At 60.4% G+C, this 51,017-nt stretch carries 49 protein-coding genes and 1 pseudogene; 21 read left to right on the forward strand and 29 right to left on the reverse strand.

Features of this window, described 5'->3' with window-relative positions; all coding sequences use genetic code 11:
- Positions 1-152: 152 nt before the first annotated feature.
- A complete protein-coding gene (gene trxB, locus A7D21_RS26620) occupies positions 153-1,115 on the reverse strand; it encodes a thioredoxin-disulfide reductase (RefSeq protein ID WP_025858049.1) in 963 nt (320 codons plus the stop codon).
- Between the two features lie 293 nt (positions 1,116-1,408).
- Here trxB and cysZ point away from each other — a divergent pair, with 293 nt between their 5' ends.
- On the forward strand, positions 1,409-2,173 hold the full coding sequence (cysZ, locus tag A7D21_RS26625) for a sulfate transporter CysZ (protein ID WP_069553087.1): 765 nt from the start codon (positions 1,409-1,411) through the stop codon (positions 2,171-2,173).
- 54 nt (positions 2,174-2,227) lie between these two features.
- Positions 2,228-3,406: a glycosyltransferase family 1 protein gene (locus A7D21_RS26630; protein ID WP_069553088.1), complete on the forward strand. Its 1,179-nt coding sequence runs from the start codon at positions 2,228-2,230 to the stop codon at positions 3,404-3,406.
- A 38-nt stretch (positions 3,407-3,444) separates the two neighbouring features.
- On the opposite strand, the gene A7D21_RS26635 is transcribed toward A7D21_RS26630, so the two are convergent.
- The 7 genes from A7D21_RS26635 to rplU all read right to left on the reverse strand — a co-directional run bounded on the left by A7D21_RS26635 (position 3,445) and on the right by rplU (position 9,055).
- Positions 3,445-4,548 (reverse strand): NADH:flavin oxidoreductase, encoded by a 1,104-nt coding sequence (locus tag A7D21_RS26635; protein ID WP_069553089.1) that lies wholly within the window; start codon positions 4,546-4,548, stop codon positions 3,445-3,447.
- Positions 4,549-4,712: 164 nt separating this feature from the next.
- Entirely contained in the window at positions 4,713-5,195 is a 483-nt protein-coding gene (locus A7D21_RS26640) for a glutathione peroxidase (protein ID WP_069553090.1), read from the reverse strand.
- Positions 5,196-5,296: 101 nt separating this feature from the next.
- On the reverse strand, positions 5,297-5,761 hold the full coding sequence (locus A7D21_RS26645) for a CreA family protein (protein ID WP_053257944.1): 465 nt from the start codon (positions 5,759-5,761) through the stop codon (positions 5,297-5,299).
- Between the two features lie 16 nt (positions 5,762-5,777).
- Positions 5,778-6,896, reverse strand: coding sequence for a glutamate 5-kinase (proB, locus tag A7D21_RS26650; RefSeq protein WP_053257945.1), 1,119 nt, complete (start codon positions 6,894-6,896; stop codon positions 5,778-5,780).
- Positions 6,897-7,032: 136 nt separating this feature from the next.
- Complete coding sequence (cgtA, locus tag A7D21_RS26655) at positions 7,033-8,256, reverse strand: Obg family GTPase CgtA (protein ID WP_069553091.1); 1,224 nt, start codon at positions 8,254-8,256, stop codon at positions 7,033-7,035.
- A 192-nt stretch (positions 8,257-8,448) separates the two neighbouring features.
- Positions 8,449-8,706, reverse strand: a complete 258-nt coding sequence (rpmA, locus tag A7D21_RS26660) for a 50S ribosomal protein L27 (protein WP_003176049.1) — start codon at positions 8,704-8,706, stop codon at positions 8,449-8,451.
- Between the two features lie 34 nt (positions 8,707-8,740).
- Complete coding sequence (gene rplU, locus A7D21_RS26665) at positions 8,741-9,055, reverse strand: 50S ribosomal protein L21 (protein WP_003176051.1); 315 nt, start codon at positions 9,053-9,055, stop codon at positions 8,741-8,743.
- Positions 9,056-9,454: 399 nt separating this feature from the next.
- Here rplU and A7D21_RS26670 point away from each other — a divergent pair, with 399 nt between their 5' ends.
- The 3 genes from A7D21_RS26670 to A7D21_RS26680 all read left to right on the forward strand — a co-directional run bounded on the left by A7D21_RS26670 (position 9,455) and on the right by A7D21_RS26680 (position 11,359).
- A complete protein-coding gene (locus tag A7D21_RS26670) occupies positions 9,455-10,423 on the forward strand; it encodes a polyprenyl synthetase family protein (RefSeq protein WP_069553092.1) in 969 nt (322 codons plus the stop codon).
- Positions 10,424-10,601: 178 nt separating this feature from the next.
- Positions 10,602-10,943 (forward strand): zinc ribbon domain-containing protein YjdM, encoded by a 342-nt coding sequence (locus tag A7D21_RS26675; RefSeq protein WP_053257948.1) that lies wholly within the window; start codon positions 10,602-10,604, stop codon positions 10,941-10,943.
- 158 nt (positions 10,944-11,101) lie between these two features.
- Entirely contained in the window at positions 11,102-11,359 is a 258-nt protein-coding gene (locus A7D21_RS26680; RefSeq protein ID WP_053257949.1) for a hypothetical protein, read from the forward strand.
- A gap of 147 nt (positions 11,360-11,506) precedes the next feature.
- On the opposite strand, the gene A7D21_RS26685 is transcribed toward A7D21_RS26680, so the two are convergent.
- Together A7D21_RS26685 and A7D21_RS26690 are read right to left on the reverse strand one after the other, a co-directional pair.
- Positions 11,507-12,124, reverse strand: coding sequence for an FKBP-type peptidyl-prolyl cis-trans isomerase (locus A7D21_RS26685; RefSeq protein ID WP_053257950.1), 618 nt, complete (start codon positions 12,122-12,124; stop codon positions 11,507-11,509).
- A 105-nt stretch (positions 12,125-12,229) separates the two neighbouring features.
- Positions 12,230-13,453: an OprD family porin gene (locus A7D21_RS26690; protein WP_053257951.1), complete on the reverse strand. Its 1,224-nt coding sequence runs from the start codon at positions 13,451-13,453 to the stop codon at positions 12,230-12,232.
- A gap of 184 nt (positions 13,454-13,637) precedes the next feature.
- Here A7D21_RS26690 and A7D21_RS26695 point away from each other — a divergent pair, with 184 nt between their 5' ends.
- The 5 genes and pseudogenes from A7D21_RS26695 (at position 13,638) to A7D21_RS36700 (ending at position 20,002) form a co-directional block, all read left to right on the forward strand.
- Positions 13,638-14,534 carry a LysR family transcriptional regulator gene (locus A7D21_RS26695; protein ID WP_053257952.1) on the forward strand — a complete coding sequence of 299 codons (897 nt, stop codon included), beginning with the start codon at positions 13,638-13,640 and terminating at the stop codon, positions 14,532-14,534.
- A 109-nt stretch (positions 14,535-14,643) separates the two neighbouring features.
- A complete protein-coding gene (locus A7D21_RS26700; protein ID WP_053257953.1) occupies positions 14,644-16,071 on the forward strand; it encodes a YfcC family protein in 1,428 nt (475 codons plus the stop codon).
- Between the two features lie 19 nt (positions 16,072-16,090).
- Positions 16,091-17,917: a CocE/NonD family hydrolase gene (locus A7D21_RS26705; protein ID WP_053257954.1), complete on the forward strand. Its 1,827-nt coding sequence runs from the start codon at positions 16,091-16,093 to the stop codon at positions 17,915-17,917.
- A gap of 300 nt (positions 17,918-18,217) precedes the next feature.
- Positions 18,218-19,099: pseudogene (locus A7D21_RS36695) on the forward strand (methyl-accepting chemotaxis protein); the annotation flags it as partial.
- A 198-nt stretch (positions 19,100-19,297) separates the two neighbouring features.
- A complete protein-coding gene (locus A7D21_RS36700; RefSeq protein ID WP_371859234.1) occupies positions 19,298-20,002 on the forward strand; it encodes a methyl-accepting chemotaxis protein in 705 nt (234 codons plus the stop codon).
- Positions 20,003-20,642: 640 nt separating this feature from the next.
- Here A7D21_RS36700 and A7D21_RS26715 read toward each other — a convergent pair.
- Genes A7D21_RS26715 through A7D21_RS26730 form a run of 4 tightly spaced genes read right to left on the reverse strand, consistent with a single transcriptional unit; the run spans position 20,643 to position 24,729 of the window.
- Positions 20,643-21,011: a glyoxalase superfamily protein gene (locus A7D21_RS26715; protein WP_069553093.1), complete on the reverse strand. Its 369-nt coding sequence runs from the start codon at positions 21,009-21,011 to the stop codon at positions 20,643-20,645.
- A 30-nt stretch (positions 21,012-21,041) separates the two neighbouring features.
- A complete protein-coding gene (locus A7D21_RS26720) occupies positions 21,042-22,505 on the reverse strand; it encodes an amidohydrolase family protein (protein WP_053257957.1) in 1,464 nt (487 codons plus the stop codon).
- 1 nt (position 22,506) lies between these two features.
- Complete coding sequence (locus tag A7D21_RS26725) at positions 22,507-23,367, reverse strand: MurR/RpiR family transcriptional regulator (RefSeq protein ID WP_069553094.1); 861 nt, start codon at positions 23,365-23,367, stop codon at positions 22,507-22,509.
- Positions 23,368-23,379: 12 nt separating this feature from the next.
- Positions 23,380-24,729: a gluconate:H+ symporter gene (locus A7D21_RS26730; protein ID WP_069553107.1), complete on the reverse strand. Its 1,350-nt coding sequence runs from the start codon at positions 24,727-24,729 to the stop codon at positions 23,380-23,382.
- Between the two features lie 248 nt (positions 24,730-24,977).
- Here A7D21_RS26730 and A7D21_RS26735 point away from each other — a divergent pair, with 248 nt between their 5' ends.
- The gene (locus tag A7D21_RS26735) at positions 24,978-25,370 is read left to right on the forward strand and encodes a lysozyme inhibitor LprI family protein (RefSeq protein ID WP_069553095.1); all 393 of its coding nucleotides are present in this window, start codon (positions 24,978-24,980) and stop codon (positions 25,368-25,370) included.
- 69 nt (positions 25,371-25,439) lie between these two features.
- Here A7D21_RS26735 and A7D21_RS26740 read toward each other — a convergent pair whose 3' ends face one another.
- The 5 genes from A7D21_RS26740 to A7D21_RS26760 all read right to left on the reverse strand — a co-directional run bounded on the left by A7D21_RS26740 (position 25,440) and on the right by A7D21_RS26760 (position 30,495).
- Entirely contained in the window at positions 25,440-26,885 is a 1,446-nt protein-coding gene (locus A7D21_RS26740) for a SulP family inorganic anion transporter (RefSeq protein WP_053257961.1), read from the reverse strand.
- Between the two features lie 206 nt (positions 26,886-27,091).
- Entirely contained in the window at positions 27,092-27,985 is an 894-nt protein-coding gene (locus A7D21_RS26745) for an NAD-dependent epimerase/dehydratase family protein (protein ID WP_053257962.1), read from the reverse strand.
- A 103-nt stretch (positions 27,986-28,088) separates the two neighbouring features.
- Entirely contained in the window at positions 28,089-28,985 is an 897-nt protein-coding gene (locus A7D21_RS26750; protein ID WP_053257963.1) for a LysR family transcriptional regulator, read from the reverse strand.
- A 30-nt stretch (positions 28,986-29,015) separates the two neighbouring features.
- Complete coding sequence (locus tag A7D21_RS26755) at positions 29,016-29,606, reverse strand: NAD(P)H-dependent oxidoreductase (RefSeq protein ID WP_053257964.1); 591 nt, start codon at positions 29,604-29,606, stop codon at positions 29,016-29,018.
- 124 nt (positions 29,607-29,730) lie between these two features.
- Positions 29,731-30,495 (reverse strand): sulfite exporter TauE/SafE family protein, encoded by a 765-nt coding sequence (locus A7D21_RS26760; protein ID WP_069553096.1) that lies wholly within the window; start codon positions 30,493-30,495, stop codon positions 29,731-29,733.
- Between the two features lie 188 nt (positions 30,496-30,683).
- Here A7D21_RS26760 and A7D21_RS26765 point away from each other — a divergent pair, with 188 nt between their 5' ends.
- On the forward strand, positions 30,684-31,580 hold the full coding sequence (locus A7D21_RS26765) for a LysR substrate-binding domain-containing protein (RefSeq protein WP_069553097.1): 897 nt from the start codon (positions 30,684-30,686) through the stop codon (positions 31,578-31,580).
- On the opposite strand, the gene A7D21_RS26770 is transcribed toward A7D21_RS26765, so the two are convergent.
- Positions 31,526-32,932, reverse strand: a complete 1,407-nt coding sequence (locus tag A7D21_RS26770) for an amino acid permease (RefSeq protein WP_053257967.1) — start codon at positions 32,930-32,932, stop codon at positions 31,526-31,528. The genes A7D21_RS26765 and A7D21_RS26770 overlap by 55 nt on opposite strands.
- 162 nt (positions 32,933-33,094) lie before the next feature.
- Positions 33,095-34,345: a kynureninase gene (gene kynU / locus A7D21_RS26775; protein ID WP_053257968.1), complete on the reverse strand. Its 1,251-nt coding sequence runs from the start codon at positions 34,343-34,345 to the stop codon at positions 33,095-33,097.
- Positions 34,346-34,489: 144 nt separating this feature from the next.
- Here kynU and A7D21_RS26780 point away from each other — a divergent pair, with 144 nt between their 5' ends.
- Positions 34,490-34,963: an Lrp/AsnC family transcriptional regulator gene (locus A7D21_RS26780; RefSeq protein ID WP_069553098.1), complete on the forward strand. Its 474-nt coding sequence runs from the start codon at positions 34,490-34,492 to the stop codon at positions 34,961-34,963.
- A gap of 127 nt (positions 34,964-35,090) precedes the next feature.
- Here the strand turns inward: A7D21_RS26780 and catA are convergent, their stop codons facing one another.
- From catA to A7D21_RS26795, 3 genes are read right to left on the reverse strand one after another with little or no spacing between them, the layout of a single operon-like run.
- A complete protein-coding gene (catA, locus tag A7D21_RS26785) occupies positions 35,091-36,020 on the reverse strand; it encodes a catechol 1,2-dioxygenase (RefSeq protein WP_053257969.1) in 930 nt (309 codons plus the stop codon).
- A gap of 41 nt (positions 36,021-36,061) precedes the next feature.
- Entirely contained in the window at positions 36,062-36,352 is a 291-nt protein-coding gene (catC, locus tag A7D21_RS26790) for a muconolactone Delta-isomerase (RefSeq protein ID WP_053257970.1), read from the reverse strand.
- Between the two features lie 12 nt (positions 36,353-36,364).
- Positions 36,365-37,492 carry a muconate cycloisomerase family protein gene (locus A7D21_RS26795; RefSeq protein WP_053257971.1) on the reverse strand — a complete coding sequence of 376 codons (1,128 nt, stop codon included), beginning with the start codon at positions 37,490-37,492 and terminating at the stop codon, positions 36,365-36,367.
- Positions 37,493-37,606: 114 nt separating this feature from the next.
- On the opposite strand from A7D21_RS26795, the gene A7D21_RS26800 reads away from it, so the two are divergent.
- A complete protein-coding gene (locus A7D21_RS26800) occupies positions 37,607-38,482 on the forward strand; it encodes a LysR family transcriptional regulator (RefSeq protein WP_053257972.1) in 876 nt (291 codons plus the stop codon).
- 133 nt (positions 38,483-38,615) lie between these two features.
- Here the strand turns inward: A7D21_RS26800 and A7D21_RS26805 are convergent, their stop codons facing one another.
- A complete protein-coding gene (locus A7D21_RS26805; RefSeq protein ID WP_069553099.1) occupies positions 38,616-39,608 on the reverse strand; it encodes a helix-turn-helix domain-containing protein in 993 nt (330 codons plus the stop codon).
- 313 nt (positions 39,609-39,921) lie between these two features.
- Here A7D21_RS26805 and antA point away from each other — a divergent pair, with 313 nt between their 5' ends.
- The 4 genes from antA to A7D21_RS26825 all read left to right on the forward strand — a co-directional run bounded on the left by antA (position 39,922) and on the right by A7D21_RS26825 (position 44,306).
- Positions 39,922-41,313 (forward strand): anthranilate 1,2-dioxygenase large subunit, encoded by a 1,392-nt coding sequence (gene antA, locus A7D21_RS26810; RefSeq protein WP_069553100.1) that lies wholly within the window; start codon positions 39,922-39,924, stop codon positions 41,311-41,313.
- Positions 41,313-41,804: an anthranilate 1,2-dioxygenase small subunit gene (antB, locus tag A7D21_RS26815; RefSeq protein WP_053257975.1), complete on the forward strand. Its 492-nt coding sequence runs from the start codon at positions 41,313-41,315 to the stop codon at positions 41,802-41,804. The genes antA and antB overlap by 1 nt, the downstream gene beginning before the upstream one ends.
- 18 nt (positions 41,805-41,822) lie before the next feature.
- The gene (gene antC / locus A7D21_RS26820; protein WP_069553101.1) at positions 41,823-42,830 is read left to right on the forward strand and encodes an anthranilate 1,2-dioxygenase electron transfer component AntC; all 1,008 of its coding nucleotides are present in this window, start codon (positions 41,823-41,825) and stop codon (positions 42,828-42,830) included.
- A 72-nt stretch (positions 42,831-42,902) separates the two neighbouring features.
- Positions 42,903-44,306 (forward strand): amino acid permease, encoded by a 1,404-nt coding sequence (locus A7D21_RS26825; protein ID WP_053257977.1) that lies wholly within the window; start codon positions 42,903-42,905, stop codon positions 44,304-44,306.
- Positions 44,307-44,452: 146 nt separating this feature from the next.
- On the opposite strand, the gene kynA is transcribed toward A7D21_RS26825, so the two are convergent.
- Both kynA and kynB read right to left on the reverse strand, forming a co-directional pair.
- Complete coding sequence (gene kynA, locus A7D21_RS26830) at positions 44,453-45,310, reverse strand: tryptophan 2,3-dioxygenase (RefSeq protein ID WP_053257978.1); 858 nt, start codon at positions 45,308-45,310, stop codon at positions 44,453-44,455.
- Positions 45,307-45,957: an arylformamidase gene (gene kynB, locus A7D21_RS26835; RefSeq protein WP_069553102.1), complete on the reverse strand. Its 651-nt coding sequence runs from the start codon at positions 45,955-45,957 to the stop codon at positions 45,307-45,309. Before kynB ends, kynA begins: the two co-directional genes overlap by 4 nt.
- A 387-nt stretch (positions 45,958-46,344) precedes the next feature.
- Between kynB and A7D21_RS26840 the strand changes: the two genes are divergently transcribed.
- Positions 46,345-46,689: a cupin domain-containing protein gene (locus A7D21_RS26840; RefSeq protein ID WP_003230905.1), complete on the forward strand. Its 345-nt coding sequence runs from the start codon at positions 46,345-46,347 to the stop codon at positions 46,687-46,689.
- 42 nt (positions 46,690-46,731) lie between these two features.
- Here the strand turns inward: A7D21_RS26840 and mmsB are convergent, their stop codons facing one another.
- Both mmsB and A7D21_RS26850 read right to left on the reverse strand, forming a co-directional pair.
- The gene (gene mmsB / locus A7D21_RS26845) at positions 46,732-47,619 is read right to left on the reverse strand and encodes a 3-hydroxyisobutyrate dehydrogenase (protein ID WP_069553103.1); all 888 of its coding nucleotides are present in this window, start codon (positions 47,617-47,619) and stop codon (positions 46,732-46,734) included.
- 15 nt (positions 47,620-47,634) lie between these two features.
- Positions 47,635-49,152 (reverse strand): CoA-acylating methylmalonate-semialdehyde dehydrogenase, encoded by a 1,518-nt coding sequence (locus A7D21_RS26850; RefSeq protein ID WP_069553104.1) that lies wholly within the window; start codon positions 49,150-49,152, stop codon positions 47,635-47,637.
- 129 nt (positions 49,153-49,281) lie between these two features.
- Here A7D21_RS26850 and A7D21_RS26855 point away from each other — a divergent pair, with 129 nt between their 5' ends.
- Positions 49,282-50,229, forward strand: coding sequence for a LysR family transcriptional regulator (locus A7D21_RS26855; protein WP_069553105.1), 948 nt, complete (start codon positions 49,282-49,284; stop codon positions 50,227-50,229).
- Positions 50,230-50,555: 326 nt separating this feature from the next.
- On the forward strand, positions 50,556-50,846 hold the full coding sequence (locus tag A7D21_RS26860; protein WP_069553106.1) for a DUF3077 domain-containing protein: 291 nt from the start codon (positions 50,556-50,558) through the stop codon (positions 50,844-50,846).
- Positions 50,847-51,017: the final 171 nt, after the last annotated feature.

Here is a 51,017-nt window from a genome sequence, read left to right on the forward strand (position 1 = left end):
CTTGCTCGCGAAGGCGGTGGATCAGTTGATACATGTGTTGCCTGACACACCGCTTTCGCGAGCAAGCCCGCTCCCACATTCGATCTGTGTAGGTCATCAAATCCTGTGCATAAAAAAACCGGCCTTTTGGCCGGTTTTTTATTTCAATGGGTTTAGAACGCAGCGTCCTTCAAACCGTCGAGGTAACGCTCGGCATCCAGAGCCGCCATGCAACCGGCGCCGGCCGAGGTGATAGCCTGACGGTAGACGTGGTCAGCCACGTCACCGGCAGCAAAGATACCTTCGATGTTGGTGGCGGTGGCGTTGCCTTCACGGCCGCCCTGCACAACCAGGTAACCGTCTTTGGCTTCCAGCACGCCTTCGAACAGCGACGTGTTCGGGGTGTGGCCAATGGCGATGAACACGCCGTCGACTTTCAACTCGTCGAAGCTGCCGTCGTTGTTTTTCAGGCGAGCACCGGTCACGCCCATGTTGTCGCCCAGGACTTCATCCAGGGTGGCGTTGAGCTTGAGGATGATCTTGCCTTCAGCAACACGGGCGTGCAGCTTGTCGATCAGGATCTTCTCGGCGCGGAAGGTTTCACGGCGGTGAACCAGGGTCACGGTGCTGGCGATGTTGGCCAGGTACAATGCCTCTTCCACAGCAGTGTTACCGCCACCGACCACGGCGACCGGCTTGTTGCGATAGAAGAAACCGTCGCAGGTCGCGCAGGCCGAAACGCCCTTGCCCATGAACGCTTCTTCGGAAGGCAGGCCCAGGTAGCGGGCGCTGGCGCCGGTGGCGATGATCAGCGCGTCACAGGTGTAGACGCCGCTGTCGCCGGTCAGGCTGTAAGGCTTCTTGGAGAAATCGACTTTATTGATGTGGTCAAAAACGATCTCGGTTTCAAAGCGCTCGGCGTGTTCTTTCATACGCTCCATGAGCACCGGGCCGGTCAGACCGTGGACGTCGCCCGGCCAGTTGTCAACTTCAGTGGTGGTGGTCAACTGACCGCCCGCCTGCATGCCGGTGATCAGCAGCGGCTTGAGGTTGGCCCGGGCAGCGTAGACGGCAGCGCTGTAACCGGCAGGGCCGGAACCGAGAATAATCACTCGCGAATGACGGGTATCAGACATGACTCACTCCTATCGACCACCCGGAAAACAAGGCGGCTGGAATAAAAAAGGACCGCGAAGCACTTGGGGAAGGCTTGAACTCGCAGGTCCTGAAAAATAATGGGTGCAGCGTATCGAGGGGGGCAAGATTAAGGAAATACGGAATAACAATCCAGCTCATAGGCGGTCTCTATGCAGTCGGCTCGGTTAATCGACACCTTTGTTACCTTTGATGTCCTCAAACCGACCGTGCTTTCGCGTTGATTGCAAAGCCGGTAAGGTCGGCCCGTTCGTCTTCCTGCTCGGAGTTCTCCATGCCTGCCCCTGCTCTTTCCGGCCCGCAATACCTGCGTGAAGGCCTCAAACTGGTGCTGAGCCCTGGCCTGCGTCTATTTGTACTGCTGCCATTGGCGATCAACCTGGTGCTGTTCGTCGGTTTGATCTATTTCGCCGGTCATCAGTTCAGCCTGTGGGTCGACACTTTGATGCCGACGCTGCCTGGCTGGCTGAGCTTCCTCAGCTACATCTTGTGGCCGCTGTTCGTCGTGCTGGTGGTGTTGATGGTGTTTTTCACCTTCACCATGCTCGCCAATATCATCGCGGCACCGTTCAACGGTTTTCTTGCCGAGAAGGTTGAGGTGGTAGTGCGCGGCACCGATGACTTCCCGCCCTTCAGTTGGGGTGAGCTGATTGCCATGGTCCCGCGCACCCTCGCGCGGGAAATGCGCAAGCTGGGTTACTTCCTGCCCAGGGCCATCGGCCTGTTTATCCTGTCGTTCATTCCGGTGGTCAACCTGATCGCCGCACCGCTGTGGCTGCTGTTTGGCGTGTGGATGATGGCTATCCAGTACATCGACTACCCGGCGGATAACCACAAGCTGGGCTGGAACGAGATGCTCGCCTGGCTGCGCCAGAAACGCTGGCAGAGCATGAGCTTCGGCGGCATCGTCTACCTGGTGCTGCTGGTGCCGGTGGTGAACCTGCTGATGATGCCGGCGGCAGTGGCCGGGGCCACGCTGTTCTGGGTGCGCGAGCAAGGTGCCGAGGCGATGGCACGGCAAAATGTGGCCACGTCATAAATCCATCATCCCAGTGACACAATGACGACATGGCCCACGGTGACACTGTGGGCCATGACGACAGCTTCGCTTCACATCACCCTGATTACCGAAACCTTCCCGCCGGAAATCAACGGGGTGGCCAATACCCTTGGCCGCCTGTGTGAGGGTTTGCGCGCGCGCGGCCATCAGGTGGAGTTGGTGCGCCCGCGCCAGGGTGCCGACCAGAGCCGCCCCAGCGACGACGAATTGCTGCTGTGCCGCGGCTGGCCACTGCCCGGCTACCCCGGCCTGCAATGGGGCCAGTCGTCGATGCACAAATTGCTGCGCCGCTGGACCCGCCAACGCCCGGACGTGCTGTACATCGCCACGGAAGGGCCACTGGGTTTATCCGCGTTGCGCGCAGCGCGGCGCCTGGGGATCAGCGTGGTCAGCGGGTTCCATACCAATTTCCAGCAGTATTCCAACCAATACGGTTTGAGCCTTTTGAGCCGTATGGTGACCCACTACCTGCGTTGGTTTCACAACCGCTCGAGCCTGACCCTGGTTCCCAGCGCCAGCCAGCGCCTGGAGTTGGCGCGTCGAAATTTCGAGCGTTTGGGGATGCTCGCGCGCGGCGTCGATAGCCAATTGTTCCACCCCGCCAAGCGCGATAACGCGCTGCGTGAAAGCTGGGCACTGAACAATGATCAAATCGCCGTGCTGCATGTGGGCCGACTGGCGCAGGAAAAGAACCTGGGGTTGCTCAAACGCTGCTTCGAAACCTTGCAAGACACTTACCCACTGCGTCAGATGAAACTGATCATCGTGGGTGATGGCCCGCAGCGGGCAATGATGGAAAAGGAAATGCCCGAGGCGATTTTTTGCGGCGCTCTGCGCGGCGAAGAACTGGCCCGGCATTACGCGTCCGGCGATGTGTTCCTGTTCCCCAGCCTGACCGAAACCTTCGGCAATGTGGTACTGGAAGCCATGGCCTCGGGCTTGGGGGTGGTGGCCTACGACCAGGCCGCCGCGACCCAGCATATTCGCCACGGCTATAACGGCGTGCTGGCGATGCCTGGGGATGAGGATGCGTTTTGCGATGCCGCCAACTGGCTGCTGGAGGATGCCGAGAGCTTGCGCCGCATGCGCTTGAATGCCCGCCAACACGCCAGCCGCCAGGGCTGGCCGGCAATTATCGAGCAATTCGAGCGCCACCTGCGCGAGGTGTGCGGCGAGCAACCGGTGATTGCCGCACAGTCGCGTTTGATCTGACAGGGTGTTGACTGTCAGATCACTCGCGCAGGCGCCAGTTACACCAACGTCGTCAACGCCTCACGGCTGAACGGCAGAATGTCGCCTTCACGGCCTTCACGTACCTTCACGGCCCAATCCGGGTCCACCAGCAAGGCACGGCCGACTGCCACCAGGTCGAATTCGTCGTTGTTCAGGCGTTCCAGCAGTTTCTCCAGGCTGGCGGGCTGCGCAACCTTGTCGGTGTTGACCATGAACTGCAGGAACTCACCATCCAGCCCGACACTGCCGACAGTGATGGTCGGTTTCCCGGTGAGCTGACGGGTCCAGCCCGCCAGGTTGAGGTCGGAACCTTCGAACTCCGGCTCCCAGAAACGGCGGGTGGAACAGTGGAAAATATCCACACCGGCGTCAGACAGCGGCTTGAGGAATTCCCCCAGGGCTTCAGGGGTTTGCACCAGGCGTGCGGTGTAATCCTGCTGCTTCCACTGAGAAAACCGCAGGATAATCGGGAAGTCCGGGCCCACAGCGGCACGGGTGGCCTGGATCAATTCGATGGCAAAGCGCGAGCGATTGGCCAGGCTACCGCCGTATTCATCGGTGCGCTGGTTACTGCCTTCCCAGAAGAACTGGTCCAGCAGGTAACCGTGGGCGCCGTGGATCTCCACGCCGTCCATGCCGATACGTTGCGCATCCTTGGCGGCTTGGGCAAAGGCGTTGATCACGTCCTTGATGTCCTGGGTGGTCATGCCGTGGACCACCACGTTGCCATCCTTGAGCTTTTCCATCGGACCGTAGGCCGGCACGCTCGCATCAGGCTCGGTGCCGATACGGCGCACGCTGCCCACGTGCCACAACTGCGGGACAATCTTGCCGCCTTCTGCGTGCACGGCATCGACCACTTTTTTCCAGCCAGCCAACGCGGCCTCACCGTAAAAATGCGGGACGTTCGGATAACCGTTGGAGGCTTGATGGCCGACCACCGTGCCTTCGGTGATGATCAGCCCTACGCCGGCGGCGGCGCGGCGGCGGTAGTATTCGATCACCTTCGAATTCGGCACGCCACCGGGCGAGAACGAACGGGTCATCGGTGCCATCACCACACGGCTGGACAGCTGCAATGCACCGAGCTGGAAGGGTTTGAACAAGGCTTGGACAGGCATGGGAGCACTCCACGGAAGAGGTGTTTATGATGTGGATAATATGGAGCGCGCACCGCGCTGGGTAGCACTATTGATCTGGGTGATTAAGGGGTAAAAGCGCGGGAAGTCAGGTGCTACTGGCCTGTGGTGAGGGAGGCCGCTCCCTCACCACAGGCAGGCACGAATCAGCTCAGGGCTTTTTCGATGGCCTGGACGATGGTGGTATCATCCGGCGCCGTGCGCGGCGAGAATCGCGCGAGCACACGCCCATCCTTGCCCAGCAGGAATTTTTCGAAGTTCCAGGTGATATCCCCTGGAAACTCGGCGCCCTCGCCCGCCAGCAAGCGATACAGCTGATGACGGTCGTGACCATTGACCTCAAGCTTGCTGCCCAACGGGAACGTCACGCCGTAATTCAAGCTGCAGAACGCCTGGATTTCGTCCTCGCTGCCCGGCTCCTGGCCTGCAAACTGGTTGCAAGGCAGGCCCAGCACGGTAAAACCCTGGTCTTTGTACTGCTGATAGAGGTTTTCGAGCGCCGCGTATTGCGGGGTCAAGCCACATTTGGAGGCGACGTTGACTACCAGCACAACCTGCCCTTTATAGGGCGCCAGCGGCAACTCTTGTCCGTCTAAAGCTTTGAGTTTCAGGTCGTGGAAAGCACTCATGACGAACTCCAGATATCCCATGTTCTTCGCATTGCAGCCGTTCGAGATTACAGACCGCTAGCCTGCAATCATAGACGCCGATTGAAAAACTCGCCCGCCGGTTATTGCGCCGTTGGCCAGGGCAAAATAGGAATGGCGGTGACCGCATTCTGCGGGCTGCCTTCGATCAGACGGTCGCTGTAGACCAGATACACCAGGGTATTGCGCTTCTTGTCGAGGAAGCGCACCACCTGCATGGTCTTGAACACCAGCGAGGTGCGCTCCTTGAACACCTCATCGCCGTCCTTGAGGTCACCCTTGAAGTGAATCGGGCCGACCTGACGACAGGCAATCGAGGCTTCGGCGCGGTCTTCGGCCAGGCCCAGCCCGCCTTTTACGCCGCCGGTCTTGGCGCGCGACAGGTAGCAGGTCACGCCGTCGACCTTGGGGTCATCGAACGCCTCGACCACGATCCGGTCGTTGGGGCCGACGAACTTGAATACCGTTGACACCTGACCGACTTCCTCAGCGCTGGCCAGCAGCGGCATGGCCAGCAGCAGGCCGAGCAAACCCTTCATCACTCGCATCGTGTAGTTCCTTTGTTTAGACCAGGATCAGGTTATCGCGGTGCACCAGTTCCGGCTCCGCCATGTACCCCAGTAGTCCGACAATCGCGTCAGACGATTGTCCAATAATTTTCTGCGCTTCCAGGGCACTGTAGTTGGCCAGGCCACGCGCAACCTCGCGACCATCGGGCGCCACACACACCACCATTTCCCCGCGGCGGAAGCTGCCCTGCACCAATTTGACGCCCACCGGTAACAGGCTCTTGTTGCCTTGGGACAACGCCGACACGGCGCCATCGTCCAGCACCAGCGTGCCACGGGTTTGCAGATGACCGGCCAGCCACTGTTTGCGCGCCGCCAGCATGCCGCGTTCCGGCGACAACAGCGTCCCGATGCGCTCGCCAGCCTTGAGGCGGTCCAGCACCCGCTCCAGACGCCCACCGACGATGATGGTATGCGCGCCGGAACGTGCAGCCAGGCGTGCTGCACGCAGTTTGGTCTGCATACCGCCACGGCCCAGGGCGCCGCCAACACTGCCAGCCACGGCGTCCAGCGCCGGGTCATCGGCGCGGGCTTCGTAGATCAACTGGGCGTCAGGGTTGTTGCGCGGGTCGGCGTCGAACATGCCGTCACGGTCGGTGAGGATCACCAGCAAGTCGGCTTCCACCAGGTTAGCCACCAAAGCGGCCAAGGTGTCGTTGTCGCCGAAACGGATTTCGTCGGTGACCACCGTGTCATTCTCGTTGATCACCGGGATCACCTTGAGCTCCACGAGCGCGCGCAAGGTACTGCGGGCATTGAGGTAGCGCTTGCGGTCGGACAGGTCGTCGTGGGTCAGCAGGATCTGCGCCGTGTGGCGGCCGTGCTCGGCGAAGCTGGATTCCCAGGCTTGCACCAGGCCCATCTGGCCGATGGCGGCGGCGGCTTGCAGTTCGTGCATCGCGCTGGGTCGCGCGGTCCAGCCGAGGCGGCTCATCCCGGCGGCAACAGCCCCGGACGACACCAGCACCAACTCGACACCGGCCTCATGCAAGGCCACCATCTGCTCGACCCAGACACTCATGGCTGCGCGATCCAGACCTTTGCCATCTGCCGTCAACAGCGCACTTCCGATCTTTACGACCCAGCGCTGCGCACCTGTCACTTTGCTCCGCATCATCTTCAACCTTAGAGTGAGGGCCGCGCGACCCAGCGCCGCCCATAACGTTATTCGTGACTACATTCCTGACTACGTAAAACCCAGATACCAAAACGCCGCTCAAGTGAGCGGCGCTTAAGTTTACTGCAACGAATCAGTCGCGCACGTAAATGATTTCCGGACCGTCTTCATCATCCACGTCTTCTTCGTCCCAATCATCGTCGCCGATGTCATGGACCGACTTCACGCCGCTGCGGCGCAGGGCACGCTGGTCGTCCAGGGCCTGCAACTGAGCGCGGGCTTCGTCTTCGATCTGCTGGTCGAGTTCGGCGAGCTCGGCCTTGAACACCGGGTCGGCCGCCAAGCGGTCGGCGCGGTCTTCCAGGTAACGCATGATGTCGCGGGTCAGGCGCTCGGTGCCTTCTTTGGCGATGGCCGAGATCACGTAGACAGGGCCGGTCCATTCCAGGCGATCAATGATTTCCTTGACGCGCTCCTCGTGTTCTTCTTCGAGGATCTGGTCGCATTTGTTCAGCACCAGCCAGCGATCACGCTCGGCGAGGGCCGGGCTGAACTTGGTCAGCTCGCTGACGATCACTTCGGCGGCGTCGGGTGCGCTGGTTTCGTCCAGCGGTGCCATGTCGACGAGGTGCAACAGTAAACGGGTACGCGACAAGTGCTTGAGGAAGCGAATCCCCAGGCCTGCGCCGTCGGAAGCACCTTCGATCAAACCGGGAATGTCGGCGATCACGAAGCTCTTCCAGCGGTCGACACTGACCACGCCCAGGTTTGGCACCAAGGTCGTGAACGGGTAGTCGGCGACTTTCGGCTTGGCAGCCGAAACCGAGCGAATGAAGGTACTTTTACCGGCGTTTGGCAGACCCAACAGGCCTACGTCAGCGAGTACTTTCATTTCCAGCTTCAGGTCACGTTGCTCACCCGGCTTGCCCGGCGTGGTCTGACGCGGAGCACGGTTGGTACTGGACTTGAATCGGGTGTTACCCAAACCGTGCCAGCCGCCCTGCACAACCATCAGCTTCTGGCCGGCCTTGGTCAGGTCGCCAATCACTTCCTGGGTAGCAGAGTCGATGATCGTGGTGCCGACAGGTACGCGCAGTACCAGGTCTTCGCCTTTTTTACCGGTGCAGTCGGTGCTGCCGCCGTTGGAGCCACGCTCGGCATCAAAGTGCCGGGTGTAACGGTAGTCGACCAGGGTGTTGAGGTTTTCGTCGGCCATCATGTAGATGGAACCGCCGTCACCGCCGTCACCGCCGTTGGGGCCACCGTTTTCGATGAACTTTTCGCGACGGAAACTCATGCAACCGTTACCGCCGTCGCCTGCTTTTACTCGGATGGAAACTTCATCAACGAACTTCATAACAAAACGCCTCTCGTCGCATGGACGAGCTTAAGAAACCAAGACATAAGACTCTTGCAAAAATGAGCGCAGCGACCTCAATAACGACCGCAAATCCAGCGCCTGAGCCCATTACAAACAGCTTTGCAAGAGACTCACTCCACAAACGAAAAAGCCCCGTCGCGAGACAGGGCTTTTCCAGCGATCGCGCAATTAAGCGGCGACAACGCTCACGTAACGGCGGTTGAAAGCGCCTTTTACTTCAAACTTGATCACGCCTTCGATTTTCGCGAAGAGGGTGTGATCTTTACCCATGCCAACACCGTAACCGGCGTGGAATTGGGTGCCGCGCTGACGCACGATGATGTTGCCCGGAATGATTTTCTGGCCGCCATACATCTTCACGCCAAGGCGTTTGGCTTCTGAGTCGCGACCGTTACGGGTACTACCACCAGCTTTTTTGTGTGCCATGAGTCAATTCTCCTAGTGAGGAATTAGGCTGAAATTAAGCCTGAATACCGGTGATTTTGATCTCGGTGTACCACTGGCGGTGGCCCATACGCTTCATGTGGTGCTTACGACGACGGAACTTGATGATGCGGACTTTATCGTGACGACCTTGGGAGATCACTTCAGCCACAACGGTAGCGCCAGCAACAACTGGGGCGCCGATGTTCACGTCATCGCCATTGGCGACCAACAGAACGCGATCAAAGGTAACGGATTCGCCGGTAGCGATTTCCAGTTTTTCGATCTTCAGGTATTCACCTGGGGCGACCTTGTATTGCTTGCCACCAGTAACAATTACTGCGTACGACATGGTATTTCTCCGATAATCCTGCTCACCCAGCGCTTTATAAGAAGAGGTATTGGCTGGCATGGCTGCATGGGATGGACGTCCCGAATGCAATTGCGTAAGGCAGGTGCTGCCCAGGAAGTTCAGGGTGCGCGATTGTACGCAAGGTAAATGGGTGATGCAAGTAGCCGCCAATCGCCATGAAAGCGTAGCGAGCGAAGGGAAGACAAGGAAAAAACCGGCGTGGAAGCGGAGTTTACTGGCTGTACATGAGCATTCCGAGCCTGTTTTTGACGCAGGATTACGCGCGTAGAGCCGAAGGCTCCCAGCCTGCAGTAGCTTTCACGGTGATTGGGCGCGCCTTGACACCCGGGGGTGAGGGTCCTAGCATGCCGCGCAACCCTTCTGGAGCGACTGTCGCTGATGCAACCCCAAGCTTTCTACCGCGCGGTCGCGGACGATTTTAGCGCCGTCGACGGCATCATCAAGCAGCAGCTGACGTCTAAAGTGCCGCTGGTCTCCAAAATTGGCGACTATATTACGTCGGCGGGCGGCAAACGCCTGCGTCCTTTATTAGTGTTGCTGTGCGGCAAGGCCCTGGGCCGCGAAGGCGATGACCTGCGCCTGCTGGCAGCCACTATCGAATTCCTGCACACCGCCACCCTGCTGCATGACGACGTGGTCGACATGTCCGGCATGCGCCGTGGCCGTGAGACCGCCAACGCCATGTGGGGCAATGCTCCGAGCGTGTTGGTAGGCGACTTCCTGTATTCGCGCTCGTTCGAAATGATGGTCGAGCTGGGCTCGATGCCGGTGATGAAGATTCTTTCACAAGCCACGCGCATCATCGCCGAAGGCGAAGTGTTGCAGCTGTCCAAGATCCGCGACGCCAGCACTACCGAAGAAACCTACATGGAAGTGATTCGCGGCAAAACCGCGATGCTGTTCGAAGCCTCCACCCACAGTGCCGCCGCCCTGTGTGGCGCCACTGCCGAACAGGCCGAAGCCCTGCGCACCTTTGGCGATCACCTGGGCGTGGCGTTCCAACTGGTGGATGACCTGCTCGACTACCGTGGCGACGCCGAAACCCTGGGCAAGAACGTCGGTGACGACCTGGCCGAGGGCAAACCGACCTTGCCGCTGATCTACACCATGCGCGAAGGCACGCCGGAACAGGCTGCACTGGTACGCAAAGCGATCCAGAAAGGCGGGATTGAAGACCTCGAAAGCATTCGTGCTGCCGTGGAAGCCTCGGGTTCCCTGGATTACACCGCACAATTGGCGCGTGACTACGTCGCCCGTGCCATCCAGTGCCTGGAAGCACTCCCTGCCAGCGAATACCGGGATGCCCTGGTTGAGCTGAGTGAGTTTGCGGTCGCGCGTACTCACTGATTCTGCCCCGCTTCATCTGGGAGCCGGTTTGCCTGCGATAGCGTCACCTCGGAACAACAGACACCGAGTGGGCCGCATCACAGGCAAGCCAGCGGCCCATTAGATCCAAGCCCCCACCCGACTCTAATTCCCTATATAATGTGCGACTTTTAGCCATCCTGACTTTCAAGGAGCTTTAGTGAGCACGTTGCCACCCTGCCCGAAATGCAATTCCGAATTCACCTACGAAGACGGCGCCCAGCTGATCTGCCCGGAATGCGCCCATGAGTGGTCCGCCAATGGCGAGGCCGAAGCGGCCGGTGATGAAACCGTGAAGAAAGACTCTGTAGGCAACGTCCTGCAAGACGGCGACACCATCACGGTCATCAAGGACCTCAAGGTCAAAGGCACGTCCCTGGTGGTCAAAGTCGGCACCAAGGTCAAAAACATCCGCCTGTGCGACGGCGACCACGATATCGATTGCAAGATCGACGGTATCGGCCCGATGAAACTCAAGTCTGAGTTTGTACGCAAAGTCTGAATCGGCTGCATCCATCCCGCGCCCGTCGCGGGATGGCGTTTTGCCCTCCCGGTTGATCGAACGCACTCTCCCCACAGAAAAATCAGCAAATCGCCAATAGGCACTTGCTATTCTGCTAATAAGAATTATTCTCATTGAAACCCTCAAGGAGAATGACCATGACTTATTTGATAGATGCCTGGCTGGACCGACCACACCCTTACCTGCGAATCCTGCATCGGGAAACCGGTGAAGTCTGTGCGGTGCTGGAAGAAGAAGCGCTCAATGAGCTGCAGGATCAAGGCGACCTGGACGTGAACGGCCTGAGTTCCAGTGAGCCTGGGGTGCTGAAGGAAGTGCTGCGCAACCTGTTTCTGTTCTGCTATGCCCGAGCGTTGCGCCCGGCCACGGAGCTCAATGGCAAGTTCCATCCATGAGACACCCTGCACAACCTGAGTGCACCGGCTTCATGTGGGAGCCGGGCTTGCCCGCGATCCAAACGACTCGGCCCTACCGGCTACCGAGTTGATGCCATCGCAGGCAAGCCAGCTCCCACCTGAAACCGGAGCCAACATTACCGAGTATTACAGAACGTCGAGCAGCTCAACGTCGAACACCAGAACGCTGTGCGGCGGGATGCTGCCAACGCCTTGAGCGCCGTAAGCCAGTTCGCTCGGCACGTACAGACGCCATTTGCTGCCGGCATTCATCAGTTGCAGGGCTTCGGTCCAACCAGCGATCACGCCGCCAACCGGGAATTCTGCAGGCTGGCCACGCTCGTAGGAGCTGTCGAACACGGTGCCGTCGATCAGAGTGCCGTGGTAGTGAGTACGCACTTGGTCTTCACGGGTCGGCTTGGCGCCATCACCGGCGGTCAGCACTTCAAATTGCAGACCGGAAGCCAGGGTGGTGATGCCATCACGCTTGGCGTTTTCAGCCAGGAACGCCAGGCCAGCGCCAGCAGCCGCTTCAGCCTTGGCAGCCGCTTCAGCTTGCATGATTTCGCGGATAACTTTGAAGCTGGCAGCCATTTGCTCTTGGTCAACGCGGCTTGGCTTACCTGCGAAAGCGTCGGTCAGGCCAGCCAGGATGGCGTCGATGCTAACGCCCGGTGGCGGGTTGTCGCGCAGTTGGTCGCCCAACTGACGGCCGATACCGTAGCTGACGCGGGTTTCGTCGGTGGACAGATTAACTTCGGACATGAAGAGGCTCCGCTGTAGGGCAGCACGATTTCCCGTGCCATCCAAAACTAAAAGGGCCCGCAGACTAGCACACAAGACCGGCTGCTGATCAGCCCCCCTTTGCGGCTACCAAAGGGCCAGGTCGTATGTCAGGTAGAGTCGGTAGTTGTCTCGGTCGCTGGCATAGGTCGAACGATAGGTCGCCTTGCGCAACTCCACGCCCAGGCCTTTGAAGGTGCTGTCCTGGATGACGTAGCGCAGGTTGCTGTCAGATTCCCACTCCCGCGCCTCACGCCCCTTGTAATCACCGTTGTGTCCTTTGTAATAGCGCGTCATGAAACTTAAGCCTGGCAGCACTGCGGCAAAATCGTAGTCGTAGCGCAGCATCCAGGTTTGCTCACCGGCCTGGATGAACTTGCCCACGCCGGCGTTGCTGAAGGAATACACCGTTGAGACACTGGCATAAGGCAACGCGGTGTCCCCGCTGACCTTCTGATAACCGACGCCGAACGCCTGCGCGCCCAGACGGTAGGTGAACAGCCCACTGACCATGTCACTGTCGACCTTGCCGTTGCGCGCCTCTCCTGCCTCATTGCTGATGAAATAACGCACGTCACTGGTCAGCGTACCGCTGCCCACAGGCTGTTTATGCACAAGGCCGACAAATTGCTGGCGATAGAACGCTCGCATTTCGCCGTAATACCAAGTGCCACTCAGACGTGGTGTGAAGGCATAAGTGGCACCCGCAAAATCGAAGACGCTGCCTTCCTTGCCGTTGTAGCCCTGGGGATAAATGGCCACGCTGTCGGTGGAGTTTCGCTGCTTGAACTTATCCAGATGCCCGGTGTGCAGGTACAGGTTGCGAATACCGGTGTATTCCAACTGAGCGCCCTGGAACGTCTGCGGCAGCAGGCGCCCGTCGTTTTGCACCAGCACCGGAATCTTCGGCAACAACGTGCCGGCTTTGACCACGGTATCGCCCCAACGCATCTTCAGGGTGACGCCTAAACTGGAGAACTCGCTGGCCGCGTGACCGTCATCGTGCACCGGCAATAAACCGGTGCCGGCATGGGTGGGGCTGGAGTCAAGGCGCAGGCCTGTCAGCCCCAACGCGTCCAGGCCAACCCCCACCGTGCCCTCGGTATAACCCGACTGCAGGTTGAGCAAAAAGCCCTGCGCCCACTCCTTGCGATCCTCGCCACCCTCACGGTAATCGTCGTTGAAGTAAAAGTTACGCAAGGTCAATCGGCCCTGGGAGTCCTCCCAGAAACCCTGAGCCAGAAGCACCGGTGACAGGCTCGCCAACACGCCCATCGAGGCGATTTTCCCCCGCGTGAATAACTCGCGCATAACTGTTTCCTCAATGCCTGTTGTGGTTTTTTTATGGGCAGTTGCACCGCGCGATGCACTGGACGGCACGTCGCGTTGGAGCGGACACTAACGGCTCATCGAAAGCCCCACAACGTTATGCGAGATGCGCATCAGGCTATGCGCAAAGCACCGCTCACCCCTCGCAACCGACAGGAAAACCACGGTGAATCTCAAGCAGCTCGAAGCCTTCAAGGCGATCATGTCCACCGGCTCGACCATCGGCGCGGCCACGCGCATGGGCCTATCGCAATCGGCCGTCAGCCGCCTGTTGAGCCAGCTGGAAGAGGCCTTGGGGTTCGCCTTGTTCCTGCGCAAAAAAGGCCGCCTGATGGCCACCGCAGAAGCAGAAGAGTTGTTGATGGAAGTCGCCGGCCTGGTGGACGGCATGCAACGTATCCAACGCCTGGCTGACGAGATGCGCGTGGGCCGCTCGCGCAAGAGCCTGCTCAAGGTCGCAGTTCCCACCAGCATGACCCAGGAGCTGTTGCCACGCATCGTCGCGGAGTTTCTCAAAAGTCATGAGGACATCGTCGTCGAGTTGCTGACCGGCTCGTATGACATGATCGAGCGCGCCGTGCTGGATCGCTCAGCCGACTTGGGTTTTGTGCGATTGCCGACGGAAATTCCCGGCTTCGACATCGAGCCCGTGCTCCAAACCGAGGGCGTTTGTGTGATGCCCGTCGACCACCCACTGACCCGCCACGCCTGTATCGAGGTGCAGCATTTGCGCAATCTGCCGCTGGTCATGCTGGGACGACAAAGGGCCTTGCGGGCGGAGCTGAACCAAGTGTTTCGCGCCGCCAACCTCACGCCGCAAGTGCGTGTCGAAGTGCACTCGGTGGGGGCGGCTTGCAGCTTTGTCGCCGAAGGCCTCGGGGTGTCGATCGTCAACGGTTTGCTGGCCAGCCACTTCCTGCATTTACCGATCGTTACCCGGCCTTTTCGCCCAAGGCTGCCCTACTCTTTCGGCCTGGCCTATCGCGCTGACGAGCCACGCCCACCACTGGTGACGGCGTTCGCCGAGCATCTCAAACAGCGCCTGAACGCACAAAACGCATAGCCCAATCCAGCCTGCGCATAACGTTGTCGCCAGCAAAACTTTGCCCTAGTGTCCGCTCCACACGCGTCACTCCCCCATAACAAAAACGGCGAACGCCGGGGCAGCCAGCATGAGCGAATCACAGATCATCCCCACCCAAACGGTGGTGGCAAAACCCATGCAACGCAAACAGATCAACCCGGCCATTATTCTGCTGAGCATCGTCTTGCTTGCCGTGGCCTTCACCTACGCGGTGAACGCAGGCAAGTTCGAGCGCCAGAATGGGCTGGTGGTACCGGGCTCTTATCAGGTGCTGGAAAAACACGACAGCCTGAGCCAACTGTTTGCGCTGGAGCCGCGCAAGGCTGGCGATACGACGGCCCGCCCGGTGTCGCTGGTCGAAGGGTTCATGGCCATCCCCCAAGGCATCGAGAAACGCGCGGCGCTGATTTTCATGGTGTTGTTCATCGGTGGCATGTTCGGCGTGTTGAACAAGGCCGGTGTCATCGATGCCGGGCTGGAGCGCCTGCTGGGTTTGACCCGAGGCAATATCTACGTGCTGGTGCCGAGCCTGATGCTGGTGTTTTCCGCTGGCAGTACGTTCATGGGCTTGGCCAAGGAGTTCATTCTGATCGTGCCGCTGATGGTCGCCATGGCCAACCGGCTGGGGCTGTCGAACCTGATTGGGCTGGCCATCGTCGCGATCTCGGTGAAGATCGGCTACCTGGCGTCGATCTCCAATCCGGTGGCGTTGTCCGTCGCCCAGCCGATGGTCGGGTTGCCGATATTCAGTGGTTTGAGCATGCGCGTATGGGCCTACTGCAGCTTCCTGCTGGTGGGCATTGCGTTCGTGTTGTGGAGTATTCGCCAGCACGGTTTCGATGCGACGGCGCAGATAACCTTCGAACGTAACCCCTTGCCCACGCGCCACCTGATCAATCTGCTCGTGCTGCTGATGGGCATCGGTTTTCTGGTCTACGCCTCCAACCGCTGGGCATGGAAATACCATGAGCTGTCGGCGTTCTACTTGCTCCTGACCGTGACGTTCAGTGTGATCGCCGGGCTGGGTGCCAGCGTCGCCGCCAGCGCGTTTGTCGATGGCATGAAGAAAGTATTGATTGCCGGGGTGCTGATCGGCCTGGCCACCGCCGTGGAGATCATCCTCAGCACTGGCCAGGTACTGGACACCATCGTCAACAGCCTTGCCAACCTGGTGGGCGACCACGGCCCGATTGTGTCGGCCTATGGCATGTTCTTCGCGCAACTGGGCTTGGATGTGCTGATCCCGTCGACGTCGGGCCAGGCTGCGGTGACCATGCCAATCTTCGGCCCGCTGGGCCAACTGTCTGGCGTCAGCCCACAGACCACAGTGTTCGCCTTTCTGATGGGCAATGGCCTGACCAACATGATCACCCCGACCTCCAGCGGCCTGCTGGTGTTACTGGCCACCGCTAACGTCGGCTGGGGCCAATGGGCACGCTATATCCTGCCGCTGTTCCTGATCTACGCCGTGCTGGCGATGGTGTTGTTGGCCGTCGCGGTCACGAGCGGGTACTGAGTCGATGAGTGTTCTCCCCATGCACACCCTGCACAACCAAATGGTTCCGATGCGTGATGGCATCCACCTGGCCACCGATATCTATTTGCCGGCCGGCAGCGACGGCCCTTTTCCAGTCGTCATCGAACGCACGCCGTACGACAAGAGCAAACCCTCACGCTCGGAAAAACAGCTGGACGGCCAACACCTCTCCCGCGAACAGATGGCAGCGCGTTTGACTGAACGAGGCTTCGTCGCCATCTTCCAGGACTGCCGAGGGCGCTATGCCTCCGAAGGGCTGTTCACCAAATACACCGCCGAGGGCGAAGACGGTTTTGACACCTTGGCCTGGATCGTCCGGCAGCCCTGGTGCAACGGCAAAATTGGCAGCATGGGCCTGTCTTACGCCGCGCATACCCAACTGGCGATGGCCTGCCTGCACCCACCTGGTTTGAGCAGCATGGTGCTCGACAGCGGCGGCTTCGCCAACGCTTACCAGTGCGGGATTCGCCAGGGCGGCGCATTCGAACTCAAACAGGCTACGTGGGCCTTTCGCCAGGCCAAGGAAAGCCCGGCTGCCCTGGCCGACCCACACATTCGTCAAGCGCTGGAGCACGAGGATATCGACCAGTGGTTTACCCGTATGCCCTGGCAACCCGGCCAGTCGCCTTTGCGCCATGTACCGGAATACGAGGCTTACCTACTGGACCAATGGGCCCAGGGCGACTTCAGTGACTATTGGCGCAAGTCGGGTATCTACGCCGAAGGCCATTATTCGCGGTTGCCCGATATTCCCGTGCTGTTCATGTCCAGCTGGTACGACGCGTATGTCAGCTCCACCCTGGCCAACTACAACGCCTTTGAACACAACGGCACAGCCAACCTTCGACTGGTGATGGGCCCGTGGCTGCATGGCGACCGCAATATCAGCCACAGCGGTGATGTGGAGTTCGGGCCGCAGGCGGTGTTCGATGGCCAGGTTGATCGAGACTGGCTGAGTTGCCGTCTGGCGTGGTTCGAGCAATCCCTCAAACCGTCGCCTCAGCCCGCAAAGGCCCGTGTGGATGTTTTTCTGATGGGCGGCGGCAACGGCAAACGCGACCACAACGGCCGCCTGCAACACGGCGGACGCTGGCTGCAATCGACGCAATGGCCATTGCCGGGCAGCCAGGCGCTGACCCTGTACTTGAATGCGCAAACACAACTGACGCAGAGCGCTCCATCCGACCTCGACGCTCACATGAGCTACATCGCCGACCCCGCTCACCCGGTTCCGACCATTGGTGGCGCGCTGACCTCCGGCGCCCCGGTATTTGTGGGCGGTGCTTTCGATCAACGTGAACGCGCCGACTTCTTCGGCACCCGAGGCGACAACAGCCCACTCAACGAACGCGAAGATGTACTGAGTTTCCAGACCGAACCACTCGACGAAGACCTGATCGTTGCGGGCAGCGTACAGATCGAGTTGTGGATCGACAGCAACGCGCCCGACACCGATTTCACCGCCAAGCTGGTGGACGTGTATCCACCGAGCATCGATTATCCGGACGGCTTCGCGATGAACATTACCGATGGCATCCGGCGCTGCCGCTATCGCGAATCCTGGGAACAGCCGACGCTGCTCACGCCTGGCGAGCGGGTCAAGGTGCTGATCGAGCCCTTTGCCACCTGCAACCTGTTCAAACGCGGCCATCGAGTGCGCCTGGACATTGCCAGCAGCAATTTCCCGCGCTTTGACGTCAACCCCAACAGCGGCGAACCCTCAGGCCAGGCCAGTCACCCGCGGGTCGCACGCAATACCGTGCACCTGAGCCAGGGGGCTGCGTCTTGCCTCAGGCTGACCGTGGTGCCCGCCGCCCTACTGTGAGCCCCGAAGGGTCGCCATTGCTGCCAGGCAATGGCGACCCTTCGTCGCACCGGTAAGAAAAGTATTTCAGATTCATCGCCTGCCGCCGATACAGCGCTACACACTTTGGCTGGCTCAAACAACAACACCGTCCAGCAGACAAACATCATTCTTGCGGAGCATTCGATGAATAGCTGGTTCGGCAACATCAGCGTCAACCTCAAACTCGGCCTGGGCTTCGGCCTGGTACTGGTCCTCACCTCGATCCTGGCACTGACTGGCTGGACCAGCCTGGGCAGCCTGATCGACCGTAGCAACTGGATGAGCGACATCACCCAGCTCAACGCCTCCCTGACCAAGCTGCGGATCGTGCGCCTGTAATACATGCTGGCAAACGGCGATGAGGCTGTGGCACAGAACGTACAGACCAGCCTGGACGCCTTCGCAGCCCAGCAACAGAAGCTGCTGGACAGTTTCAAAAGCCCGGAAAACCTCAAACTGCTCAATGAGCAAAAAGCCGTCATCACTGCCTACCAGCAGTCGCTGAACAAAATGCGTGAGGCCTACCGTAACGGCAACGCCGCGCGCCAGGTCATGGGCGACAAGGCTGATATTGCCAACGCCCAGATCAACGCACTGGGCACCAGCGTGCAGCAGATGCCCGACAGCCCGGAGCGCTACACCCAATACCAGGCCATCACCAACGCCAAGGAAGAATTCCAGCTGGCCCGCTATGACGTGCGCGGTTACACCAACACCGTCAACGCAGAGACCGAAGCCCGCGCCGCAGCGCAAATCGAGAAAGCCATCGGTGGTTTGAAAGGCCTCAACGCAGCGTTCGGCACCAGCCAACAAAGCGCGCTGACCTCACTGGAAGCCGCGCTGGGTGCCTATCGCAGCGCTGTGCAGAGTTACAAGGCGGCCAACGCCAACATCGTCAGCGCCCGTGCGGAAATGACCACGCAAGGCGCCGATATCGTCACCATCAGCGACAAGCTGTATGACATTCAGCTTGATCGCCGCGACGCCGAAAGCGCCCAGGCCCGCAGCCTGCAGTTGATCAGCACGTTGCTCGCGCTGCTGGTCGGCATCATCGCGGCCCTGGTGATTACCCGCCAGATCACGCGCCCGATCCAGGAAACCCTGGCCGTGGTCGAACGTATCGCTTCCGGCGACCTGAGCCACAACATCCAAGTGACCCGTCGCGATGAACTGGGCGTATTGCAACAAGGCATCCAGCGCATGGGCACCACCCTGCGTGAATTGATCAGCGGTATTCGTGATGGCGTGACTCAGATCGCCAGCGCCGCGGAAGAACTGTCGGCCGTTACCGAGCAGACCAGTGCCGGCGTCAACAGCCAAAAGATCGAGACCGATCAAGTCGCCACCGCGATGCATGAAATGACGGCTACCGTGCAGGAAGTTGCGCGCAACGCCGAGCAGGCCTCCCTGGCCGCTGCCGACGCTGACGGCCAAGCCCGCGCAGGCGACAAAGTCGTGGCCGAGGCCATTGCCCAGATCGAGCGCCTGGCCGCCGAAGTGGCACGCTCTACCGACGCCATGACGCACCTGCAACAAGAGAGCAACAAGATCGGCAGCGTGATGGACGTGATCAAGGCCGTGGCTGAGCAGACCAACCTGCTGGCGCTGAACGCAGCGATTGAAGCGGCGCGTGCCGGTGAAGCCGGTCGTGGGTTTGCCGTGGTTGCCGACGAAGTCCGTGGCCTGGCCCAGCGCACCCAAAAATCCACCGAAGAAATCGAAGGCCTGGTCGCTGGCTTGCAGAACGGCACCCAGCAAGTGGCCATGGTGATGAACAACAGCCGCAGCCTCACCGACAGCAGCGTCGAGCTGACCCGGAAGGCCGGTGTATCGCTGGAAAACATCACCCGTACGGTGTCGAACATCCAGTCGATGAACCAGCAAATTGCAGCGGCGGCGGAACAGCAAAGTGCCGTGGCTGAAGAAATCAGCCGCAGCATCGTCAACGTGCGGGATGTGTCGGAGCAGACCGCCACCGCGAGTGACGAGACGGCCAAGTCGAGCGTGGAACTGGCGCGTTTGGGCAGCCAGTTGCAGCAGATGGTCAGCCACTTCCGGGTTTAAAAAATCAAAAAAGCCGCCTCGACTTAAGCCGAGGCGGCTCCACTTCTCAGACCTTACAGGTCATCAAAGCTGTCCCGCAGGAATGTCCACACGTGATAAACACGCAAGGCATTCACTACGAGGTTCCACGTACGTCGTACAAACTTGGACATACTCGGCCCTCCCTGAGTTGGGCCTTACCTCCAGCGCACTTACCGGAACACGTGAACCTTCAGACGCAGGTCGATTGCGCCTTTTGAGGCGGCCGGGCTAATGGTCCTCCCGCATCAATCCGGCACGGATTACTAGCCCGTGGCGGTCGGTCCAGAATTCGCGCGCATACCCGGCTCACCTAAAAAGCGACAAACGCAGAACGGGAAAAATCCTAACCAACATTCCCGTCTAAGGTGTGTCAAACAGTGGTCAAATATCCAGTATCGCCCGATAGATTCATTGCAAGCTTTTGCAGTCAAATCAGGTAAGACAAAGATGCCTAAAGTATCCATGCTGGCCATCTTTTCGTCTTGCGTGATGACATGGCCAACGGTAGTATCTGGCTGCGGGTCGATTGCGTCTTTTGAGATAGCAACCCAGTCGCAAACTGGTTTGCAATAAAAAACCGCCCTACTAAGGCGGTTTTTTATTGCCTGCGATTTGCCAATCAGCCGTCGCCTTCCTCAACAAACACCAGCCGATTGCCAAACGGATCGCTGACACTCATCTCACGCGAGCCCCAAGGCGTTTCCTCAACCCCAGGCTTGGCATACCGGTAATCCTTGGCCAGCAGTTGCTGCTGATACACGTCCACGCCCTGCGCCTGAATCCGCACCGCCGACCCCGGCGAAGCATCGCCATGATGCTCGGACAAATGCAGCACGCATTCACCCAGCGACACCTGCAGATACAACGGAAAATTCGCCTCGAAGCGGTGTTGCCAGTCGAGCTTGAACCCGAGGAACTCGACGTAGAATTCCAACGCCTTGGCCTCGTCGAAAATACGCAAGATGGGCGTGACCTTTCCTAAGTGCATGGCAACAGCTCCGTGTATGAGAACGCTCCACTATAGAGACGAAAAACCACCGCGCAAATCCCCATTGCGTGCCAGAAACCGCCCCGGTCGCTGACCATTGGCCTGGCCATCGCTGTAGCTCAACACCCCGTTTACCCACACGCCATCAATGCCCTCAGCCGCGCGTTGCGGCGCGTTGAAGTCCGCCACATCCCGCACCCGCAACGGGTCGAACAACACCAGGTCAGCCCAGTAGCCTTCGCGAATTTCGCCGCGCTCAGCCAAACCAAAACGCGCTGCCGACAACCCCGTCATCTTGTGCACCGCCGTGTGCAACGGGAACAGCCCTACGTCGCGGCTGAAATGCCCCAGCACCCGCGGAAACGCGCCCCACAAACGCGGGTGAGGAAACGGGTCTTCAGGCAAACCGTCAGACCCCACCATCGACAGCGGATGCGCCAGGATACGTCGCACATCCGCCTCATCCATCCCGTAGTACACCGCCCCCGCCGGTTGCAGACGACGTGCCGCGTCCATCAGCGACACGTCCCACTCGGCAGCGATCGCCTGCAAGTCGCGCCCCCCCATGTCCGGGTGCGGCGTGGACCAGGTGATGGTGATACGAAAGGCATCGGTGACCTGCTTGAGGTCCAGCGTCGAAGAGCTGGCCGCATAGGGATAACAGTCACACCCCACCGGGTGATTGTTCGCTGCGGCTTCCAGCGATGCCAACAGCTGCGGACTGCGCCCCCAGTTCCCCGCGCCCGCACATTTCAGGTGGGAAATAATCACCGGCACCTGGGCATGTCGGCCGATCAGAAACGCCTCGTCCATCGCCTCCAGCACCGGTTCGAATTCGCTGCGCAAATGGGTGGTGTACACCGCACCGAAGGCCGTCAGTTCTTCACTGAGTTGCAGCACTTCATCGGTCTCGGCATTGAATGCGCTGGCGTAGGCCAGGCCTGTGGATAAACCCAGCGCACCGGCCTCCAGGCTTTGCTGCAATTGCGTGCGCATGGCGGCAATTTCATCGGGCGTGGCGGTGCGGTGCAGGTCGTCCATATGGTTACTGCGCAGGGCCGTATGGCCGATCAGCGCGGCGACATTGACCGCCGGATGCGCGCTTTCCACGGCCGCACGGTAATCGGCAAACCGCGGATAAACGAACGCCTCACGCGAACCCAGCAGGTTCATCGGGTCCGGCGGGTCGCTGCGCAAATTGACCGGCGACGCGCTGATGCCACAGTTGCCGACAATCACCGTGGTCACACCCTGGCTGAGCTTGGGCAACATCTGCGGGTGACGGATCACCACCGTGTCATCGTGGGTGTGCACATCGATAAAGCCCGGCGCCAACACCCGGCCATTGGCCGCGATTGTGTGCTCGGCCTGCGCGCTCGACAGGTCGCCAATCGTTGCGATCCGCCCTGCCCGTACACCGACATCCGCGACATACCCCGGGGAGTTGCTGCCATCTATGATCAGCGCCTGGCGAATCAGCGTGTCGTACTTCATATCAATCTCCAAGCGGCAGGCTATCGGGGCCGCCGCGATAGTCGTCCAGGGCCAGCTTGATCCGGCGCAGGCGTTCCTGGTTGGCGTCCGGCATGGCCAGCGCCAGCTCGGTGGCGAGCACGTCGATGGCCAACAGCATGCCGTAGCGTGCGGCGGTGGGCTTGTAGATAAAACTGGTTTCGGCCGGCTGCAAGGGCAGCAACACGTCTGCCAGTTGGGCCAGCGGTGAGTCGGCCAGGGTGATGGCGACGATGCGCGCATCGTAGTTGCGCGCCAGCCTCACCACGTCCAACAACTCAGGCGTGAGGCCCGTCAACGAACACACGATCAGCGCATGCTCCGGCCCCAACGTCGCCGCCGTGACACGCATCATCACCGGGTCATGGCTGGAGGAAATCGCGTACCCCAAACGCACCAGGCGCACCTGCAACTCGTCGCTGCACAGGCTTGATGGGCCGCCCATACCGAAGGCGTGGATCATCCGCGCCTTGCCAAGCAGATTGACCGCATCGACAAAACTCGCCTGGTGGAAACCCGACAAATGCTGACGCAACGTCGCTTCGATATCGCCGAGAATCTGCCGATGAAACGCCGACTGTTCCGGCAACCCCGCCGGGTCCAGAAAGCGGCTGCCCACGCCACTGGCCTGCGCCAATTGCAGGCGCAAATCCCGCAGATCGCGGCACCCCACACTGCGCGCAAACCTCGACAAGGTTGCCGTGCTGACCTCGGCCCGTTGCGACAACGCTTCCAGGCTGGCCGACGCGGCAAACCCCACGTCATCGAGCATCAGCTTGGCGATACGCCCTTCGCCGGCGCTGAAGGACTCCTGGCGAGCACGAATCTGGTAGAGGATGTCCATGGGGTCTCCGAATTACAGGATGCAGGACAGACCGTACGTCAGACCGAAGGCGACCACCGAAATCAGGGTCTCCAGCACGGTCCAGGTCTTGAAGGTCTGGATCACTGTCATATTGAAGTATTCCTTGATCAGCCAGAAGCCGCCGTCGTTGACGTGGGAAAAGATCACCGAACCCGCTCCGGTGGCCAGCACCAGCAATTCGGGGTGTGGATAACCCAGGCCCAGCGCAACGGGCGCGACCACACCGGACGCCGTCGTCATGGCCACAGTGGCCGAGCCCGTGGCGATCCGCATCAGTGCGGCGAACAACCACCCCATCACCAGGGGCGACAAATGGAAAGCATGGGCCAAGCCGAGAATCTCGTTGGTCACGCCCGCGTCCACCAGGATACGGTTCAAGCCGCCGCCCGCGCCGACCAGCAAGGTGATGCTGGCGGTTGGCGCCAGGCATTCATTGGTGAACTTGAGGATCGCCTCGCGGTTAAAGCCCTGGGCCAGCCCCAAGGTCCAGAAGCTCACCAAGGTCGCCACCAGCAGCGCAATCACCGAGTTACCGATAAACAGCAGGAACTGGTTGAAACCGGTCCCCGGTGTCGAAATCACGTTGGCCCAGCCGCCGATCATCATCAGCACCACCGGCAACAGGATGGTACCCATGGTCAGCGTAAAGCTCGGCAACCGGGTGCGCGGCTCTCGCTCGATAAACTGGCGCTCCAACGGGTTCTGCGCCGGCAGGTGAATGCGCGGCACGATGAACTTGGCGTACAGCGGGCCGGCAATAATCGCCGTAGGGATCCCCACCAAAATCGCATACAGCACGGTCTGCCCCACCGACGCGTTGTACGCCAGCACCGCCATCATCGCCGCCGGGTGCGGTGGCACCAGCGCATGCACCACCGACAAACCGGCGACCATCGGCAAGCCGACCATCAGGATCGACACGCCGACACGCCGCGCCACGGTAAAGGCGATCGGCACCAGCAACACAAAACCGACCTCGAAAAACAGCGGCAGCCCCACCAGGAACGCGATGCACACCATCGCCCAGTGCGCATTGCGCTCGCCGAAACGGTTGATCAACGTGCGCGCCACCTGCTCGGCACCACCGGATTCGGCCATCATTTTGCCGAGCATGGTGCCCAACGCGACCACCAGAGCGATATGCCCCAACGTCTTACCGACACCCGCCTCGTAGGAACCCATGATGGTATCGGCGGGCATCCCGGCCATCAGCGCCAGGCCGATAGACACCAGGGTGATGACGATAAACGGGTTAAGCCGGTAACGTGCAATCAGCACGATCAATGCAATGATGGCGATGGCAGCGTATGCCAACAGCCCCAAGCCCAGTGGTGCGGCCATGCGGTACTCCTCGGAAAGGGTCACGTCGAATTGGTTGTGAAACTCATAAATCATTACCGAGGAGTATTTTCAATTTTTATGAAAGTAATTTTCGCCCACAGATAAGCGCTGTCGCTTGGGGACATGCCCCAAGCCGGCGCATGAAAATTCGGAGGGTGTTCTTACATGAAGTTTTTTGCGGCGCGCAAACTCAACGACCAGGGCCGAGTCTCAGATGGCGGCCTCAACTACGATCAGGAATCTCCACAATGAATCGCAAGACCCTGCGTGTTCCCTTCGTCGCCAGCGCGCTGTTGCTGGCCCTGTGCGGCAGCGCCTCGGCCGCCGACAACGCGGCTTTGAAGAAATGCATGGACGGCGCCAACACCACTGCCGACATGGTCAGTTGCAACGCCAAGGAAGCCAAAGTGCAGGACGAGCGCCTGAACAAGGCGTACAAAACCGCCCTCGCCGCCCAGGAAGGCGCACGCAAGCAGCAACTGCAGGATGTTCAGCGCCTGTGGATCAAATACCGCGACGCCAATTGCAGCTTCGCAGGCAGTGCCACCGGCGGCACCATCGACCAGGTCAATGGCTCCGGCTGCCTGCTGGACATGACCCAGACCCGCGCCCAGGAACTCGAAGACCTGGTGGGGCCGTGATCGCGCTGTGAGCCGGCTGGCGCGCGAAAACCAGTAACGATGACCCGGCCCCGCTGATACCCAGCCCGATCAGTCGTGATGAACCTTCGCGCGCTTGAGCAGCTTCTTGCAGCGCTCCGACAAATGCAGCACCCGCAGATGTTTGCCGGCCTTGCTGTAACGCTCACGCAGGGTCATCAATGCGGCAATCGCTGAGTAGTCGACAAAGCTCAGGTGACGGCAATCGAGCGTTACCTGTGCCGGGTCATTGGCCGGATCGAACTGATTCAAAAACGGCGTAGTCGAGGCAAAAAACAGCGTGCCGTGCAGGCGATAGAGCTTGCTGCCGTCGACTTCCAGATGTTCATCGGCATACAACTCACGCGCCTGTTGCCAGGCAAAGTTGAGTGCCGCAATCACAATGCCGCACAGTACGGCCGTGGCCAGGTCGGTAAACACGGTAATCACCGTCACCGCGAGAATCACCAACACGTCGTTGAACGGCACCTTGTTGATCACCCGCAGCGACGCCCAGGCGAAGGTCTGCTGGGACACCACAAACATCACCCCCACCAGCGCCGCCAGCGGGATGCGCTCGATCAGCGGCGACAGAAACAGAATGAACAACAGGATCATCACCCCGGCAAACACCCCGGAGAAACGCCCGCGCCCGCCGGAGCTGAGGTTGATCACGGTTTGCCCGATCATCGCGCAACCGCCCATGCCGCCGAACAGGCCCGAAACCATATTTGCCGCGCCCAGGGCCACACTTTCGCGGTCGGGGTAGCCACGGGTCTCGGTAATTTCGTCGGTGAGGTTGAGGGTGAGCAAGGTTTCCAGCAGGCCGACCATGGCCATCAGGAACGCGTAGGGCGCGATGATCGTGAGGGTGTCCAGGGTCCAGGGAATCTGCGGCAACGCGAAGGTCGGCAGGCCACCGGCAATGTGGGCCATGTCGCCGAGGGTGCGAGTCGGCAGGCCGAGCAGGTACACCGCCAGGCCGACGCCGAGGATCGCCACCAGCGCAGGCGGCACGGCGCGGGTCAGGCGCGGCAACAGGTAGACAATTGCCATAGTCAGCACAACCAGGCCCGTCATCACATACAACGGCGTGCCGCTGAGCCAATGTTCACCGCTCTTGAAATGCTCCAGTTGTGCCAGCGCAATAATGATCGCCAGGCCGTTAACGAACCCGAGCATCACCGAGTGCGGCACCATGCGCACCAGTTTGCCCAGGCGCAACAGGCCGAACGCAACCATGATCAGCCCGCCCAGCAGCACCGTCGCCAGCAAATACTCCACGCCGTGCTGCACCACCAGCGCGACGATGACCACCGCCATCGAACCTGCCGCGCCCGAGACCATGCCAGGGCGGCCGCCGAACAACGCGGTGAGGGTGCAAATGATGAAGGCGCCGTAGAGCCCCATCAGCGGGTTAAGGTGCGCGACCAACGCAAAGGCGATGCATTCGGGCAGCAGTGCAAAAGACGTGGTCAGGCCGGCCAGGGCATCGGCGCGCAGACGGGTGAGTTTCATGGGGTACCAGGGCATTGCGGGGGATTAGGCGGGGAATGGTACGGAATTGCGGCGGGTGGGGCCAGTGAAGTGTCAGGTCAGGTAGACCGAGTGGCCCCTATCGCAGGCAAGCCAGCGCCCACTTTGACCGCGTGTTGCTTGAACGACTCGGTCGATGTGGGAGCCGGGCTTGCCCGCGATGGCCGCACTCCGGTGTTAAGCGAACATCACACCATTTCGTGGCGAATCCACTCCACCACCGACGTACGCGTCGGCGCCCAGCCCAGTTGTTCACGGGCATGCTTGCCACGCACGCGGCTGTTGGAACCCAGGCCGTAGTTGGCCATTTCATAGCCCCATTCGGCTTGCGCGTCAGCCAACGGCCAATCCTGCGGCGCGCCCAGCTGCAGCGCTTGAGCAATCGCGGTGGTCATGTCGACAAACGACGCCTCGCCACTTTCCACAAAGTAGAACGTGCCCGGAATGTTTTTCGTCAGCGCCAGAAGGTAGAGCGCAACCACGTCTTCAATATGCACGTTGGACCAGATGTTCTGCCCGGTGCCCACATGGCGCACCACGCCGCTCTTGCGCGCCTGCTTGAGCAGTCGCGGCAATTGCACGCTGTCCCGCTTCACGCCCAGGCTGTGGCCATAAATCAGGGTGTTGCAAATCACCGCCGAATTCACGCCGTCCTTGGCCGCGGCCAGGATCAGGTTATCGATGGCTACGCGAGCGGCCTTGTCGACGGTCGGCTCCGGCAGGTTGTCTTCACGGTAGATGACAGCGCTGGCCTTACCGCCCGACGCATCACCGACGATGCTCGAACCGCTGGTGTGCAGGAACACCTTGTTCGAGCCTTTCAAGGCGGCCAGCAAGGTTTCCACGGCTGCACGATGATCGCTGCTCGCGGCGTTGATCACCGCATCGGCTTTCTGCGCTTGCTCGGTCAACACCGCGGCGTCATCAAGGGTGCCGATCACTGCGGTGATGCCCAGGCGAGTCATCTCAGCGGCTTGTTCGGCGCTGCGTACCAGGCCGGTGACGTGGTGCCCGGCGTTGGCCAGGCCGGTTGCAATGGAGCCACCGATAAAACCTGCGGCGCCGGTAACGAATACGTGCATGGAGAGTGCTCCTGACTGGGTAAGTGATGCCCCCAGTATCAAGCCTGCATTCGCGTCGAATAAGGCCCTGTCGCCCAATTCAATCTTGCGCTGCGGTCACGAATCAGCAGGCATACCGCGCCAGCTTGGCCTGAATGAAGTCCAGAAAGCACTGGATGCGCAACGCCAACTGCGAGTTGCGGTAGAACACCGCGTGGATCGGCTGGCGATAGCCACTGTTGAACGCTTCCAGCAGCGGCACCAGGCGCCCGGCGTTGATGTCTTCGACCGTCATGAAGTTCGACAGGCAGCAAATGCCCTGCCCTTCCAGTGCCAACTGGCGCAAGGTCTCGCCGCTGGACGCCGCAATGCCGGGCTGGATCAGCCATCGATCACCTTCCACGTGGCGCAATGGCCAATGGTTGAGCGTTTCTGTCTGCGTGAAGCCCATCAACGTGTGATCCGCCAACGCCGCGACCGTGCTGGGCGTGCCGTATTGCTTGAGGTATTCGGGGCTGGCCAGGATATGCAGCGGTGTGCAGCCAAGGGCGCGTGCATGCAAGGTGGAATCGGCCAGGACACCGATGCGAATGGCAATGTCGGTGCTCTGCTCGAGCAGGTCGATGATCAGGTCATCGCTGTTCAGCTCCAGCTGGATATCCGGGTACAAACGGCGAAACTCGGCGATGTATGGCACGATCCCGTGCAGCATGAACGGCACGGCGGCATTGATGCGCAGGCGCCCCGCCGGTTTCTTCTGGCGCGACGACAGGCGTTCTTCCAGGTCATCCATCTGCGCCAGAATCACCTTGGCCTGCTCAAAGAAGTACTTGCCCTCTTCGGTCAGGTCCATGCGCCGCGTGGTGCGGTTGATCAGCGTGGTGTCGAGCTTGGCCTCCAGGCGCGACAAGGTGCGGCTGACCGCCGACGGCGTCTGCCCGACCTGCTCCGCCGCAGCCGAAATCGAGCCGCACTCAATCACGCTGACGAAGATCTGTAGCTCATCGGATCGGGCTTTCACAGGCAGTCCTCTTTATCGGTTAACCGCAGCTTACACCGAGAGGTTGAACACCTGCGCCAGATGCTGCTCGTAGCGCGCCACGTCGACCTCGATGGCCGGGCGTTTCATCACGTCCACGCAGAGGAAGGTCGGCAGGCCGGTCATGCCGAGAAACTCATTGGCCTTGTGGAACGGGAAGTACACCGCGTCCACGCCCTTGGCTTCGAAGAAATCAGTCGGGTCGTCGAAGGCTTGCTGCGGCGCGTTCCAGGTCAGCGACAGCATGTACTGTTTGCCCTGGATCAGGCCGCCGCTGCCGTATTTCTGCGAGGTATCGGAACGGGTCCGGCCGTCGCTGGCGTACAGGCTGCCGTGGCCTTCGGTGAAGACTTCGTCGAGGTACTTCTTGACGATCCACGGCGCACCCATCCACCAGCCGGGCATCTGGTAGATGATCACGTCGGCCCAGAGGAATTTGGCGACCTCTTCGGCGACGTCGTAGCCTTCGTCGATATGCGTGACTTGGACGTCGAGGCCACCACGGTCGAGAACGGCCACGGCAGTCTCATGCAGCGTGGTGTTATAGCGACCGTCGGAGTGGGCGAATTTCTTGCCGCCGTTCAGCAGGAGGACGTTTTTCATGGGAGGGAATCCAGAGGGTTAACAATGTCTGCCGGCAGGCTATCGACATTGCACCCTCGGAATAAGCCGCGGCGCCGCAAAATACATTTGACCAAAACGCACGAATTGCAGGAGCACTTTTGACTTAGCCACTGATCAATAAATGACCACCCAGTAAGGCCATGCCGATAAAAAATACCCGTTTGAACAGCACCGCGCTGATGCGCCGGCGCAGCGCCTGGCCCAGCCACATACCCAACAGGGCGGGCACCAGCGCCAGAAGCGAGGCGTTTATTTCGCCGCCGCCCAAGGTGCCGCGCCAGGCCAGACCGGCGGCCAGCGCCAGGGTCGAGACAGTGAACGACAACCCCAAGGCCTGTACCAACTGATCGCGGTTCAAGCCCAAGGCTTGCAGGTACGGCACGGCTGGAATCACGAACACACCCGTGGCCGAAGTGATGAGGCCGGTGATCAGCCCGCACACCGGACCCAACCAGCGTTCGGCTGCCGGCTTCACCTTGAACGTCGGCAACAGCAACCCGCTCAGCGCGTACACCAGCAGGGCGCCGCCCAACGCGCGCACCACCCAATGCCCGCCGTCCATGCCCAGCCAGACGGTGCCGAGCCCGGTGCCGAGGAAAATCAGCAACAGCATCGGCCACAGGCGCTTGAGCAATGCGCTCAGGTGGCCACCGAATGCCAGTTGCCAGAGGTTTGTCACCGTTGAAGGAATGATCAGTAACGCGGCAGCCTGCACCGGGAGCATAGCCAGGCCGAGCATGCCCATGGCGACCGTGGGCAGGCCCAGGCCGATGATCCCTTTGACCGTGCCGGCCAGCAGGAAGGTGCCAATCACCAGCAGTGTCAAGGCGGGGCCGAGGTTTTGGTAGAACGCGAGGAAGGTATTCATGGGCCGAGTGTGGGGCTTTTCAATGGGCGCTGAAATTCGCCATATACTGAGGCAGCCTCTTGTTTTGCATGAGGCTTAGATGGCCATCGCCGGCAAGCCAGCGCCCACCGTTACGCTACTCACACCTCAAAATGTGCGAGCGGGCTTGCCCGCGATGGGGCCAGCCCAGTCACAGGAAATTTCCAGCCATGCACTTTGACCTGATCGACCTGCGCCTCTACCTGCACACCCTCGACACCGGCAACATCACCGCAGGCGCCAGCCGCAGCCATTTATCCCTGGCCGCCGCCAGCGCACGCATTCGCGCGATGGAGGCGTCACTGGGCATTGAGTTGCTCGAACGCGGCCGCCGTGGCGTTACACCCACCGCCGCCGGCAACGCGCTGGCCCGGCACGCGCGCTTGCTGCTGCAACAAGCCGAACACCTGCAACAGGAACTGGCGGAATACGCCAAGGGTGTCAAAGGCCAGGTGCGCCTGCTGTGCAACACCACCGCCCTCAGCGAATACCTGCCGGAACTGCTCGCGGATTTTTTGTGCGAGCACCCCAACCTCGATATCGAGTTGCAGGAACTGCCGAGCCTGCGCATCACCCAGGCCTTGCGCCAAGGCACGGCGGACTTGGGGATTATTTCCGACGCCGTCGACACCCACGGCTTGCAGACCGCGCCCTTTCGCGACGACCCGCTGGTGCTGATCATGCCTCTGGAGCATCCGCTGGCGACCGGTTCGGTGAGTTTTATCGACAGCCTGCAACACGACTATGTAGGCCTGGCCGCCAACAGTGCGCTGGCGGTGTACCTGGAAGAACAGGCGCTGCACAGCGGCTTTCGCCTGCAAACCCGCATTCGCGCCGAGGGTTTTGATGGGGTCATGCGCATGGTCGCCCGGGGCGCGGGCCTGGGGATTGTGCCCCAAGCGGCATTGGAACGCTGGCCACTGGAGCGCCCGATCAAGGCCCAACCTCTGCGAGAGGATTGGGCCCGACGCACGCTGCTGTTATGCGCGCGTTCGTTCGAACAATTGCCCGGTTATGCCAAGGCCTTGTTCGACGCCTTGGCCCTGCCCTTGCGGAAAAACCCGTAATACACCGCCGACAGAATCAGCAGGAACGGCACGCCGAACACCAGAGTCATCTTGAACGCCTCGGTGAAATACGTGGTGATCATCACCGCGCCCATCAGCACCAGGCCCAGCAGCGTGCTGTAGGGGAACAGGCGCAGTTGGAACGACAGCTGTGCGCCGCCGTTACGCTTGCGATAGCGGCGGAAAAAAAAGTGCGTGAGGAAGATCATGAACCAGGTGAAGATCGCGCCAAACATTGAGATCGCCATCATCAAGGTGAACGAACTTTCCGGGTACACCACGTTCAGCAGCGTCGCCAGGGCAATGCCCGAACTGGACAGCAGCAAGGCGTTCAACGGAATCCCGCTCTTGCTCAAGGCGCCCATGGACCTTGGCGCAAAGCCTGCGCGAGACAGGCTGAACATCATGCGCGTGGTGATGTAGAGCTGGCTGTTCATCGCCGACAGCGCCGCGATCAGAATCACGAAATTCATCACCCCGGTGGCACCGGGAATGCCGATGGTCTGCATCACCGTTACGAACGGGCTCTGGGTCTGCCCGGACTGGTTCCACGGCACGATGGCCAGCATCAGCGCCAGGGTCAGCAGGTAGAACACCACCAGACGCACGATGGTCGCGCGAAAGGCTTTCTTCACCGCCTGTTCCGGGTCGGCCGCTTCACCGGCGGCCACCGCGATCATCTCCACGCTCAGGTAGCTGAAGATCGACACGATCACCGCGATCCACATGCCGCTCAAGCCATGCGGAAAAAAGCCGCCGTGGGCCGTGTAGTTCTGCACCCCGTATTGCGGGTTGCCGGAGCCGAATACCACGTACACCGCGAGGATGATGAAGCCGACAATGGCGCTGATCTTGATCGTAGAGAACCAGTATTCAAAATTACCGAAGGTCTTCACGCTGATCGCATTGAGCAGAATCAACACACTGGAAAACGACACGATCCACACCCACTCCGGCACGTTGGCGAACCAGTACTTCATGTACATCGCCACCGCCGTGACCTCCGCGCCGACCGCCAGCACAATCGCCGCCCAGTACGCGTAACGCACCAGAAAACCGGCCAAGGGGCTGATATAGAACTCGGCATACGCGCCAAAGGAGCCTGAGGTGGAATGCGCCACCGTCATCTCCGCCAGGCAGCCCATCAGCAGTAAGGTAATCAGCGCGCCGATGGCGTAGCTCACCAGCACGCTGGGCCCGGCATAGCCGATGGCATAGGCACTGCCCATAAACAGCCCGGTGCCGATGGCGCCACCGATGGCGATCATGCTCATCTGGCCGGAAGTCAGCTGACGCCTCAGGCCCAGTTCGCGATGGGTGATCTCTGCAAAGCCGTTGTCTGGCGTGGTCACGTGGTGTGCCCCTTTATTATTGTGATTGCACGGTTTGGATATAGACACAGATCCACTGTGGGAGCGGGCTTGCTCGCGAAGGCGGTGGGTCAGTTACAGAATATGTTTCTGATACACCGCTTTCGCGAGCAAGCCCGCTCCCACATTGGTCTTGCAGTGTTCTTAGGTGACGCTGTTGCGCACTTTGAATTGCGGCTGGTCCCAGGTGTGGTTGTCGAGGATGTCGCCGAGGATTTCCACCGCATCCCACACCTCGGTAAAGCTTGTGTACAGCGGGGTGAAACCAAAGCGCATGATGCGCGGCTCGCGGTAATCGCCGATCACGCCACGGGCGATCAGGGCTTGAATCACCGCGTAACCTTCCGGGTGTTCGAAGCTCACATGGCTGCCGCGCTGGGCGTGCTCACGCGGGGTGATCAGCACCAAACCATGGGCAGCGCAACGGGCCTCCACCAAGGCGATAAACAGGTCAGTCAGCGCCAGGGACTTGCTGCGCAGGCTGGCCATATCGGTTTGGGCAAAAATCTCCAGGCCGCATTCGACCATCGCCAATGAGGTGATCGGCTGCGTGCCGCACAGGTAACGGGCGATGCCGCTGCTTGGGGCATATTGAGCCTCCATGGCGAATTGCCGGGTATGCCCGAACCAGCCCGACAACGGCTGGCGTACCACGTCCACCAACGTCGGGTTGACCCACACAAATGCCTGGGAGCCCGGCCCGCCATTGAGGTATTTGTAGGTGCAGCCAATCGCGTAATCGGTACCGGCCTTATGCAGGTCGATGGGCACCGCACCCGCCGAATGGGCCAGGTCCCAGATGCTCAGCGCGCCGCACTCGTGGCTCAACGCAGTGAGCGCCTGCATGTCGTACATGTAGCCGGTCTTGTAATTGACGTGGGTGAGCATCACCACCGCGACGTCCTGGTCGATGGCCTGCGGCAGCTCGTCCGGGCGGTTGACCAGTCGCAGCGAATAACCCTGTTGCAGCAGCTCGGCCAGGCCTTCGGCGATGTACAGGTCGGTGGGGAAATTGCTCGCCTCGCTGACAATCACCTTGCGCGCCGGCGCGCGTTGGCGCTGCACGCTCAACGCGGCGCTGAGCACCTTGAACAGATTGATGGACGTGGTATCCGTAATCACCACTTCGTCGTCGCGGGCACCGATCAGCGGCGCCAGGCGGTTGCCCAGGCGCTGCGACAACGCTGCCCAGCCGGCGCTGTTCCAACTGCGAATCAGGCCATTGCCCCACTCCTCTGCAATAACCGCCTGCGCCCGCGCCAAGGCCGCCACCGGGCGCGCACCGAGGGAGTTGCCGTCGAGGTAGATGACGCCCTCGGGCAGGGCGAACTGGCGACGCAGTGGCGCCAACGGGTCCTGGGCGTCGAGGGCTTGGCAGTGGCTTCGAGTGGTCATGGTCTGTCCTGATTCTTATAAGTGACGATGGACAAAATAATGAACGAAACTTTAGAGAATTTTCGTGCAAAGTGGCGGGCAACAGGCTAATTAAGCTGTAGGAAATTCGAATTTAACTCCAAAACACGCGGATTTATTCTAAGCATGATTCTTGACGCCACCGACCTGCGCCTCCTGCATTTTCTGCAACAGGACGGCCGTATCAGTAACCAGGAACTGGCGGAAAAAGTCGCCCTGTCGCCTTCCGCCTGCCTGCGTCGCTTGCGCCTGCTGGAGAGCGAGGGAATCATCAGCGGCTACCGCGCGGTGTTGAATGCCGAGCAACTGGGAATCGAGCTGGAAGCCATCGTCCACCTGTCATTACGCCAGGATGTGGAGGATTGGCATGGGACGTTTATCAAGAAGGTGCAAGGCTGGCCGGAGGTGGCCAGTGCGTATGTGATTACCGGGGCCAGCAACTATGTGTTGCGGGTGCAGGCACGCAACCTCAAGCACTTTTCGGACTTTATCGTGAACCACCTGAACCGCACGGCCGGGGTGATGGATATTCGCTCGGAGATCGTGTTGCAGAAGATCAAGGATCGGGATGAGGTGCTGGACTTAGTCGTACGCAAATAACCAGAACACCACAGAACCCATGTGGGAGCGGGCTTGCTCGCGAAGGCGGTGTGCCAGTCAATACATGTGCTGGCTGATCCATCGCATTCGCGAGCAAGCCCGCTCCCACATTTTTTAACCGCGTTAATCAGTCTTCGAGGGCGCGCACGCGCTGCATGCGTTTCTGCTCCTGCGGTGCGCCCGACGATTGCAGCGCAAAATCAAAATCAATCTGCGCAAACCGCCCTTCCACGCCAAACTCGCGCGCCAGTTGCCGGTCGTCACTGAAGCGAATCTCGGCGATCAATTCATCGCGCGTCGCATAGGCAAAATCATCATGCAGGTACGGGTCATCGGACAGGTTGATCTGCGTGGTCAAATGCCGATGCCCCGGCGCCGAAATGAAGAAGTGAATATGCGCCGGCCGCTGCCCATGACGCCCCAGTTGATCAAGCAACTGCTGGGTCGGCCCGGTCGGCGGGCAGCCATACCCTGACGGCACGATGCTGCGAAACCGGTAGTTGCCCTGGGCATCGGTCTCGATACGCCGGCGCAGGTTGAACTCGGATTGCGTCGGGTCAAACCACGAATACGTGCCGCCGGTATTGGCCTGCCACACATCGACAATCGCCCCGGCCAACGGCGTGCCGTCGGTGTCGCGTACTTGCCCACGCATAAACAGCGGCACCGCGTCGTCCTTGCCATCGTCCAACCGCGCCTCGTACTTGGACAGCGGCGCCCCGGCCACATACAGCGGGCCTTCAATGGTGCGCGGGGTGCCACCGGATTTGCCGGCCGCTTCGTCGGCGGCGTCCATCAGCAGGTCCAGGTAATGCTCCAGGCCCAACCCGGCAGCAAGCAAACCGGCTTCCTGGTTCTTGCCCAATTCGTTGAGGTAATTGACCGCTTTCCAAAACTCTTCCGGGGTCACCTCCAGGTCTTCGATGATGTTCACCGTGTCGCGCAGGATCCGGTAAACCAACGCCTTGGTGCGCGGGTTGCCGCCGTCGTTGAGGCTGCCGCTGGCTTCTTCGAGAAACTGTTGGGCGTGGGCAGTCTGGGAAAGTCGGATGGTCATGGTGCAATCCTCATCTTGTCATTATTGGGTGCAAAACAGGCTCAGCGGTCGTCTTCACGGATCGACGAAGGGTGCCGGCACAGGGCGTTAATTTCGATGGTCATATAGGGGAACAGCGGCAGTTGCATCAGCAGGTCGTGCAGTGCCTGGACGCTGTCGACATCGAACACGCTGTAGTTGGCGTAATGCCCGGCGATGCGCCACAGGTGGCGCCATTTGCCCTCCTGTTGCAGGCGCTGCGCCAGGGCCTTCTCGTCGGCTTTCAGGGCCGCCGCGCGTTCGGGGTTGAGGTCGATGGGCAGGTTCACGGTCATTTTTACGTGGAACAACATGGCAGGCGCCTCTTAGTGTTTGTCACGACGGAAGAACGCCAGACGCTCTTCATCAATAGTCAGGCCCAGGCCCGGTAAGCGCGACACATGCAGCTGGAAATCGCGGTACACCAGCGGCTCGCTGAGGATGTCTTCGGTCAGCAGCAGTGGGCCGAACAGTTCGGTGTCCCACGCCAGCGTGTTCAAGGTGAGGAAGGCATGCGCCGAGGCCAGGGTGCCGATGCCGCCTTCAAGCATGGTGCCGCCGTAGAGGCCGATGCCCGCCGCGTCGGCAATCGCGGCGGTGCGCAATACCGCGCGCGGGCCGCCATTTTTGGCAATCTTGAGCGCGAACACCGAGGCCGCGCCTTCGCGGGCCAGGTTGAAGGCGTCTTCCACACATTCAATCGATTCGTCCGCCATGATCGGCGCCGGGCTCGACAGGTTCAGCCGTGCCATGCCACTGCGGTTATTGCGTGAGATCGGTTGTTCAATCAGGTCGATGCCGTTATCACCGAGCACTTTGCACGCACGCAGGGCCACGGCTTCGTCCCACGCCTGATTGACGTCAACGCGCACACTGGCGCGCTCGCCCAGGGCCTTTTTGATCGCGATGACGTGGGCCAGGTCGCGGCCGACTTCACCGGCGCCAATCTTCAATTTGAAGATACGGTGACGGCGCAGGTCGAGCATCTTTTCGGCCTCGGCAATGTCCTGTTCGGTGTTGCCGCTGGCCAGCGTCCAGGCCACCGGCAAGGCGTCGCGCACGCGGCCGCCGAGCAGTTCGCTGACCGGCAGGTGGCGGCGTTTGCCGAGGGCGTCAAGCAAGGCGCTTTCGACGCCGGACTTGGCAAACGTATTGCCGCGAATGCTACGCTCCAGGCGCAACATGGCAGCATTGATATTGCTCGCGTCCTGGCCAATCAACAGCGGCGCGAAGTGCCGATCGATATTGATCTTGATGCTGTCGGGGCTTTCATTGCCGTAGCTCAGGCCGCCGATGGTGGTGGACTCGCCGATACCTTCAATGCCGTCGGCGCAACGCACGCGGATAATCACCAGGGTCTGGTTTTGCATCGTGTGCATCGCCAGCTTGTGCGGGCGGATGGTCGGGAGGTCGACGATGATGGTCTCGATCGACTCGATGGCGCAAATCGGCATGGCTATACCCGTTGGGTTCTTTATAGGTTTGAGCCGATTCTGTGCCGTATTTTTGCTGGCTTCCAATATAGAATGGGTCTCGCACAATACCTTCAAGGTATGAAAGGAGCCGTGATGGAACTGCGTCATCTGCGCTATTTCCAGGTGCTGGGTGAAACCCTCAACTTCACCCGCGCCGCCGAACGCCTGCACATCGCCCAGCCGCCGTTGAGCCGGCAGATCCAGCAATTGGAAGATGAATTGGGGGTGATTTTGCTGGAACGCGGCCGACCGCTGCGGCTGACCGAGGCCGGGCGGTTTTTCTATGAGCACGCCAATGTGCTGCTGGAACAACTGGGCAAGGTCTGCGACAACACCCGGCGCATCGGCCAGGGCGAGAAGACCTGGCTGGGCATCGGCTTCGCGCCATCGACGTTGTACGGCGTGCTGCCGGAGTTGATTCGACGGCTGCGCAACCATGAAGCGCTGGAGCTGGAATTGGGGCTCTCGGAGATGACCACCTTGCAGCAGGTCGAAGCGCTCAAGGCCGGGCGTATCGACGTGGGCTTCGGGCGTATTCGCATCGACGACCCGGCCATCGTCCAGCGCGTGCTGGTTGAGGACCGACTGGTGGCGGTGCTGCCGGCCGGCCACCGGTTGCTCGGTGCCCCCGCCAGCCTCGCCCAGTTGGCCGCCGAACCCTTTGTGCTCTACCCCGGCAACCCGCGCCCCAGCTATGCCGACCATGTGATTGCGCTGTTCGACGCCCACGGCTTGAGCCTCCAGGTGGCGCAGTGGACCAACGAGTTGCAGACCGCTATCGGGCTGGTCGGCGCGGGCATGGGCGTGACCCTGGTACCGGCCTCGGTGCAGGTGCTGCACCGCGCGGATATCGGCTACACGCCGATTGTGGAAACCACCGCGACCTCGCCGATCATTCTCAGCCGCCGGGTGAATGATCAGTCGCCGGGGCTGAGTCATTGCCTGCAATTGGTGGAAGAGCTGATCTGATATCGCCCAAACACTGGATATCCAATGTGGGAGCTGGCTTGCCTGCGATAGCGGTGGATCAGTTGGCATCTTTGCTGATTGGCCCACCGCCATCGCAGGCAAGCCAGCTCCCACAGTTTGATCCTCATTGTCTTCAAAGGCTGCGCAGGCGCTTGCGCTGTAAGGTCTGGCTGGGCGACTCGTCAAACAGCTTGCGGTATTCCGCCGAGAACCGGCCCAAGTGCGTAAACCCCCACCCCAGGGCGATTTCGGAAATGGTACGCGTAGAGCCGTGTTCGAGGATGTCCTGGCGCACCGCGCCCAACCGGTGTTTCTTCAAGTACGCCATGGGCGACAAGGCAAAGTATTTGCGAAACGCATCGAACAACTTGAACCGCGATACCCCGGCAGCGGTTTCCAGGTCTTCCAGATGCACGGCTTCACGGGCGTTGTCGTGGATGTACTGCCGCGCGCGAATCAAGTAATGCGGCAGCTTCACGCCGAGTACGTCGCGCAGTTCTTCGGAGTAGTTGTTCGGCTGGGCGAGGATCAGGCCCTTGATCAGCGAGCTTTCCAGATCGCGGGTAAACGCCGCCTGCTCATACAACTCGCTGCTGCGTTCAAGCTCGGCGATGAAATACCGCGCCATGCGCCACCACGACGCCGAAGCACCGTCCACCGCATCCATCACAGACTCAAACCGCAGCGGCGCTTCAATCGGCCGCTGCAACAAGCCCTCAAGGGATTCGCTCATCGCCGCGCGCGTAATGACCACCTGCAACTTGCGGCAATCACCGGAAATAGCCAGCACCTGATGCTCGTTGGGCGAAATGATCACCCCTTGATCGCAATTGGAGCTCAGGCTCACACCGTTCTTGCTCAACTCCTGCTCGCCCACCAGCGGCAGGCTCAGGCTGTAACTGCTGAAATGCTCGGCGTCTTCGATGTCGATGGTCACATCAGTGCCGTATTCGATCACGCCCAAGGTGGTGGCGCGGGACTTGAACACATTGGCACTGTGGTGAAAGCGCAAGCGCTCGGGCGTCGCCGTCGCCAGGCGATGCGGCCCGCAGATGCCGGACATCCAGCTGCAGGCGCCCTCCAGGTCGAAGCGTTGAATATGGATATCGCGTGTATGGCTACTCATCAGGGTGCACCCACGGCGGTTAGGCTGTTGCGCGCTCTGGCGGCGCGTCGGTGTAGATCGACAGCAAGTTCCAAGCCACGCCGGCCGTCTTGCAACTGGGTGGATAGCAACCGTCGACTATGTGGATAACGGGCAGGCTTTTGCGCCGTTTGCCTTGCATGACAGTAGCGCATTGCACCGCCGCCCTGCACCGTTGTGAGTATTTGCTGCCCAATTTTCCGGCCCACCTTACCCCATTAAGCGGATAGCCCGCGCACTGCCACGCTGCCTCTAATAAACCACCGATTAGCCCTTATCAAACAAGGTGCCTCCCATGAGTGGTGCAAGAAGCGTCGAGCAGTGGAAAGCGTTTATCGAAAGCTGCCTGGATTTTCGTCCGGCGGATGAAGTGTTCCGCATCGCCAGGGACATGTTCACCGAACCCGAACTGTTCGACCTGGAGATGGAACTGATCTTCGAAAAGAACTGGATCTACGCCTGTCACGAAAGCGAACTGGCCCATAACCACGACTTCGTGACAATGCGCGCCGGGCGCCAGCCGATGATCATCACCCGCGACGGCGAGGGCAAACTCAACGCATTGATCAACGCCTGCCAGCATCGCGGCACCACCCTCACGCGCGTCGGCAAGGGCAACCAATCCACCTTCACCTGCCCGTTCCACGCCTGGTGCTACAAAAGCGACGGCCGGCTGGTGAAGGTCAAGGCGCCGGGGGAATACCCGGAAGGCTTCGATAAAGCCACCCGCGGCCTGAAAAAGGCCCGCATCGACAGCTACAAGGGGTTTGTTTTCATCAGCCTGGACGTGAATGGCACAGACAGCCTCGAAGCGTTCCTCGGCGACGCCAAAGTGTTCTTCGACATGATGGTCGCGCAGTCAGCCACTGGTGAGCTGGAAGTGCTGCCGGGTAAATCCGCCTACACCTACGACGGCAACTGGAAGCTGCAGAACGAAAACGGCCTGGACGGTTATCACGTCAGCACCGTGCACTACAACTACGTGGCCACGGTGCAGCATCGCCAGCAGGTCAATACTGAAAACGGCACGGGCTCAGGCACCACGCTGGATTACAGCAAGCTCGGTGCCGGCGACGCGAATACCGATGACGGCTGGTTTGCCTTCAACAATGGCCACAGCCTGCTGTTCAGCGACATGCCCAACCCGACGGTGCGCTCCGGCTACGCCACGATCATGCCGCGCCTGGTGGAAGAACATGGCCAGCAAAAGGCCGAATGGATGATGCACCGCCTGCGCAACCTGAATATCTACCCGAGCCTGTTCTTCCTCGACCAGATCAGCTCGCAGCTGCGCATCATCCGCCCGGTGGCGTGGAACAAGACTGAAATTATCAGCCAATGCCTGGGCGTGAAGAACGAGTCCGACGCCGACCGCGAAAACCGCATTCGCCAGTTCGAGGATTTTTTCAACGTATCCGGCATGGGCACGCCGGATGACCTGGTGGAGTTTCGCGAGGCCCAGCGCGGTTTCCAGGGCCGCCTGGAACGCTGGAGCGATATCTCGCGCGGCAGCCATCGCTGGGCAACCGGGCCTACGCCGAACAGCGAAGCCATTGGCATCCAACCGGCCATGACCGGAACCGAATTCACCCATGAAGGCTTGTACGTCAACCAGCACCGCAACTGGCAGCAGTTCCTGCTCAAGGGCCTGGACCTGCAAGCGCTGAAACTGCGGGAGGTGCAGTAATGAATGCGCAATTGCAGTACCAGATCGAGCAGTTTTTTTACCGTAAATCCGAACTGTGCGACGCCCAGGACTGGGACGCCTATGTGCAGCTGTTCGACCCGCAGAGTGAGTTCCACCTGCCGCAATGGGACTCGGAGCACGTCTACACCCGCGACCCCAAGCGCGAGATGTCGCTGATCTATTACGCCAACCGCTCGGGCCTTGAAGACCGCGTGTTCCGCCTGCGTACCGGCAAGGCGGCGTCGGCCACGCCCATGCCACGCACCTTGCACCTGATCAATAACGTGCGGATTGCCGAGCAGCCGGGCGGGTTACTGGAAGTGAAGCTGAACTGGCACACGCTGTTCTACCGACTGGCGACTTCGGAGCAGTTTTATGGGCCTGCCACGTATCACCTCAAACCCCATGGCGACAGCTGGCTGATCACCCGCAAACACGCGGTGCTGCTCAACGACACCATCAACTCGGTGCTGGATTTCTATCACCTCTAAAGCACCGGAGCACTGCAGATGAATCACAAAGTGGCCTTCAGTTTTGCCGACGGCAAGACCCTGTTTTTCCCGGTGGGCGCCGATGAAATCCTGTTGGACGCCGCACTGCGCAACGGCATAAAAATCCCCCTGGATTGCCGCGAAGGCGTGTGCGGCACGTGCCAGGGCCGTTGCGAGTCGGGTGATTACAGCCAGGATTATGTCGACGAAGAAGCCCTCTCCAGCCTCGACCTGCAACAGCGCAAAATGCTCAGTTGCCAGACACGGGTGCAATCCGACGCGACGTTTTACTTCGATTTTGATTCGAGCCTGTGCAACGCACCGGGCCCGGTACAGGTGCGTGGCACGGTGAGCGAGGTGCAGCAGGTTTCGGCCAGCACGGCGATTTTGCACATTCAGTTAGAAGCCGCGCTGGACTTCCTGCCGGGCCAATACGCCCGCCTGTCGGTTCCTGGCACAGACAGCTGGCGCTCCTATTCCTTCGCCAATCGGCCGGGCAATCAATTGCAGTTCCTGGTCCGCCTGCTGCCGGATGGGGTGATGAGCAACTACCTGCGCGAGCGTTGCCAGGTCGGTGATGAAGTGCGGATGGAAGCGCCATTGGGGGCGTTCTACCTCAGGCAGGTCAGCCAACCGCTGGTGTTGGTGGCGGGTGGCACCGGGTTATCGGCGCTGCTGGGCATGCTCGACGAATTGGCGGCGAATGGCTGCGCGCAGCCGGTGCACCTGTATTACGGCGTGCGCGGGGCCGAGGATTTATGCGAAGCCGTGCGCATTCATGCGTACGCCGCGAACATTGCGAATTTTCGCTACACCGAAGTGCTCAGCGACCCGTCGCCTGAGTGGTCGGGCAAGCGCGGCTACCTCACCGAACATTTCGATCTGGCCGAATTGCGGGACAGATCGGCCGATATGTACGTGTGCGGCCCCCCGCCAATGGTCGAATCCATCCAACAATGGCTGGCGGATCAGGCACTTGATGGCGTTCAGCTGTATTACGAAAAGTTTACGCAGAGTAATATCTGACCCCTCAGCAGTTCTGGGGGGCGGGTGCGGCGTGCAATCAACCCTGAGAAAAACAAGTAGAAGGGAATGTTAATGGCGGATGACATGGTTAACCCGGTAGGCCTCAAGCGTGGCCTGAAGAACCGGCATATTCAGCTGATCGCCTTGGGAGGGGCGATTGGCACGGGCTTGTTCCTCGGCTCGGCCGGGGTGCTCAAGTCGGCGGGGCCGTCGATGATCCTGGGCTACGCGATCGCCGGGTTCATCGCGTTCCTGATCATGCGCCAGCTCGGCGAGATGATCGTCGAAGAACCGGTGGCCGGTTCCTTCAGCCACTTCGCGCACAAATACTGGGGCGGTTACGCAGGCTTCCTCGCGGGCTGGAACTACTGGGTACTTTACGTGCTGGTGGGCATGGCCGAACTGACGGCGGTGGGCAAGTACATCCAGTTCTGGTGGCCGGAGATTCCGACCTGGGTCAGCGCGCTGGTGTTCTTTGTCGCGGTGAACCTGATCAACACCCTGAACGTGAAGTTCTTCGGTGAAGCCGAGTTCTGGTTCGCGATCATCAAGGTGGTGGCGATTGTCGGCATGATCGTGCTCGGCTGCTACCTGCTGTTCAGCGGCACCGGCGGCCCGCAAGCCACGGTGAGTAACCTGTGGAGCCACGGCGGGTTCTTCCCGAATGGCGGCATGGGGTTGTTGATGTCCATGGCCTTTATCATGTTCTCGTTCGGTGGCCTGGAACTGGTAGGTATCACCGCCGCTGAAGCCAGCGAACCGCGCAAAGTGATCCCCAAAGCGATCAACCAGGTGGTGTACCGGATCCTGATTTTCTACGTCGGCGCGCTGACCGTGCTGCTGTCGTTGTACCCGTGGGACCAACTGCTGCAAACCCTCGGCGCGTCAGGCGATGCCTACAGCGGCAGCCCGTTTGTGCAGATCTTCTCGTTGATCGGTAACGACACCGCCGCGCACATCCTCAACTTCGTGGTGCTGACCGCGGCGCTGTCGGTGTACAACAGCGGCGTGTACTGCAACAGCCGCATGCTGTTCGGCCTGGCCGAGCAAGGCGATGCACCGAAATCGCTGATGAAACTGAACAAACAAGGCGTGCCGATTCGGGCCCTGGCGATCTCGGCGTTGGTGACCATGCTGTGTGTGGTGGTCAACTACGTCGCGCCGCACAGTGCGCTGGAGTTGCTGTTCGCGCTGGTAGTTGCTTCGCTGATGATCAACTGGGCGCTGATCAGCCTCACCCATATCAAGTTCCGCAAGGCCATGGGCGAGCAAGGCGTGGTGCCGTCGTTCAAGACCTTCTGGTTCCCGTTCAGCAACTACCTATGCCTGGCGTTCATGGTGATGATCATCAGCGTGATGCTGGCCATCCCGGGCATTCGCGAGTCGGTGTATGCGATGCCGATTTGGGTGGGGGTTATCTACATTGCCTACCGGATGCGGATCAAAAAGGGTAGCGCTGTAGTGAATGCACAGTGATCCCTGTGGGAGGGGGCTTGCTCCCGATAGCGGTATGTCAGAGACCGGATGTATTGGCTGACACACTGCCATCGGGAGCAAGCCCCCTCCCACCTTGTTGATGGCATTCCAAATGTAGAAAGCCCCGGTTATCCGGGGCTTTTTGTTTAGAGCGTGGAACGGACTCGCCACAGTTCGGGGAATAGCACGGTGTCGAGCATCTTGCGCAGGTAACCCACGCCTTCCGTGCCACCGGTGCCGGGCTGGAAGCCAATGATGCGCTCCACCGTAGTCACGTGCCGGAAGCGCCACTGGCGGAACGAGTCCTCCAGGTCGATAAACTTCTCAGCCAACTGATACAAATCCCAATACCGGCTCGGGTCGCGATACACCTCACGCCACGCCGCCTCCACCGATTCATCATGAACCGTCGCCGCCGTCGGGTCGCGTTCGGCGCGCTTGGGGTCGATCGCCAAGCCAGCCTTGGCCATCAGATTGATCGCCTCGTCATACAGCGACGGCGTGGCAATCGCCACTTTCAACTCGTTCAACAACGCCGGCCGATGCGCGTGGGGGCGCAACAGCGCCGCGCTTTTATTGCCGAGGATAAATTCGATCTCACGGTACTGGAACGACTGGAACCCCGACGACTGCCCCAGGAACGGGCGAATCGCCTTGTACTCCGACGGCGTCATCGTCGCCAGCACCGCCCAGGCGTGCACCAGTTGATCAAAGATCCGCGACACCCGCGCCAGCATTTTGAACGCCGGCGGCAACTCGCCCAGACGCACGTGCTCGCGAGCGGCCTTAAGCTCGTGCAGCATCAGTTTCATCCACAGCTCCGAGGTCTGGTGCTGGATGATAAAGAGCATTTCGTTGTGGTCCGGCGACAGCGGGTGCTGGGCGCTGAGGACTTTGCCCAGGTCCAGGTAGTCGCCATAGCTCATGGACTCGGAAAAATTCAGTTCGGCGTTATGCCATTCTTCCGGCGGTTGGTAGTCAGGTGAGAAGGGACACTGGCTCATCGCGTGGGCTCCTTGAGCGGGCGGAGAATGGCACGGACGGGGCTGGCGTCCAGGTTGGCAAAGCGCAGCGGCAGCGCGATCAACTCATAATCGCCCTCCGGCACGTCATCGAGCACGATGCCTTCGAGAATTGCCATGCCGTGGCGCGCCACGGCGTTGTGGGCATCCATGGTCTTGGACTGTTGCGGGTCCAGGGACGGCGTGTCGATACCGATCAGGCGCACGCCCAGGCTGGCGAGCAACTCGACGGTTGCTGGGGCAATGGCGGTGAAATTCGAATCCCACTCGGTCAGCGGCGCTTGTGGATAAGTACGCAGCAATACGCGTTCCGGCAAGTTATCCACACGCCCTTGCAGTTGATGCGGCTGCACCAGCGCGCCGCTGCCCAGGCAATGCAACACGCGGCACGGGCCCATGTAGACGTCCAGTGACACCGCGCCAATCGGCGCACCGTCGGCACTGTAATGCAGCGGCGCGTCCACATGGGCGCCGGTGTGTGGCGACAAGGTCACGCGCCCCACATTCACCGGGCACTGCGGGCCAAACTGCCACACGCGCTCTTCCTGGAACGGCGTATCCCCCGGCCAGGTCGGGGTCGCCGCGCTCAAGGGCGGGCTGATATCCCACCACGTTGTTATTGGGTTCATTTCAAGGCTCTCGGTTGTCACTGGGGTGAATGATACGAGGGCCAGACGTGCATTTTCTTGCTAATTCCAGCGCGAGGCGGGAATTCTTTCGTACTTACTGCGAGGAAATCGCAGATTCATGCACAAATCTTTCGTCCGGCGAAAGCAGCCCGCACACTGAACATCCAATGTGGGAGCGGGCTTGCTCGCGAAGGCAGAGTGTCAGTCACTGAATACTTAGGCTGACCCAACGCCTTCGCGAACAAGCCCGCTCCCACATGGACGGCCTGGGTGTCAGAGGAATCGCACCAGCCTGCGCTTCTGGGCATCCCGATGTCGAGTTCAGACCACTGACGCAACGCCCAAGGCCTTAGGGTTCACCTTTGCATTCACTGCCTCGGAGTCATCATGTCCAAGCCCATCACCGTACTGCGCGACACCCACCCTCTGCCGGTCCTGGATGCCTGCAAATGGGAAAAACTCGAAGGCGACCCGCACACCGTCAACCTCAACGCCTACACCAGCGAAGACGGCAGCAAGATCATGGGCACCTGGATCTGCACACCGGGCAAGTGGTACGTGGAATACGTGAAGTGGGAATACTGCCATTTCCAGGAAGGCTACTGCGTGATTACGCCCGAAGGGATGGAGCCGATTCACTTGCGGGCTGGGGATATCTTTGTGGTGGAACCGGGGATGAAGGGGACGTGGGAAGTGGTTGAGACGGTGCGTAAGTATTTTGTGTTTGCGTGAGCAATCTAAAGCCCGCTTGCCATAACAAGCGGGCTCACTCCTCTACTCGGGCTTGCGATAGCTGTTGATGATCGCCGAGAAATCCTTGCCCCCTTCCCCGCGCTGGCTCATCGATTGATACAACTGCTGGGCCACAGCGCCCAGAATCACCGGTTGTTTCGCCTGGCGCGCGGCCTCAGTGGCCAGGCCCAGGTCCTTGAGCATCAGGTCGGCGCCAAAACCACCGGTGTAACCCCGCGATGACGGCGCGGTTTCAATCACGCCCGGCCACGGGTTGTAGGTGTCGGAACTCCAGCAACGCCCGGTGGAGCTGTTGATGATCCCCGCCAGCACTTGAGTGTCGATGCCCAGCGCATCGCCTAGGGCCATGGCTTCGCTGACGCCGACCATGCTGATCCCGAGCAGCAGGTTGTTGCAGATCTTGGCGATCTGGCCGGTGCCGACGTCGCCGCAATGCACGATGTTGCGGCCCATCTGCGCCAACACCGGTTGCAGGCTGGCGAACAGTTCTGGCGTGGCGCCGACCATGAACGTCAGGGTGCCCGCGCTGGCGCCGCCGGTGCCGCCGGAAACGGGGGCGTCGGCAACGGCTACACCTTGCTTCGCCGCCGCAGCCGCTACATCACGGATGGTTTGCGGGTCGATGGTGCTGCAATCCACTGCCGGTACGCCCTTGCCGATCCCGGCGAGCACGCCGTCTTCATTCAGCCACACACTGCGCACGTGGGCAGCGGCGGGCAGCATGGTAATCACCAATTCAGCGCCGTTAGCCGCATCACGCGGGGAATCGCTGACAGTGCCGCCGAGTTCGGCCAGCTCTTTGAGAACCGTCTGGTTCAGGTCGAACAGGTTCAGCGCGTGGCCGGCCTTGATCAGGTTGCGGGCCATGGGCGCACCCATGTTGCCCAAGCCGATAAATGCAATCTTCATGGTCGTCTCCCGGAATCAGCGCAGGTTGATGGTGGTGTTGACGCCATCGTTGACCGTGTCGTCGTCAAACCAGCGGCTCGTCACGGTTTTGGTCTGGGTGTAGAACTGCACCACTTGCTTGCCGTACGGGCCCAGGTCGCCAAGCTTGGAGCCACGCGAACCGGTGAAGCTGAAGAACGGCACCGGCACCGGGATCGGGATGTTGATGCCGACCTGGCCTACATCGATTTCACTCTGGAACTTACGCGCCGCCGCACCGCTTTGGGTGAACAGGCCGGTGCCGTTGCCGAATGGGTTGGCATTGACCAGCGCGATGGCTTCATCGAGGGTGGCAACTTCGAGCACTACCAGCACCGGGCCGAAGATTTCCTGGGTGTAGATCTGCATGTCCGTGGTTACGCCCGAAAACAGCGTCGGGCCGACGAAGTTGCCTTGCTCGAAGCCCGGCACCTTGATGTCGCGGCCGTCCAGCTCCAGCTTGGCGCCTTCTTTCACGCCACTTTCGATCAGCTCCAGGATGCGGGCCTTGGCGCGCTTGGAAATCACCGGGCCGACATCGGTGCCCGCTTCGCTGCCGGCATTCACTTTGAGCTTTTGCGCGAGTGCTTTCAGGTCTGGCAGCCATTGCTTGGCCGCGCCGACCAGCACCACCACAGACGTGGCCATGCAACGCTGGCCCGCGGCGCCGAAACCGGCGCCGACCAACGCATTCAAGGTGTGTTCGCGGTTGGCGTCCGGCAGCACCACGGCGTGGTTCTTGGCGCCCATCATCGATTGCACGCGCTTGCCGTGTTTACCGGCCAGGTCGTAGACGTGGGTGCCGACAGCCGTCGAGCCGACGAACGACACAGCCTTGATGTCTTTATGGGTGCACAGCGCATCCACCACGTCCTTGCCGCCGTGCACCACATTGAGCACGCCAGCCGGTACGCCGGCTTCCAGCGCCAGCTCCACCAGCAACATGGTCGACAGCGGGTCTTGCTCGGACGGTTTGAGCACGAAGGTGTTACCGCAAGCAATCGCCATCGGGAACATCCACAGCGGAATCATCGCCGGGAAGTTGAACGGGGTAATGCCGGCGCACACGCCGATCGGCTGGCGCAGGGTGTAGGTGTCGACGCCGCCGGCGACGTTTTCAGCGAATTCGCCCATCTGCAAGGTGCCGATGGAGCACGCGTGCTCAACCACTTCCAGGCCACGGAAAATATCGCCCTCGGCATCGGCAATGGTCTTACCCTGCTCGGCGCTGAGGACGACGGCAATGCGCTTGGAGTGTTCGCGGATCAGGGCTTGCAGCTTGAGCATGATGCGCATGCGCGCGCCGATCGGGGTCAGCTTCCAAGTCTGGAAGGCACTGTGGGCGGCGTCGATGGCAGCGTTGACTTCATCGGCGGTGGCGAACGGGACTTTGGCCAGCACCTCTTGGGTGGCCGGGTTGACGATGTCTTGCCAGTGGGTGGTCTTGGACTCGACCCATTCACCATTGATCAGCAACTTGACCTGTTGCACGGAAATATCGGCAGAAGCGTTCATGTGGTCTCCAATCTTGTAGTTATGCAGAGACAAGGCGCGTGAATCGCCTTGGAAATGAGGCGTTCGGACTGTTTTTGGAGTATAGATGTGCAAATCTCTAATAAGAACGCACATAAAAGCCGGTCCAATATGCAAAAAAACATCACGTCATTGGGCTCCCTGAACTGGGATGACCTGAAGTTTTTCCTCGAAGTGGCCCGCACCCGCAAGGCCAGCGTCGCCGCCAAGCGCCTGGCGGTGGACTACACCACCGTGTCGCGGCGCATCAGTTCTTTGGAAGTGTCGCTCGGCACCTTGCTGTTCGAAAAATCCCGGACCAACGGCTTTGTCCTGACCGCCGAGGGCCAGCGTTTGCTGGGTTACGCGGAGTCCATCGAAAGCACCTTGCACATGGCTTGCGAGCAGGTGTCCGGCTCCGGCGTGGCACTGTCCGGGCATGTGCGCATGGGCTGCACCGAGGGTTTCGGCAGCTTTTTTGTTACCCCGCAGCTCAGCCACTTCGTCGACACCTACCCGGCGATCTCGGTCGACATCCTGCCCCTGCCCCACTTCATCAGCCTGTCCAAGCGCGAAGCCGACATCGTTATCGCCCTGGAACGCCCGGAACACGGGCCGTACGTGTGCTGCAAACTGTGCGACTACAAACTGCAGCTCTACGCGACCCAGGACTACCTCGACCAACACCCGCCCATCCACCGCCCGGCAGACTTGGCCGAGCATCCGTTTATCAGCTATGTGGATGACTTGGCGTTCAGCTCGGAGCTGCTGTACCTGGCGAACGTGGTGCCCGGCGCCAGCGCCAGCCTGCGCAGTACCAGCGTGATTGCACAGTACGTGGCGGCGCAGCAAGGCCGGTCGATGGCGATATTGCCGTGCTTTTTGGCGGCGCAGGACCCGCGGTTGTTGCCGGTGCTGGGGGAGGGAATTGCGATCACGCGGCAGTTTTGGATGTATTGCCGGGAGGATTTGCGCAAGTTGAAACGGATTACGTTGTTGTGGGATTACATCAGGGAGGTGACGGAGCAGAATCAGGGGTTGCTGATGGGGGAGACGCGGGAGATCAAGTTTGCGGATTAAAGGGCCATCAACGACGATTCGCTTTAAATCGCAGGACGTTTCCTAGAGACTCTCCACCCTATTGCGCCTTACCGTTTGGGTCACTAGCCTCCCTGGGTCGCTGCACATCAGCGATCGGGTTTAGCGATCCGGATTTTATGAGGCACCGCTTCCAACAGTATTAGCTGGTTCTTGCCAGCTTTTAGCGTTTTATGGCGGCTGTGTGCGGGAGACCTTGAGTCTACCCGGGGTCTCTCAACCCGGATCGCTAACCTGCACACAGCTGCCACCCTCTTCATGTTTAGCGATGTGATGTGGCGGCTCTACTTCAGCAGAGAGCAATCGTCATGAGCAAAATCGTCCCCGATCCACCGCTTTCCTCCATCACCACCCTCGGCGTCGTCACCTTCGGCGACTACGGCGAAAACCAAAAACCCCTGTTCCGCGTCAATGCCGGCATGCCGATTGAGCAAGCCCTGGAACACGCCTCCACCCTGCTTTTTTACGCCAAGAAACTCGCCATGGAAGCCGCTATGGATGTGCGCGGCGAGCAATACGCGTGGGCCGCGCATTACCTGTGTGAGATGGGCAAGGCCGTGGTGGATGACTTGACGCAGGCGATGACGCCGGGCAGTTAAGCGAACACTGTAGCGAGCACACACTGCAAAAATAAATATGGGAGCTGGCTTGCCTGCGATGGTGGAGGGTCAGTCAGCTTATCTGCTGCTGATACACCGCTTTCGCGAGCAAGCCAGCTCCCACATTTTTGAGCTGTGGCAGGCGCGGAATTCTGGTCGGACACAGATAAG

The sequence above is a fragment of the Pseudomonas sp. AP19 genome, assembly GCF_001728855.1.
Lineage (GTDB): Bacteria > Pseudomonadota > Gammaproteobacteria > Pseudomonadales > Pseudomonadaceae > Aquipseudomonas > Aquipseudomonas fluorescens.

Bases quoted from the DNA above. Each gene is read 5' to 3' on its own strand.
- trxB (WP_025858049.1), bottom strand. From the start codon at position 1,115: ATGTCTGATACCCGTCATTCGCGAGTGATTATTCTCGGTTCCGGCCCT.
- cysZ (WP_069553087.1), top strand. From the start codon at position 1,409: ATGCCTGCCCCTGCTCTTTCCGGCCCGCAATACCTGCGTGAAGGCCTC.
- A7D21_RS26630 (WP_069553088.1), top strand. From the start codon at position 2,228: ATGACGACAGCTTCGCTTCACATCACCCTGATTACCGAAACCTTCCCG.
- A7D21_RS26635 (WP_069553089.1), bottom strand. From the start codon at position 4,548: ATGCCTGTCCAAGCCTTGTTCAAACCCTTCCAGCTCGGTGCATTGCAG.
- A7D21_RS26640 (WP_069553090.1), bottom strand. From the start codon at position 5,195: ATGAGTGCTTTCCACGACCTGAAACTCAAAGCTTTAGACGGACAAGAG.
- A7D21_RS26645 (WP_053257944.1), bottom strand. From the start codon at position 5,761: ATGCGAGTGATGAAGGGTTTGCTCGGCCTGCTGCTGGCCATGCCGCTG.
- proB (WP_053257945.1), bottom strand. From the start codon at position 6,896: ATGCGGAGCAAAGTGACAGGTGCGCAGCGCTGGGTCGTAAAGATCGGA.
- cgtA (WP_069553091.1), bottom strand. From the start codon at position 8,256: ATGAAGTTCGTTGATGAAGTTTCCATCCGAGTAAAAGCAGGCGACGGC.
- rpmA (WP_003176049.1), bottom strand. From the start codon at position 8,706: ATGGCACACAAAAAAGCTGGTGGTAGTACCCGTAACGGTCGCGACTCA.
- rplU (WP_003176051.1), bottom strand. From the start codon at position 9,055: ATGTCGTACGCAGTAATTGTTACTGGTGGCAAGCAATACAAGGTCGCC.
- A7D21_RS26670 (WP_069553092.1), top strand. From the start codon at position 9,455: ATGCAACCCCAAGCTTTCTACCGCGCGGTCGCGGACGATTTTAGCGCC.
- A7D21_RS26680 (WP_053257949.1), top strand. From the start codon at position 11,102: ATGACTTATTTGATAGATGCCTGGCTGGACCGACCACACCCTTACCTG.
- A7D21_RS26685 (WP_053257950.1), bottom strand. From the start codon at position 12,124: ATGTCCGAAGTTAATCTGTCCACCGACGAAACCCGCGTCAGCTACGGT.
- A7D21_RS26690 (WP_053257951.1), bottom strand. From the start codon at position 13,453: ATGCGCGAGTTATTCACGCGGGGGAAAATCGCCTCGATGGGCGTGTTG.
- A7D21_RS26700 (WP_053257953.1), top strand. From the start codon at position 14,644: ATGAGCGAATCACAGATCATCCCCACCCAAACGGTGGTGGCAAAACCC.
- A7D21_RS26705 (WP_053257954.1), top strand. From the start codon at position 16,091: ATGCACACCCTGCACAACCAAATGGTTCCGATGCGTGATGGCATCCAC.
- A7D21_RS36700 (WP_371859234.1), top strand. From the start codon at position 19,298: ATGACGGCTACCGTGCAGGAAGTTGCGCGCAACGCCGAGCAGGCCTCC.
- A7D21_RS26715 (WP_069553093.1), bottom strand. From the start codon at position 21,011: ATGCACTTAGGAAAGGTCACGCCCATCTTGCGTATTTTCGACGAGGCC.
- A7D21_RS26720 (WP_053257957.1), bottom strand. From the start codon at position 22,505: ATGAAGTACGACACGCTGATTCGCCAGGCGCTGATCATAGATGGCAGC.
- A7D21_RS26725 (WP_069553094.1), bottom strand. From the start codon at position 23,367: ATGGACATCCTCTACCAGATTCGTGCTCGCCAGGAGTCCTTCAGCGCC.
- A7D21_RS26730 (WP_069553107.1), bottom strand. From the start codon at position 24,729: ATGGCCGCACCACTGGGCTTGGGGCTGTTGGCATACGCTGCCATCGCC.
- A7D21_RS26735 (WP_069553095.1), top strand. From the start codon at position 24,978: ATGAATCGCAAGACCCTGCGTGTTCCCTTCGTCGCCAGCGCGCTGTTG.
- A7D21_RS26740 (WP_053257961.1), bottom strand. From the start codon at position 26,885: ATGAAACTCACCCGTCTGCGCGCCGATGCCCTGGCCGGCCTGACCACG.
- A7D21_RS26745 (WP_053257962.1), bottom strand. From the start codon at position 27,985: ATGCACGTATTCGTTACCGGCGCCGCAGGTTTTATCGGTGGCTCCATT.
- A7D21_RS26755 (WP_053257964.1), bottom strand. From the start codon at position 29,606: ATGAAAAACGTCCTCCTGCTGAACGGCGGCAAGAAATTCGCCCACTCC.
- A7D21_RS26760 (WP_069553096.1), bottom strand. From the start codon at position 30,495: ATGAATACCTTCCTCGCGTTCTACCAAAACCTCGGCCCCGCCTTGACA.
- A7D21_RS26765 (WP_069553097.1), top strand. From the start codon at position 30,684: ATGCACTTTGACCTGATCGACCTGCGCCTCTACCTGCACACCCTCGAC.
- kynU (WP_053257968.1), bottom strand. From the start codon at position 34,345: ATGACCACTCGAAGCCACTGCCAAGCCCTCGACGCCCAGGACCCGTTG.
- A7D21_RS26780 (WP_069553098.1), top strand. From the start codon at position 34,490: ATGATTCTTGACGCCACCGACCTGCGCCTCCTGCATTTTCTGCAACAG.
- catA (WP_053257969.1), bottom strand. From the start codon at position 36,020: ATGACCATCCGACTTTCCCAGACTGCCCACGCCCAACAGTTTCTCGAA.
- catC (WP_053257970.1), bottom strand. From the start codon at position 36,352: ATGTTGTTCCACGTAAAAATGACCGTGAACCTGCCCATCGACCTCAAC.
- A7D21_RS26795 (WP_053257971.1), bottom strand. From the start codon at position 37,492: ATGCCGATTTGCGCCATCGAGTCGATCGAGACCATCATCGTCGACCTC.
- A7D21_RS26800 (WP_053257972.1), top strand. From the start codon at position 37,607: ATGGAACTGCGTCATCTGCGCTATTTCCAGGTGCTGGGTGAAACCCTC.
- A7D21_RS26805 (WP_069553099.1), bottom strand. From the start codon at position 39,608: ATGAGTAGCCATACACGCGATATCCATATTCAACGCTTCGACCTGGAG.
- antA (WP_069553100.1), top strand. From the start codon at position 39,922: ATGAGTGGTGCAAGAAGCGTCGAGCAGTGGAAAGCGTTTATCGAAAGC.
- antB (WP_053257975.1), top strand. From the start codon at position 41,313: ATGAATGCGCAATTGCAGTACCAGATCGAGCAGTTTTTTTACCGTAAA.
- antC (WP_069553101.1), top strand. From the start codon at position 41,823: ATGAATCACAAAGTGGCCTTCAGTTTTGCCGACGGCAAGACCCTGTTT.
- A7D21_RS26825 (WP_053257977.1), top strand. From the start codon at position 42,903: ATGGCGGATGACATGGTTAACCCGGTAGGCCTCAAGCGTGGCCTGAAG.
- kynA (WP_053257978.1), bottom strand. From the start codon at position 45,310: ATGAGCCAGTGTCCCTTCTCACCTGACTACCAACCGCCGGAAGAATGG.
- kynB (WP_069553102.1), bottom strand. From the start codon at position 45,957: ATGAACCCAATAACAACGTGGTGGGATATCAGCCCGCCCTTGAGCGCG.
- A7D21_RS26840 (WP_003230905.1), top strand. From the start codon at position 46,345: ATGTCCAAGCCCATCACCGTACTGCGCGACACCCACCCTCTGCCGGTC.
- mmsB (WP_069553103.1), bottom strand. From the start codon at position 47,619: ATGAAGATTGCATTTATCGGCTTGGGCAACATGGGTGCGCCCATGGCC.
- A7D21_RS26850 (WP_069553104.1), bottom strand. From the start codon at position 49,152: ATGAACGCTTCTGCCGATATTTCCGTGCAACAGGTCAAGTTGCTGATC.
- A7D21_RS26855 (WP_069553105.1), top strand. From the start codon at position 49,282: ATGCAAAAAAACATCACGTCATTGGGCTCCCTGAACTGGGATGACCTG.
- A7D21_RS26860 (WP_069553106.1), top strand. From the start codon at position 50,556: ATGAGCAAAATCGTCCCCGATCCACCGCTTTCCTCCATCACCACCCTC.